The organism is uncultured Paraglaciecola sp., assembly GCF_963977085.1.
Lineage (GTDB): Bacteria > Pseudomonadota > Gammaproteobacteria > Enterobacterales > Alteromonadaceae > Paraglaciecola.
Window position 1 is genome coordinate 1 of sequence record NZ_CAXBNC010000021.1, and the last position, 57,671, is coordinate 57,671.

Annotated in this window: 46 protein-coding genes (1 of these 46 running past the window's edge); 30 read left to right on the top strand and 16 right to left on the bottom strand. The window is 39.8% G+C overall.

Features of this window, described 5'->3' with window-relative positions:
* Positions 1-741: 741 nt before the first annotated feature.
* Positions 742-1,251, bottom strand: a complete 510-nt coding sequence (locus AAC000_RS18920) for a CHRD domain-containing protein (RefSeq protein ID WP_339724952.1) — start codon at positions 1,249-1,251, stop codon at positions 742-744.
* Positions 1,252-1,697: 446 nt separating this feature from the next.
* Positions 1,698-5,072 (bottom strand): PAS domain-containing hybrid sensor histidine kinase/response regulator, encoded by a 3,375-nt coding sequence (locus AAC000_RS18925; protein ID WP_339724953.1) that lies wholly within the window; start codon positions 5,070-5,072, stop codon positions 1,698-1,700.
* 197 nt (positions 5,073-5,269) lie between these two features.
* Here AAC000_RS18925 and grpE point away from each other — a divergent pair, with 197 nt between their 5' ends.
* The 3 genes from grpE (at position 5,270) to dnaJ (ending at position 9,254) form a co-directional block, all read left to right on the top strand.
* On the top strand, positions 5,270-5,890 hold the full coding sequence (gene grpE, locus AAC000_RS18930) for a nucleotide exchange factor GrpE (RefSeq protein WP_339724954.1): 621 nt from the start codon (positions 5,270-5,272) through the stop codon (positions 5,888-5,890).
* A gap of 144 nt (positions 5,891-6,034) precedes the next feature.
* On the top strand, positions 6,035-7,969 hold the full coding sequence (gene dnaK, locus AAC000_RS18935) for a molecular chaperone DnaK (protein ID WP_339724956.1): 1,935 nt from the start codon (positions 6,035-6,037) through the stop codon (positions 7,967-7,969).
* 148 nt (positions 7,970-8,117) lie between these two features.
* Positions 8,118-9,254, top strand: coding sequence for a molecular chaperone DnaJ (gene dnaJ / locus AAC000_RS18940; RefSeq protein WP_339724958.1), 1,137 nt, complete (start codon positions 8,118-8,120; stop codon positions 9,252-9,254).
* 53 nt (positions 9,255-9,307) lie between these two features.
* Here dnaJ and AAC000_RS18945 read toward each other — a convergent pair whose 3' ends face one another.
* Together AAC000_RS18945 and AAC000_RS18950 are read right to left on the bottom strand one after the other, a co-directional pair.
* Positions 9,308-10,924 carry a PH domain-containing protein gene (locus tag AAC000_RS18945; RefSeq protein WP_339724961.1) on the bottom strand — a complete coding sequence of 539 codons (1,617 nt, stop codon included), beginning with the start codon at positions 10,922-10,924 and terminating at the stop codon, positions 9,308-9,310.
* Entirely contained in the window at positions 10,917-11,459 is a 543-nt protein-coding gene (locus AAC000_RS18950; protein WP_339724963.1) for a PH domain-containing protein, read from the bottom strand. The genes AAC000_RS18945 and AAC000_RS18950 overlap by 8 nt, the downstream gene beginning before the upstream one ends.
* A gap of 194 nt (positions 11,460-11,653) precedes the next feature.
* Between AAC000_RS18950 and dapB the strand changes: the two genes are divergently transcribed.
* The 6 genes from dapB (at position 11,654) to AAC000_RS18980 (ending at position 21,348) form a co-directional block, all read left to right on the top strand.
* Positions 11,654-12,457 carry a 4-hydroxy-tetrahydrodipicolinate reductase gene (dapB, locus tag AAC000_RS18955; RefSeq protein ID WP_339724964.1) on the top strand — a complete coding sequence of 268 codons (804 nt, stop codon included), beginning with the start codon at positions 11,654-11,656 and terminating at the stop codon, positions 12,455-12,457.
* Between the two features lie 296 nt (positions 12,458-12,753).
* Entirely contained in the window at positions 12,754-13,899 is a 1,146-nt protein-coding gene (gene carA, locus AAC000_RS18960) for a glutamine-hydrolyzing carbamoyl-phosphate synthase small subunit (RefSeq protein WP_339724966.1), read from the top strand.
* A gap of 46 nt (positions 13,900-13,945) precedes the next feature.
* The gene (gene carB / locus AAC000_RS18965; RefSeq protein ID WP_339724968.1) at positions 13,946-17,164 is read left to right on the top strand and encodes a carbamoyl-phosphate synthase large subunit; all 3,219 of its coding nucleotides are present in this window, start codon (positions 13,946-13,948) and stop codon (positions 17,162-17,164) included.
* A gap of 109 nt (positions 17,165-17,273) precedes the next feature.
* Positions 17,274-17,750: a transcription elongation factor GreA gene (gene greA / locus AAC000_RS18970; RefSeq protein ID WP_339724970.1), complete on the top strand. Its 477-nt coding sequence runs from the start codon at positions 17,274-17,276 to the stop codon at positions 17,748-17,750.
* A gap of 95 nt (positions 17,751-17,845) precedes the next feature.
* The gene (locus AAC000_RS18975; RefSeq protein WP_339724971.1) at positions 17,846-18,235 is read left to right on the top strand and encodes a RidA family protein; all 390 of its coding nucleotides are present in this window, start codon (positions 17,846-17,848) and stop codon (positions 18,233-18,235) included.
* Positions 18,236-18,477: 242 nt separating this feature from the next.
* Positions 18,478-21,348 carry an EAL domain-containing protein gene (locus AAC000_RS18980; protein ID WP_339724972.1) on the top strand — a complete coding sequence of 957 codons (2,871 nt, stop codon included), beginning with the start codon at positions 18,478-18,480 and terminating at the stop codon, positions 21,346-21,348.
* Here AAC000_RS18980 and AAC000_RS18985 read toward each other — a convergent pair.
* Positions 21,345-22,316, bottom strand: coding sequence for a phosphate ABC transporter substrate-binding protein (locus AAC000_RS18985; RefSeq protein ID WP_339724973.1), 972 nt, complete (start codon positions 22,314-22,316; stop codon positions 21,345-21,347). The two genes, AAC000_RS18980 and AAC000_RS18985, sit on opposite strands and share 4 nt — an antisense overlap.
* A 372-nt stretch (positions 22,317-22,688) precedes the next feature.
* On the opposite strand from AAC000_RS18985, the gene AAC000_RS18990 reads away from it, so the two are divergent.
* The 4 genes from AAC000_RS18990 to AAC000_RS19005 all read left to right on the top strand — a co-directional run bounded on the left by AAC000_RS18990 (position 22,689) and on the right by AAC000_RS19005 (position 26,436).
* A complete protein-coding gene (locus AAC000_RS18990) occupies positions 22,689-23,144 on the top strand; it encodes an N-acetyltransferase (RefSeq protein ID WP_339724974.1) in 456 nt (151 codons plus the stop codon).
* Between the two features lie 146 nt (positions 23,145-23,290).
* Positions 23,291-24,217 (top strand): PHB depolymerase family esterase, encoded by a 927-nt coding sequence (locus AAC000_RS18995; protein WP_339724975.1) that lies wholly within the window; start codon positions 23,291-23,293, stop codon positions 24,215-24,217.
* 317 nt (positions 24,218-24,534) lie between these two features.
* Positions 24,535-24,732, top strand: a complete 198-nt coding sequence (nrtS, locus tag AAC000_RS19000; RefSeq protein ID WP_339724977.1) for a nitrate/nitrite transporter NrtS — start codon at positions 24,535-24,537, stop codon at positions 24,730-24,732.
* Positions 24,733-24,786: 54 nt separating this feature from the next.
* Positions 24,787-26,436 carry a methyl-accepting chemotaxis protein gene (locus tag AAC000_RS19005; RefSeq protein ID WP_339724979.1) on the top strand — a complete coding sequence of 550 codons (1,650 nt, stop codon included), beginning with the start codon at positions 24,787-24,789 and terminating at the stop codon, positions 26,434-26,436.
* A 43-nt stretch (positions 26,437-26,479) separates the two neighbouring features.
* On the opposite strand, the gene AAC000_RS19010 is transcribed toward AAC000_RS19005, so the two are convergent.
* The gene (locus AAC000_RS19010; RefSeq protein ID WP_339724981.1) at positions 26,480-27,928 is read right to left on the bottom strand and encodes a PLP-dependent aminotransferase family protein; all 1,449 of its coding nucleotides are present in this window, start codon (positions 27,926-27,928) and stop codon (positions 26,480-26,482) included.
* Between the two features lie 113 nt (positions 27,929-28,041).
* On the opposite strand from AAC000_RS19010, the gene AAC000_RS19015 reads away from it, so the two are divergent.
* The gene (locus tag AAC000_RS19015; protein ID WP_339724983.1) at positions 28,042-28,965 is read left to right on the top strand and encodes an EamA family transporter; all 924 of its coding nucleotides are present in this window, start codon (positions 28,042-28,044) and stop codon (positions 28,963-28,965) included.
* A gap of 27 nt (positions 28,966-28,992) precedes the next feature.
* Here AAC000_RS19015 and AAC000_RS19020 read toward each other — a convergent pair whose 3' ends face one another.
* The 6 genes from AAC000_RS19020 to miaB form a co-directional block, all read right to left on the bottom strand.
* Positions 28,993-29,499 carry a GNAT family N-acetyltransferase gene (locus AAC000_RS19020; protein ID WP_339724985.1) on the bottom strand — a complete coding sequence of 169 codons (507 nt, stop codon included), beginning with the start codon at positions 29,497-29,499 and terminating at the stop codon, positions 28,993-28,995.
* Positions 29,500-31,032 (bottom strand): apolipoprotein N-acyltransferase, encoded by a 1,533-nt coding sequence (lnt, locus tag AAC000_RS19025; protein WP_339725069.1) that lies wholly within the window; start codon positions 31,030-31,032, stop codon positions 29,500-29,502.
* Between the two features lie 47 nt (positions 31,033-31,079).
* Entirely contained in the window at positions 31,080-31,940 is an 861-nt protein-coding gene (gene corC / locus AAC000_RS19030; RefSeq protein WP_339724987.1) for a CNNM family magnesium/cobalt transport protein CorC, read from the bottom strand.
* Between the two features lie 76 nt (positions 31,941-32,016).
* Positions 32,017-32,505, bottom strand: a complete 489-nt coding sequence (gene ybeY, locus AAC000_RS19035; protein ID WP_339724988.1) for an rRNA maturation RNase YbeY — start codon at positions 32,503-32,505, stop codon at positions 32,017-32,019.
* 7 nt (positions 32,506-32,512) lie between these two features.
* Positions 32,513-33,562 carry a PhoH family protein gene (locus AAC000_RS19040; RefSeq protein WP_339724989.1) on the bottom strand — a complete coding sequence of 350 codons (1,050 nt, stop codon included), beginning with the start codon at positions 33,560-33,562 and terminating at the stop codon, positions 32,513-32,515.
* A 36-nt stretch (positions 33,563-33,598) separates the two neighbouring features.
* Positions 33,599-35,032 carry a tRNA (N6-isopentenyl adenosine(37)-C2)-methylthiotransferase MiaB gene (miaB, locus tag AAC000_RS19045; protein WP_339724990.1) on the bottom strand — a complete coding sequence of 478 codons (1,434 nt, stop codon included), beginning with the start codon at positions 35,030-35,032 and terminating at the stop codon, positions 33,599-33,601.
* Positions 35,033-35,317: 285 nt separating this feature from the next.
* Between miaB and kdsA the strand changes: the two genes are divergently transcribed.
* Positions 35,318-36,178, top strand: coding sequence for a 3-deoxy-8-phosphooctulonate synthase (kdsA, locus tag AAC000_RS19050; RefSeq protein WP_339724992.1), 861 nt, complete (start codon positions 35,318-35,320; stop codon positions 36,176-36,178).
* A 111-nt stretch (positions 36,179-36,289) separates the two neighbouring features.
* On the opposite strand, the gene AAC000_RS19055 is transcribed toward kdsA, so the two are convergent.
* Positions 36,290-36,592: a hypothetical protein gene (locus AAC000_RS19055; protein ID WP_339724994.1), complete on the bottom strand. Its 303-nt coding sequence runs from the start codon at positions 36,590-36,592 to the stop codon at positions 36,290-36,292.
* 221 nt (positions 36,593-36,813) lie between these two features.
* Here AAC000_RS19055 and AAC000_RS19060 point away from each other — a divergent pair, with 221 nt between their 5' ends.
* From AAC000_RS19060 to rlmM, 12 genes are all read left to right on the top strand, one after another.
* The gene (locus tag AAC000_RS19060) at positions 36,814-37,722 is read left to right on the top strand and encodes a transcriptional regulator GcvA (RefSeq protein ID WP_339724996.1); all 909 of its coding nucleotides are present in this window, start codon (positions 36,814-36,816) and stop codon (positions 37,720-37,722) included.
* Complete coding sequence (locus AAC000_RS19065; protein ID WP_339724998.1) at positions 37,703-38,323, top strand: alpha/beta family hydrolase; 621 nt, start codon at positions 37,703-37,705, stop codon at positions 38,321-38,323. Before AAC000_RS19060 ends, AAC000_RS19065 begins: the two co-directional genes overlap by 20 nt.
* Positions 38,324-38,529: 206 nt before the next feature.
* Positions 38,530-39,726, top strand: a complete 1,197-nt coding sequence (locus AAC000_RS19070) for a capsular biosynthesis protein (protein ID WP_339724999.1) — start codon at positions 38,530-38,532, stop codon at positions 39,724-39,726.
* A 131-nt stretch (positions 39,727-39,857) separates the two neighbouring features.
* Positions 39,858-40,898: a KpsF/GutQ family sugar-phosphate isomerase gene (locus tag AAC000_RS19075; RefSeq protein WP_339725000.1), complete on the top strand. Its 1,041-nt coding sequence runs from the start codon at positions 39,858-39,860 to the stop codon at positions 40,896-40,898.
* Positions 40,898-41,704, top strand: a complete 807-nt coding sequence (locus tag AAC000_RS19080; protein ID WP_339725001.1) for an ABC transporter permease — start codon at positions 40,898-40,900, stop codon at positions 41,702-41,704. The genes AAC000_RS19075 and AAC000_RS19080 overlap by 1 nt, the downstream gene beginning before the upstream one ends.
* The gene (locus tag AAC000_RS19085) at positions 41,704-42,372 is read left to right on the top strand and encodes an ABC transporter ATP-binding protein (RefSeq protein WP_339725003.1); all 669 of its coding nucleotides are present in this window, start codon (positions 41,704-41,706) and stop codon (positions 42,370-42,372) included. Before AAC000_RS19080 ends, AAC000_RS19085 begins: the two co-directional genes overlap by 1 nt.
* A complete protein-coding gene (locus AAC000_RS19090) occupies positions 42,359-43,558 on the top strand; it encodes a lipopolysaccharide biosynthesis protein (protein ID WP_339725005.1) in 1,200 nt (399 codons plus the stop codon). Before AAC000_RS19085 ends, AAC000_RS19090 begins: the two co-directional genes overlap by 14 nt.
* Positions 43,555-45,177: a polysaccharide biosynthesis/export family protein gene (locus AAC000_RS19095; RefSeq protein WP_339725006.1), complete on the top strand. Its 1,623-nt coding sequence runs from the start codon at positions 43,555-43,557 to the stop codon at positions 45,175-45,177. Before AAC000_RS19090 ends, AAC000_RS19095 begins: the two co-directional genes overlap by 4 nt.
* A gap of 15 nt (positions 45,178-45,192) precedes the next feature.
* On the top strand, positions 45,193-47,415 hold the full coding sequence (locus AAC000_RS19100) for a glycosyltransferase (protein ID WP_339725007.1): 2,223 nt from the start codon (positions 45,193-45,195) through the stop codon (positions 47,413-47,415).
* A gap of 203 nt (positions 47,416-47,618) precedes the next feature.
* Complete coding sequence (locus AAC000_RS19105; RefSeq protein WP_339725008.1) at positions 47,619-49,628, top strand: capsular polysaccharide biosynthesis protein; 2,010 nt, start codon at positions 47,619-47,621, stop codon at positions 49,626-49,628.
* Positions 49,629-49,984: 356 nt separating this feature from the next.
* Positions 49,985-50,356, top strand: coding sequence for a DUF423 domain-containing protein (locus tag AAC000_RS19110; protein ID WP_339725011.1), 372 nt, complete (start codon positions 49,985-49,987; stop codon positions 50,354-50,356).
* Positions 50,357-50,359: 3 nt separating this feature from the next.
* The gene (rlmM, locus tag AAC000_RS19115) at positions 50,360-51,436 is read left to right on the top strand and encodes a 23S rRNA (cytidine(2498)-2'-O)-methyltransferase RlmM (protein ID WP_339725014.1); all 1,077 of its coding nucleotides are present in this window, start codon (positions 50,360-50,362) and stop codon (positions 51,434-51,436) included.
* A 67-nt stretch (positions 51,437-51,503) separates the two neighbouring features.
* On the opposite strand, the gene bamE is transcribed toward rlmM, so the two are convergent.
* From bamE to nadK, 3 genes are all read right to left on the bottom strand, one after another.
* The gene (gene bamE, locus AAC000_RS19120) at positions 51,504-51,860 is read right to left on the bottom strand and encodes an outer membrane protein assembly factor BamE (protein WP_339725017.1); all 357 of its coding nucleotides are present in this window, start codon (positions 51,858-51,860) and stop codon (positions 51,504-51,506) included.
* 116 nt (positions 51,861-51,976) lie between these two features.
* Complete coding sequence (gene recN, locus AAC000_RS19125) at positions 51,977-53,650, bottom strand: DNA repair protein RecN (RefSeq protein WP_339725019.1); 1,674 nt, start codon at positions 53,648-53,650, stop codon at positions 51,977-51,979.
* A gap of 115 nt (positions 53,651-53,765) precedes the next feature.
* On the bottom strand, positions 53,766-54,641 hold the full coding sequence (nadK, locus tag AAC000_RS19130) for an NAD(+) kinase (protein ID WP_339725021.1): 876 nt from the start codon (positions 54,639-54,641) through the stop codon (positions 53,766-53,768).
* 152 nt (positions 54,642-54,793) lie between these two features.
* Here nadK and nagZ point away from each other — a divergent pair, with 152 nt between their 5' ends.
* The 3 genes from nagZ to AAC000_RS19145 all read left to right on the top strand — a co-directional run.
* Entirely contained in the window at positions 54,794-55,807 is a 1,014-nt protein-coding gene (gene nagZ / locus AAC000_RS19135) for a beta-N-acetylhexosaminidase (RefSeq protein WP_339725022.1), read from the top strand.
* The gene (locus AAC000_RS19140) at positions 55,797-57,224 is read left to right on the top strand and encodes an SLC13 family permease (RefSeq protein WP_339725023.1); all 1,428 of its coding nucleotides are present in this window, start codon (positions 55,797-55,799) and stop codon (positions 57,222-57,224) included. Before nagZ ends, AAC000_RS19140 begins: the two co-directional genes overlap by 11 nt.
* A 423-nt stretch (positions 57,225-57,647) precedes the next feature.
* Positions 57,648-57,671, top strand: partial view of a sulfotransferase family 2 domain-containing protein gene (locus AAC000_RS19145; protein WP_339725024.1) — the beginning only. 633 nt of this gene lie beyond the right edge of the window; the window shows 24 of its 657 coding nt (coding positions 1-24); the start codon lies at positions 57,648-57,650; the stop codon falls past the right edge of the window.

Below are 57,671 nucleotides of genomic sequence, written 5' to 3' on the forward strand. Positions count from 1 at the left end.
GTTTTTACTACTTATAACTTGGCGGCTTGCCTTTAATTAGATTAACTAAGAACAAAGGTAACCTATCTAATAGTTGGCCAGAAATATATCCTTTGATACACACTGGAACAATCGTAAGTAAAATAATTATAGTAAAGACAATCTGTGGAATAACATCTCCAGAGTAATCGATAAACACTAAGGATGACATTAGAAATACGCTTATAATTAACCCTAAAACTCTATACAGCGGGTTCATTTTTATATTTGGTTCCATGATATTTTAACTCCATAATATGACGAAAAAACCTAACGCTTAATATCGAGCACGTCGTATATATAACTTCTCGATTTGATTTTTGTTGTCGTCGTTTTCTGGCCTTACCCTTTGATTTTATTATATATTTTTTATTGTTTCAGTAACAAAATAACAACGAGTTGCCAAGCAAAAGGATACATAGGTTTAACGAGATTTTCTGCTTCCTATTAAAAACCATGTGAAAAATATTTTCCATTGTTAAATTAATACCTTAGCCTATTTGTGAAAAACAAAGCGAGAATGAAAGGGGTAATATAGCAGGAAACGAATTAGGCATTATTTATTAAATTTCATTATGCCTGAGTCTATACAGTTGATTTGTAGTCCGTATCATTAAAGTGTTTTAGGATTAAAAATGTGTTGCAGCGGTCTGTTGAAGCGAGAAACTGAAATGTGAGGTTGAATTTCCTGTATTGGTAATTCAACCTCGTACTCTATTTCGATTAGAATCTATGGCGTCTTCTTTGCGAATAAAATAATCCCATTACTAATGGTAATACCAACAACAACAGGTTAGGTTCAGATACCCTCATTACTTGACCTCGAATTTCACCGCTGGGCGAAAAGTCTGTATGAATATTGATATACCACAGGCCAGCAAGTAAATCCGTAGCCTGAGCCGCGCTAATAGTGGCGCTGCCTGAGGTTGGATTAGAAACAATTGGTATGGTTACTTGCACACCGGCATTTTGGTTAAACAGTGCCGCTCCATGAAAGTGTGCCGCTGTAACATTTCCTAATAAGCCCGACCAGCTTATATCCCAGGAAAACTCGTTGCTTACATCATCATAGAGCATGGATGCTATGCCGGTACCCAAACTACCCGATCCAGCCCCTGCATTTGCTTGCGCTCCGTCAAGGTTGGATGTGAGGTTGATAATAGTAGCTTGAGTGGACAGTGAAATAGTGAAGGCCACTAGGGCAAAAAAGGGTGTGAATAATTTACATTTCATTTGCGGTTTTCCTCATTAGTTATTTTAAACTGCCCCGAAATGCGTTCTGTCATTCCTGAGGTAAGGACTTCCTCTTAGAAAAAACCTACACCACACGTTCTTAGGATTTATAAAGTGGAAGAGACATCTGACTACAGATTTATACCAAGCAATAATTGCACCTATAAATAATATCTAAGGATTACAGCCATTTACTTTTTTTGGATAATTAAAAAATTTGAATGTGTAAAAGAAACCGACGGTCTGCATTCGCATTGAGTGGCATTTTATTATTACAAAATAATGCTACATGTATCGCTCAATGGGACAAAAGAGGAAGCAGAATTGTCTGGTTGTTTTTAGTCTCGAGGCTGCCATCCTCTTAATTTTTTGCAACATCAACAACTGGCACCGCGCCGACTGTTAAATTCGATTGTGTTTCGATAATTTATCGTCTCGGATAACGTTTAAGACATTATTTGTTTCAAAAAACGTTTCAAGGCTGCAGGTTTTATAGGTTTAGGTAAATAATGTAAATCTGCATCTATGGCTTGGTTGCGAACTTCTTCTGTTCTGTCAGCGCTGCTTAAGACGCCAGGTACATTTACCTGCCAATTTTTTCGCAATACTTGTGCGGCTTGGATGCCAGTCGCCCCATTATCTAAATGATAATCGAGAAACAGCATATCTGGGCATGTTGTGCAGCTGGTTAATGCATCTTCTACATTATTAAAGGCGCAGACAGTGGCTCCCCAGCTTTGGAACAAGTGAGTAACCGCTTGTATTGTATTAACGTCGTTTTCAATGATAACTATGACTTTATTCTGAAGTAAAACAGATGAATCAGCAGTGGGTTTAGTTTGTAGTAATTCAGTGCTAGAAATTCGCAACCCTTTAGGCACGGTAACTTCAAAACAACTCCCATGGTTTAGTGAAGACGTTAGATTAATAGTATGCTGAAGTAGGGCACTGATACGTTCTACTATGGTTAGACCCAAACCTAAGCCCTGATTATTATTTTGTTTGTCTAATTGGTTAAATTCTTTAAAAATTTCTTTTTGTTGATCTTGGGCAATGCCTTTACCAGTGTCATACACTCTAATTTTTATATATTGTTTTTGCCTTTTGGCGACAACTAATATTTTGCCAGACTCGGTATAACGAACGGCGTTAGATATTAAGTTTTGTAACACCCTTCTCAATAACTTTTTGTCAGAGGAGACACAAGCTGAACAGGGCACATATCTTAGTTGTATGCCCTTTCGCTGTGCCAAAATAGTGAACTCCTGAACTAAGGGGGTTAACAACTCGCTCAGTTTAAAGTTCTGAATGTTAGTGGTTAAAATACCTGAGTCTAACCTTGTCATATCCAATAGTGTCGATAATAGTTCTTCGGCATTATTAAGAGACTGGATTAAATTATGACTCATGTCTGCGATGTCTTGATTGGGCGCTTTTTCTTTAATCAGTGACGCAAATAAGCTCGCTGCATTAAAAGGTTGCATTAAATCATGACCGGCGGCTGCCAAAAATTTGCTTTTACTGTCATTGGCTTTTTCGGCTTCTTGTCTGGCTCCGTCAAGGGCAATGTTAGCCGTTTCCAATTGTGCCGTGCGTTCCGCGACGCGGCTTTCTAAGTGTTGTTTAGATTGCTGTAATTGCTGTTGAATATTGATGTAGTCGGTAATATCGCTATAAGTAGTCACAAAGCCACCACCAGGAAGAGGGCTGCCGTTCACTTCAATAGTTTGCCCATTTTCTTGTTCGCGCACAAATTTGTAATGACTTCCGATACGCATGTATTGCATACGTTTTTCAATTTCAGAGTCTATTTTTGCCTTCTGACCAAATAGCCCTCTGTGGGCGTTAAACAGTAATAAGTCCTTAATTGGTATGCCGACTTGAATTAAGCTGGCGGGGTAATCGAATAACTCAATATATCGTTGATTCCAAGCCAAAAGAGACAAATTTACATCGACTACACATATGCCTTGGTGAATATGTTGCACCGAGGATTGCAAGACTTCATGATTAAAGTGGAAGGTGTGGCTCGCTTCTTCAACGAGCTCGACTAACTCTTCTATGGCGACATCTTTTTTCTCGGCAATGGCAGACAGTAAAATTCTGGCACTCACATTACCCACTTGATTGGCTATCTCGTTTTCTATACTGGCTAATAATTTAGGACTTGCGTAGGCAGATGACTGCTCGATTGGCAGATTATTCAGTAAAAATTGATGCCGTTCTTTGTCTAATACTTTTTCTGTAACCGCAAGCAGTTTAGATATTTTAGTGGCCTGGTTTAACGTTGAAAAGGCATGTTCTTCTTGCCCGCCTATTTGCAGCTCTTTACTGGCGGGTAAAATCAAACTAAACAATACAAAACAAAAGGTATTAACCAATAAACTCAACACAAAGCCTGAGGCGAGTTGTAAATCATTGGGAGGGGGATCAAAGTAATAACTGGCGGTTATACTTGGCCAAAGTAACCAATATGCCCAACAGACAGCCCCCGAAACTAAAGCAATCATGGCGGCTGTTTTATTGCGTTTTTTCCAATATAAACCACCAATAATAATGGGGAGTGTTTGTGACAGTAACGCAATTGCGATTATGCCACTTTTTACTAAAGGCGCGGTTTGACTGATATCCAAGTGATACAAATAAGCGATACCCATCACCACCACAACAGTTGCTCGGCGGGTAAATAACACGGCTTTGGGGGTGAGATTATGTTTTTGTAATCGTTGTAGCTGAATTTTTAGGCGCAATGGCGTTACTAAGTTGTTGGAAATCATGATCCCCATGGCGAGTGTTGCCACTATCACCATACTGGTGGCCGCTGATAAACCGCCAATAAAAGAGATTAGCGCCACAGCAGTGCTACCTCCTTCCATTGGTAATGCCAGTGCATAGATATCAGTATTAACTAGGGTTGTTTCGTCAAACACTATGTGTCCGGCAATACCTATTGGTAGAATAAACACTGTCATTAGGCATAAATATAATGGGAACAGCCAGCGGGCAGTTCTTAGCTCTTCGCTACCATTATTTTCAACAAAGTTAATATGAAACTGGCGGGGTAAACAGAACATTGAACATACCCCTAATAACATGTGGCTTAGGTATACCCAAATAGCGGAGTCAGACTGGATGATTTGTTGGCTTTTAGGATGTAATTGCGCTTGACCGAATAAGTCTAAAACGCCGTTAAACATCACATAACAAACGTATATACCCACAATGAGTAAAGCGATGAGCTTAACCAAAGAAGCAAATGCAATTGTCAGCATTAATCCAGGATGTTTGTCGCTGGCACTGAGAGACTGGGTACCAAACAAAATCGCAAAAAGAGCCATTAAAATCGCAACATAGGCACCAACATTGCCACTCCAGCTTACGTCTATACCCACTAATATCGCAACACTTTGACTCACTGAATCAAGTTGTAATGCGATATAAGGGATCACCCCAATTAGACACAAAACAGTGACTAAGGCTGCAAGTAGATAAGATTTCTCAAAGCGTAAACTGATAAAATCGGCTAAAGAGCTGACTTGGTGCTGGTGGCACAACAAACTGATTTTACGTAATACTGGATGCGCAAATAAAAAGACTAAGATCACACCTAAATAGGTTGGAACAAATGCCCATCCGTACTGAGTGGCTTGGGTTGTGGTGCCAAAAAATGCCCACGAGGTACAATGCACACCTAAGGCTAAACTGTAGATAAAGGGGTGTTGTTGTTGGCCTTTATAACGTTTGTCGGCCCAAAACGCTAAGGCAAATAACACTAATAAGTAACAGAGTACTAATGCGGAAACTGTCCAGACATTGATCATGTGTTTGTTAAAATTAATCGATAATTCAGTACTTTACCCTTAGTTAAAGAAATATGAAAGGTCACTTCTTAGACATTTCTGAATGGTTATTGTTGTTAAATCAAAAAAACATCAATTAAAAACCCTTGAAGCTAATAAATATAGCCCCATTAACAGTGGCAGTTGAAAAATTGCGTAAAGAGTATACGGAGCTAAGCATGTCAAAAGAACAAACGACCCAGCACGATGAAGAATTAGAAGCTGGTATTGAAGGTCAGCAACAAGAAACCGAGCAACAAGACCCTGAACAAGAAGTGGTCGAGTTGTCTGAAGATCAGCAACGTATTGTTGAATTAGAAGCGGCGGTTATTGCAGCTGAAACTAAACTTGCTGACCAAAAAGATTCAGTCATGCGCGCTATAGCGGATGCTGATAACGCTCGTAAACGTGCGCAAGGTGAAATCGACAAAGCTCGCAAATTTGCGTTAGAAAAATTTGCCGGTGAATTATTGCCAGTAGCCGACAACTTAGAGCGTGCTTTACAGGTAGCTAATCCAGAAGATGAAGCTATAAAACCAATTGTTGATGGCGTCGAATTAACACTTAAGTCGTTTATCAGCACAATTGAAAAATTTGGAATGACAGTGATTGACCCACAAGGTCAACCTTTTAATCCAGAACAACATCAAGCTATGTCGATGCAAGAAAACGCAGAGTTGCCAGCTAATACAGTGATGGCAGTGATGCAAAAAGGGTATGAGATCAATGGTCGTTTGTTACGTCCCGCCATGGTTATGGTGACTAGAGCGCCAGAAGGCGGTGTAGATACTCAAGCTTAATGACTGTTGCTTATTTAGAAGTGCAGAATTAGCAAAAATAATTACAGTTTTGTGATGGTTTATTTTCAATAAGATGTTGAAAATCTAAATAATAACCCCACAAAGTGTACAAGCTTTTAAGAACAATTTTTTGGAGACAAACTAATGGGTAGAATCATTGGAATCGATTTAGGTACTACTAACTCTTGTATAGCAGTATTAGATGGCGACAAAGCCAAAGTATTAGAAAATGCAGAAGGGGATCGTACTACTCCTTCGATCATCGCTTACACAAATGATGGTGAAATTTTAGTTGGACAACCAGCTAAGCGCCAAGCGGTGACTAACCCACAAAATACCTTATTCGCAATAAAGCGTTTAATTGGTCGTCGTTGGGAAGATAAAGAAGTGCAACGCGATATCGACATCATGCCTTTCAAAATTGTTAAAGCTGACAATGGTGATGCATGGGTTGAAGCCAAGGGCGAAAAAATGGCACCGCCGCAGATTTCTGCTGAAGTGTTGAAAAAGATGAAGAAAACTGCCGAAGATTACTTAGGTGAAGAAGTCACAGCTGCGGTTATCACTGTACCTGCTTACTTTAACGATTCGCAACGTCAAGCAACGAAAGATGCTGGTCGAATTGCTGGACTTGAAGTAAAACGTATTATCAACGAGCCTACAGCTGCTGCACTTGCTTACGGCATGGACAAGAAAAAAGGCGACAGTGTTGTAGCCGTATACGACTTAGGTGGTGGTACATTTGATATCTCTATCATCGAAATTGATGAAGCTGATGGCGAGCACACCTTTGAAGTATTAGCGACTAACGGTGACACGCACTTAGGTGGTGAAGATTTTGATAACCAAGTCATTAACTACTTAGTAGATGAGTTTAAGAAAGACTCAGGTATGGACTTGCGTAAAGATCCTCTTGCGATGCAGCGTTTAAAAGAAGCCGGTGAAAAAGCCAAGATTGAATTGTCTTCTGCACAGCAAACTGAAGTGAACTTACCATACATCACTGCTGATGCGTCTGGTCCTAAGCACCTTACTATTAAATTGACCCGTGCAAAACTTGAATCATTGGTTGAGTCAATGGTTAAGGCAACACTAGAGCCACTTAAAAAAGCGTTAGCTGATGCCGATTTATCTGTTGGTGATATCAACGATATTATTTTGGTAGGTGGTCAAACACGTATGCCTTTAGTTCAGAAATATGTCACTGAATTTTTTGGTAAAGAGCCACGTAAAGATGTTAACCCTGATGAAGCAGTAGCTGTAGGCGCAGCGATTCAAGGTGGCGTATTGTCTGGTGATGTGAAAGACGTATTGTTACTTGACGTAACACCGCTTTCTTTAGGAATCGAAACTATGGGTGGTGTTATGACTACTCTAATCGAGAAAAACACTACTGTACCTACTAAGAAGTCTCAAACTTTCTCTACAGCAGAAGACAACCAGTCTGCGGTAACGATTCACTGTCTGCAAGGTGAGCGTAAACAAGCTTCGGGTAACAAATCTTTAGGTCAATTTAACCTAGAAGGTATTCGTGCTGCACAACGTGGTGCACCGCAAATCGAAGTGACCTTTGATATTGATGCTGATGGTATTTTACATGTATCAGCGAAAGATAAAGATACAGGTAAAGAACAAAAAATCACCATCAAAGCCTCTTCAGGTTTGACTGATGAAGAAGTAGAACAAATGGTTCAAGATGCTGAAGCAAATAAAGATGCTGATGTGAAATTTGAAGAACTTGTTCAAGCTCGTAACCAGGCTGATGGCTTGATTCACGGTACACGTAAGCAAGTTGAAGAAGCAGGCGATGCGTTAAGTGAAGAAGACAAAACTGAAATTGAAACCGCTGTAGTTGCTCTTGAAGGGGCAGTGAAAGAAGGTGACAAAGAAGCGATTGAAGCTAAAACTCAGGAGCTTATTCAAGCGTCTGCCAAGTTAATGGAAGTGGCTCAAGCTAAAGCTGCCTCTGAAGGCGCAGCTCAAGGTGGCCCAGAAGCAACTGATGCAGGTGCTAAATCACAAGATGATGATGTAGTAGATGCTGAGTTTGAAGAAGTAAAAGAAGACGAAAAGAAATAATTTTTTCGACTTAAAAGGCTGACTCCATAGTGAGTTGGCCTAGCTCGGCGCAACAGTGAATTCTGGGTGCGCCTTGTTTGTATTAAAAGCTAGTCATTTTATGGCTATGGCAAAATAAGAACTAGATACCGCAGGATAACGAATCGAGATGTCGAAGCGAGATTATTATGAAGTGTTGGGAGTGGACAAAAGTGCCACCGAACGCGAGATAAAAAAGGCTTATAAGCGCCTAGCGATGAAATACCACCCAGATAGAACTCAGGGTGATAAAGCTATGGAAGAAAAATTTAAAGAAGTGCAAGAAGCACACGAAATGCTTACCGATTCGCAGAAACGTGCTGCTTATGATCAATACGGTCATGCTGGAGTTGACCCAAATCGCGGCGGCGGTGGACATGGCGGAGATTTCGGCGATATATTTGGTGACGTATTTGGCGATATTTTTGGTGGTGGACGAGGAGGCGGTGGTCGTCAATCTCGAGCGCGTCAAGGTTCGGATCTACGTTACAACTTAGAGCTTTCTCTTGAAGAAGCAGTAAAAGGCAAAAGTGTCGAAATTCGTGTGCCTACACTAGTAGGTTGTGAGCCTTGTGACGGTTCTGGCGCGAAAAAGGGCTCAAGCCCAACTACTTGCCCAACCTGTCATGGTCAAGGCCAAGTGCAAATGCGCCAAGGTTTCTTTGCTGTACAGCAAACCTGTCCAACTTGTTCTGGCAGAGGCAAGATCATCTCTGATCCTTGTAAAGCTTGTCATGGTCAAGGCCGCGTAGAAAAAACCAAAACATTGTCGGTTAAAGTACCAGCCGGTGTGGATACGGGGGACAGAATTCGTCTATCTGGAGAAGGCGAAGCCGGTGAAATGGGCGCGCCAGCAGGCGACTTATATGTACAAGTTCATGTTCGTGACCACAAAATCTTTACCCGCGAAGGTAACAACCTATACTGTGAAGTACCTTTAAGCTTCACGAGAGCGGCGTTAGGCGGTGAGATTGAAGTGCCTACCTTAGAAGGCAAGGTTAAGTTAAAAGTCACAGCAGAAACCCAAACCGGTAAAATGTTCCGTTTGCGTAATAAAGGTGTTAAGTCTGTGCGCAGTGGCAGTGTTGGCGACCTAATTTGTAAAGTGGTCATTGAAACACCTGTTAACTTAAGTGCCCGTCAAAAAGAGTTGTTAGATGAATTGGAAAATTCTATGGGAACAGGTAAAGACGTTGCCAAAAATCGCCCCAAAGAAAGTGGTTTCTTTGACGGTGTGAAGAAGTTTTTTGATGATTTAACAAATTAATTTAGTAATATTAATTGATTCTAAAGCCGCTATTTTTAGCGGCTTTTTTATTACTACATCCAAGACTTTTGACTGGACTCTACCTGATAAAGTCCTTGGTCAATTAAGCCATAGGCTAATTCTTCACTGATCATAGGCACCTTTAATGAGCCAGAGGCGAGTATAAATTTTACTGAAGCTAATTGCCGTCTTTTCATGAGTAAGTTTTGTTGGAACTGAATTTGCTGGAGTTTATAGGTAGGAAAACAATAATAATCGACACCAATTAACCCTTTTCTTAGATAGACAAAACCTTTGTCTCTAGCAATACCCCAACGTTTCCAGCGTAACACCACTAACCCGCAAAGCCCTAGAAATACTGTACTTGCCAGCACTGCCAACATTAGTTTGTCATTTATAACAGTGACGCTTGTAACGATTAACCACAGCGGCATTAAGATATAAACAATATTGCGAAAAATAAAACGTTTACTAATGGCGGTAAACGCATTTTTGGAAACTAAAGTGTTCAGGGCGTTACCGGGGTATGCATCATCAATCAAGGTTTGGCATTCATGAGGTTTAATAGAAGGCACAATAATTTTGCTGCTGGATGCCGAAGAATTAAGATTTTTGGAAAAAGAGTTACTTTGTTCAAAATTAAGATTAATTCGTTTAAGCAATACGTCTAACCAGTCTTGTTTTTGCACCACCATTTGTAAACGACTTAAACTCATGCTGACTTCGTGCTTGGTGAATAAACCACTGCGTCTTATGTATTTGTCGTCCTGTTTACTCAGGGTATAGCCATAAAAACTAATGATTGCACCTATTACCGAAAAGCTCACTAATAGCAACATGATCAACATTGTCAGTGACAGGGCATATAAAGCCACTTCAAGTAGCGAATGGGTTTGTAAACTAAAGAGTTCTGTTAAATTAATTCCTAAGTCTGTTAACCATTCACCAACCGAGTCGACTATTTTGTTATAGAAAGGGGCTAAACCTCCAAGAAAGATCCAAATTCTATTACTGGTAATGCCATGGATGACTAAATCAGATAGATGCCGGCGGTTCAGCACTATTTCTTGCTGAGACTGACTATTGGCTGATTCGCTTTGTAACTCACTTGGCTCAGCTGAAGTGTTTTCTTGATTGATGTCTACCTTATTGTGCTGTGATTGGCTTTGAATTCGTGTTTTTAATTGTTGCGCAAAATCGAGTTTTATCGCTACCAATTTTGCCTCATTTTTAGCCGAGCCAGCGGTATCTAACTGCAGGCAAGCATGTCCGCTAAAACGATAATAAATTGGTTGTTCTATTTTGACATTTTGTACCCGGGAGAAGGGTAGGTTTAAGTGTTTTTTACTGAAGATACCTGAGCGGATCTCGATATTATCGTCAGTTAATCGATAGCGATACACTTTAAAACTTACAAAGGCAAAGAGTATGAGTAGTACAAAAGCCAATAAAATGGCAGGTAACCAAATAAAAGGGCGTTCTAGCACACTATTATAACTCACCACTATTGCAGGAATGAGATAGATAATATTGCTAAAGAGGTGTTTGAATACACTTACCCCAAAATATAAAATCGCTACTGGTGATAAAACTTGCCATTGGTCTAGATTGTGGGATTGATCCATGGCTTTAATGTTTTTGATGGACGATGTATCAGCCTGATTATCCATGTTTGACCACATCTCTATGCTGCAATATAAATTGACGGAGTTGTTGTGCTTTCTCAACGGGTAAACCGGGGATTTCGAAAGTATGCATCTCGCCGCCAGCACTAAATACTTGTAACCTTGCTAAACCCACTTTACGTTCGAAGGGGCCGCGCTTCAGTTCGATATGTTGAATTCGGGTAATAGGTTGACTCACTACTTTTCGAAAAAATAGGCCACTTGTATAATGTAAGTCTAGCTCTCTAAGGGTATAGGATTTAACGTGATCCCGAGCGTGCGTAAACCAAGTGAGTAATAAGCCTAAAAATGCAACAGCCCAAATAAAGTAAGGTAAAAAACTATGTAACCCTTGGGGTAACGCAACAAAAGGTTGGAAATATACAACCAAAACAATCACACAAATGACCAAGGTAACGCTTAAGTTTATTAAACGATTTAACGGCGCATATTTTTCGGATAGTGAATTGTGCTCTAAATTTAATATGGTAGGTAATTGATCAGTAGCGACTATGGGGTTGCTGAAATTACTTTCTGGCATGAGTAATCCATAAAATAGTGATAAAAATGATGGTATTAATGTTAATACTATCCGACTTTAATCATTAGTGCTGCTTTCCTTATGCAAAGCTGAGGTTAGTTATATAAAAAAGTTAGCTTTTCCTTTACTGCATCAAACACATAATTCAGGCACAATCCCTTCATAAATCACCAATTAAAAATGACTAAAACACAATGAGTAATATTGCTATTTTCGGTGCCAACGGCCGTATGGGTAGAGTCTTGATAGAAGCTATCGAATTAAGTGCGGACGATAAATTGACTGCAGCCGGTGTGCGAGCAACCTCTTCTCTGGTGGGAATAGATGTAGGGGAACTTGCAGGCATAGGCAAAAAAGGCTTATTAGTGTGTGACGACTTATCGACAAAAATCGAACAAATAGAAGTGTTGATTGATTTTACCTTGCCTAGTGCGCTTGCAGATAATCTGGCTTTTTGTGTCGCCCACAAGAAACCAATCATAATTGGTACTACTGGCTTAAATACGGAACAAAAGTTGCTGTTAGACTCTGCTGCTAAACTGATCCCTATTGTTTTTGCAGCTAACTATAGTGTGGGCGTTAATTTAATGCTGAATTTAGTTAGAAAGGCTGCCGCTGTAATGGCTGAAACGGCGGATATTGAGATATTAGAAGCACACCATAGGTTCAAGAAAGATGCACCTTCAGGTACCGCAATGGCAATTGGTGAAGCGATTGCCGATGAAATCGGTAGAGATTTATCTGAATGTGCCGTTTATGGTAGAGAAGGCGAAACGGGTGAACGAAATCAGCAAACTATAGGGTTTGCCACCGTAAGGGCAGGGGATGTTGTTGGTGAACATACCGCATTGTTTGCGGATATAGGTGAAAGGTTAGAAATTACCCACAAGGCTTCAAGCCGATTAACCTTTGCTAAAGGGGCAGTCAAAGCCGCCAGCTGGATTATTAATCAACCTGCAGGTTTGTATGACATGGAAGATGTACTAGGCTTTAAATAACGCTAGTTTATGATTTGGGAATTGCTGCTTTTAGCCCTTATGTATAAAAAGTATGGTTAAACGGTTATTTATGCATTTTATGTAATTGTGAATAGACCTGAAACGCCCTTGTATGTATAATATTGCGAATTTGCCAAAATTCAGTGAGGTCACTTAGATTTCACTTTTTTATAAATTGCAAATTGACTAAATGTTCATGTAAATCATATGTTTATATGAATGTCTTGGGACTCTGTTTATTGTTTTTAAACGGTCAGAGTCCTAGATTAAAACCGTTTAATATCCTGGAGGTTGATTTGGCTAATTCTGCCCTTTTAGTACTTGAAGATGGCTCTGTCTTTAAAGGTACTGCAATTGGAGCTTCTGGTGTGTCGGTTGGCGAGGTAGTGTTTAATACCTCAATGACAGGATATCAGGAAATTCTAACTGACCCTTCTTATGCAGAACAAATTGTCACTCTTACTTACCCGCATATTGGTAATACGGGGATAAATTCTGAAGATTGTGAATCCAATAAAATTTGGGCCAAAGGCCTAATTATTCGTGACTTACCCTTGATCGTAAGTAATTTCCGCAGTGAACAAAGTCTGTCTGATTATTTAGAAGAAAATAACATTCTAGGTATTGCAGATATAGATACCCGCAGATTAACTCGCATTTTGCGTGATAAAGGTGCACAAAATGGTTGCATCATAGCCAGTAACACTCTTGATGATATTCCATTAGATGAAGCTAGCGCATTAGCTAAGGCCCAAGCATTTTCAGGACTTAAAGGTTTGGATTTAGCTAAAGAAGTGACCTGTGATGAGTCTTATCAGTGGACCGACGGTAGTTGGGAATTGGGTAATGGCTTCCAAGGCGCATTAGAAAACCCTAAGTTTCACGTGGTTGCCTATGATTTTGGTGTGAAACGCAATATTTTACGTATGTTAGCTGACCGTGGTTGTAAGTTGACTGTGGTACCAGCCAAAACGACAGCAGATGAGGTGTTAGCCTTAAAACCTGATGGGGTGTTTTTATCAAATGGTCCGGGTGATCCTGAACCTTGTGATTATGCAGTTACAGCGATTAAACAATTATTAGAGACGTCCATTCCTATCTTTGGTATTTGTTTAGGACATCAGTTATTAGCACTCGCTAGTGGCGCAAAAACCGTCAAAATGAAATTTGGTCATCACGGTGCTAACCATCCTGTTAAGGATATCAAAGGTAAGCGCGTTATGATTACCAGTCAGAACCATGGGTTTGCAGTAGATGAAAGTAATTTACCGAATACTTTAGAAGTGACTCATGTGTCATTATTCGATAAATCTTTACAAGGTATTCATCGTACAGACAAACCAGCATTCAGTTTCCAAGGGCACCCTGAAGCTAGCCCAGGTCCACATGATGCTGCGCCATTGTTTGATCATTTTATAGCGTTGATGCAGCAGAGCCAATAAAGCACGCACCATTTAAAGTACAAGAATTAGTAGAGTAATTAAAGACATGCCAAAACGTACCGACATAAAAAGCATCTTGATTTTAGGCGCAGGCCCCATAGTAATAGGCCAAGCTTGTGAATTCGACTATTCAGGTGCACAAGCTTGTAAAGCTTTGCGCGAAGAGGGTTACCGGGTAATTTTGGTTAACTCAAATCCTGCTACCATCATGACTGATCCAGAAATGGCCGATGCCACTTATATCGAGCCAATCCACTGGGAAGTAGTGAAAAAGATCATTGAGAAAGAACGTCCCGATGCGGTATTACCCACTATGGGTGGACAAACTGCCTTGAACTGCGCCCTTGATTTGAATAAGTACGGCGTGCTTGAAGAGTTTGGCGTTGAAATGATCGGAGCAACGGCCGATGCCATTGATAAAGCAGAAGACCGTGAACGTTTTGACAAAGCCATGAAATCCATTGGGTTATCTTGTCCTCATGCAGAAATTGCCCACACTATTGAACAAGCATTTGATGTCAGTTCTCGAATTGGCTTTCCTTGTATTATTCGTCCGTCGTTCACTATGGGCGGTTCTGGCGGTGGTATTGCGTACAATAAACAAGAATTTGAAGAAATATGCCGTCGCGGCTTAGATTTGTCGCCAACCAGTGAGTTATTGATTGATGAATCGCTTATAGGCTGGAAAGAATACGAAATGGAAGTGGTCAGAGACAAAGCTGACAACTGTATTATTGTTTGTACCATAGAAAATATTGATCCTATGGGGGTGCATACCGGTGACTCGATTACTGTTGCGCCCGCCCAAACCTTAACAGACAAAGAATTCCAAATCATGCGTAACGCGGCTATTGCGGTATTGCGTGAAATTGGTGTTGAAACTGGCGGTTCAAACGTGCAGTTCGGCGTGGATCCAAAAACTGGCCGTTTAGTGATTATTGAGATGAACCCTAGGGTATCGCGCTCTTCTGCATTGGCTTCAAAAGCAACGGGTTTCCCAATTGCTAAAGTGGCAGCTAAATTAGCTGTGGGTTATACCCTAGATGAATTAGCCAATGACATTACTGGTGGATTAACGCCTGCGTCGTTTGAGCCTACTATCGATTATGTGGTCACAAAAATACCACGCTTCAATTTTGAAAAATTTGAAGGCGCCAACGACCGTTTAACTACTCAAATGAAATCTGTTGGTGAAGTGATGGCCATTGGTCGTAACCAACAAGAGTCACTACAAAAAGCGTTGCGCGGACTAGAAGTGGGCGTGAATGGTCTCGATTCCATTATTGATATAAATGGGCCAGATGCAAAAGTCACTATTATTCGTGAACTACGTGAACCGGGTGCTGAACGTATTTGGTACATTGGTGATGCGATGCGTATGGGTATGTCAGTAGACGAAATATTTGATTTAACCAATATCGACAGATGGTATTTAGTTCAGATTGAAGAATTGATCATTCTTGAACAACAGATACATGAGTCTGGCCTGTCTGCAATTGATCATGATTTGATGAAAACCCTTAAACGTAAAGGTTTTGCAGATTCTAGAATTGCTGAATTAACTGGCGTAGATGAATCCGATGTGCGTGAAGTACGCCGCGACTTTGATATTCACCCCGTTTACAAACGTGTAGATACTTGTGCCGCTGAGTTTTCTTCAGACACTGCCTATATGTATTCTACTTACGATGAAGAGTGTGAAGCTAACCCCACTGATAATGACAAAATCATGGTGTTAGGCGGTGGTCCCAACCGCATAGGCCAAGGTATTGAGTTTGATTATTGCTGTGTCCATGCCGCCCTTGCGTTGCGAGAAGATGGTTACGAAACCATTATGGTTAACTGTAACCCTGAAACTGTCTCTACGGATTACGATACCTCAGACCGTTTGTATTTTGAGTCTGTGACCTTAGAAGATGTGTTAGAAATTGTACGCATCGAAAAACCTAAAGGTGTGATTGTGCAATATGGTGGGCAAACTCCACTTAAATTAGCACGGGAATTAGAAGCGGCCGGTGTACCTATTATAGGTACGTCACCTGATGCTATTGATAAAGCAGAAGATCGCGAACGTTTCCAAAAGATGGTGAATAAGCTTAATCTTAAGCAACCTGCTAACGCGACTGTTAGAAATCTAGAAGAAGCCTTAGTAGCAGCCGATAAAATTGGTTTCCCATTGGTTGTGCGCCCCTCTTATGTATTAGGTGGCCGTGCTATGGAAATTGTATATGACATCAACGACCTGAAACGTTACTTAAACAATGCTGTTAAAGTATCCAATGACTCACCTGTACTGTTAGACCGATTCTTAGACGATGCCATAGAAGTGGATGTTGATGCGATTTGTGATGGCACAGATGTTGTGATTGGTGGCATTATGGAACATATCGAACAAGCAGGGGTACACTCTGGTGATTCGGCTTGTTCTTTACCGCCTTATTCTCTTAGCCAAGATGTACAAGATGTGATGCGCAAGCAAGTCAAAGCTATGGCATTAGAATTAGGTGTTGTTGGTTTAATGAATACCCAGTTTGCAGTTAAAGATGGTCAGGTGTATTTGATTGAAGTGAATCCTCGTGCTGCTAGAACAGTACCTTTTGTCTCAAAAGCCACGGGTATGCCTCTTGCCAAAATTGGCGCGAGAGCGATGGCCGGTCAATCTTTAGCCTCACAAGGTATTACCAAGGAAATCATCCCGCCGTTTTATTCGGTTAAAGAAGTGGTGTTGCCTTTTGCTAAATTCCAAGGTGTGGATCCATTACTAGGACCAGAAATGCGCTCTACCGGTGAAGTGATGGGCGTGGGTGAAAACTTTGAAGAAGCTTACGCAAAAGCAAATTTAGGTGCTAGTCAACCTATTCCTGTAGGTGGTAAAGCGTTATTATCAGTTCGTTTAAACGATAAAAATCGTGTAATAGAACTAGGTCAAACCATGGTATCTAAGGGATTTACTTTAGAAGCCACTAAAGGTACTGCGACTGTATTGAATAATGCCGGTGTTGAATGTAGCGTTGTTAATAAACTCAGCGAAGGTCGTCCAAATATTGTGGATGCCATTAAAAACGGTGAATATTGCTACATTGTAAATACCACTGAAGGTCGTCAAGCGATTGATGATTCTGTGTATATTCGTAAAGAAGCGCTTTTAAATAAAGTGGCTTATACCACTACCATGAATGCAGCGTTTGCTACTGTTAATGCCAATAAAGCCGATGACAGAGCACGAGTAACTTCAGTTCAGGAGTTACATACTCGCATTCACTAAGGTCAACAATTAAAGGGGTAAACAACGCAGTTGTTTGTCCCTTAGTTGAAATGTTGTATTTAGTACCCATTAAATTGAATTAAATAACAAAAATAAGAGAGTTGTTGATATGACGTTATATCCAATGACAGCCCAAGGTGCAGAAATGCTCCGAGAAGAGTTGAAGCATTTAAAATCGGTCAAAAGACCACAAATTGTAAAGTCGATTGCCGAAGCAAGAGAGCATGGCGATTTGAAAGAAAACGCCGAATATCATGCTGCCCGTGAGCAGCAAAGTTTTTGTGAAGGGCGTATTCAGGATATTGAAGGCAAGCTGTCTAATATTCAGATTATTGACGTCACCAAAATGACAAATAATGGCAAAGTCATTTTTGGCACCACAGTGACTATTATTAATTTGGAAACTGATGAAGAAACTACTTACAAAATAGTCGGCCAAGACGAAGCAGATATTAAGAATAACTTGATTTCTGTTGGGTCACCTATTGCCAGAGGCTTGATTGGTAAATCTTTAGATGACGTAGTTAATATCCAAACACCTAAAGGTACCATTGAGTTTGAGATCATTGCAGTAGAATATATCTAGTTGTGTAGACTCATTCAAAGGTTACATTTGATTAAAACGAGGCTATAAGCCTCGTTTTTGTTTTCTAAAGACTGCTATTTTATTTGAAGGTAAATATGCGTAGAAAGTTGATTTCAAGTGGCTCTGAATTTGAGAGCAAAATAGGTTATTCACGTGCGGTGGTGGATGGCGACTACGTGTTTGTTTCTGGTACCACAGGCTACAACTATTCGGATATGTCAATTTCAGAAGACGTGGCAAAACAAACCCAGCAATGTTTACAAAATATAGAGCAAGCACTTAAAGAAGCCAATAGTGGGCTAAAACATGTCGTGAGAGTGACTTACATTTTACCTAATAAACACGACTTTGAAGCTTGTTGGCCAGTGCTCAATCACTATTTCGGTAACATCAGACCCGCAGCTACTATGTTTGAAGCAGGGTTGTTGGATGACAATATGAAGATTGAAATTCAGGTAACGGCAAGGGTGGCAGCTGTTGCATAGGTTGTACTACTTTATTCAACTTATTACAGATAAGGTTTAGCTGACATTTGTACTGCAAAATTGGTGAGCCAATTAACAGCTAGAGGTAAAATGTTGGTTGCCTATCACTAATAATATTTGTGAACTTTTACAAATACTTACTTGAATATTGTCTTTGTCAATTTACTGTCATGTTTCTGTCATATCATTTCGGTTAATCATTCGAATTCTGTTGTATTGGGTGTTAACTGGTGTTTATTTTTTTGAACAAGAATAACAGGCTGTATCTTCTGCCTAGTATTCTGTTTGTGTTGTTATTAGTGTTGTTTTTCTTTTTTCGTTTTTATTTAGTTGAACGAGAGGAGGGGCGTCGTGTCGCGTTGGCAAAAGTTGTAGCACATCAAATAGGGACTACTCTGGAGATGTTTTCAGCGGACCGCAGTCGCGCTCTAAACAATCTGATTATTTCTTGGCCTGATAGGTATCCCAACCCCGTTGACTGGTTTCATACTCATGCGGCCAGTATGAAAAATGTGCTGCCAGGCATTGATGATATTTGGTGGCTCAACCCCGACTTTACAGTTCGCTGGAATATCTCCTCTGAAAATCGCTCTGGTTTATTAGGTAAGCCTGTTACCGATTTTGGTATTAATGGTGAAGTACTTTTTCAAAAGGGCAAGGCAACGAGTTTAACGGACTTGAATAAGTTACTTAACCTATATGTCTTACGAGTGGACCCGAACAATCTAAGTTTGGGTTACGTGGTTGCGAGTTTTGATATTAAAACCACCTTAGAAGCCATGCTTGGGGACTTAATTGGACCCCAGTTCAATTTTTCACTCTACGACGGCACAACTAAACTCCTTGATTACGGTGTTTTGGTGGATGATGGTTCTATTGTGTCTATGCCGGTCATTTTTGCTGAGCGGAAGTGGTCGTTGCGTTTGCAGAGTTCCCAGCAAATGGCGTTAATGGGGAATTTGATATTAGTTGGCGGTGCTTTGATGTCGGCATTGATCTGCCTATTTCTATTTTGGCAGCTAAGGAGTGCAATACGCTTAAGTCAAAGCCAATTACATTATCAAGCGGCAAGTGAAGCGGCATTAGATAGCATCATGGTATATGAAGCCGTGTGCGATGGTTATGATGAAATCGTTGATTTTAAATTGGTTGATGCTAACAAAGTAACCACCACGCTATTTGGTAAAGATATGCTAAAGCAGGGATCTTTGTCACTTAATAAACATTTAGAGAAGATGAACGGCAAAGATATCTTTTCTAAAATCAAAAAAGTAAATGAAAATGGTCACCCTTTTGAGTGTGTCTTAAGTCGGCATAAACTTAATGAAAAACAGTGGCTTAAATTGCAAATAGTAAAAGCGGGTATTGGTATCGCGATGACAGTACGGGATATTACTCAGCGCCATCTTTCACAACAAAAGCTTGAACAGAGTGAAGCAAAATTTCGTCGTTTAATTGATGGCCTGCATGGGCATTTTATTTATTCGATAAAAGCCAATGGTGAGGTGACTTACATAAGCCATGGCGTAAAAGATATTTTGGGTTATGAAGCCAGCGACTTTAAACATAATAATCAAAATTATATAAAAAACATGCCTAACAATATGGCTGAAATTCGTCGCCGACAATTGCAGGGCGACGGAACAGAAGCATATTTAGTGTCCTATATAGCGGCGTCAAAAGAAGAAGTGATTATTGAATACACTGACTCTCCAATATTTGATAAAGATCACAACTTAGTGGCAATTGAGGGGATTGGTCGTGACGTCACGGCTGATATCCAATTGCGAGAAAAAATTTATTATCAGGCTAATCATGATCAACTCACTGGTTTACTCAATCGATATGCTTTTGATCGTAAATTGCAAAAAGTACTAAATAAAATCCTTACTCAACAGGACACAGCGACTTTGTGTTATATCGATATGGATCAATTTAAACTGGTTAATGATACCTGTGGGCATCAAGCAGGAGACAAATTATTACGCAACATTGCTAATATTCTTGGGAAAACCCTGAAGGATAAAGACATACTCGCCCGTGTGGGAGGGGATGAATTTTGCTTGGTGTTACATAATACTAATAGCCACCAAGCCGAAACTAGGGTGCAAGAATTACTCGATAACGTCGCTAATTTTCGTTTTTTATGGGACGACAAGGTTTTCCATGTCGGGGCGAGTGTGGGCATAGTGCAAATTGACCATCACTATACTGAAGCCGTTGGGTTAGTTAAAGCAGCTGATACGGCTTGTTATACTGCAAAGAATAATGGACGTAATCAGTATCACTTGCATCAACAGGGTGACAATGAGTTAGCCTTTCGTAATGCTGAATTAGACACCCTTGCTCATATACAACATGCCCTTGAATACGGTCGTTTTGAATTGTATTTTCAAACCATAAAACCTCTTAGCGACACACATAAGCGTTTTAATTATGAAATCTTGCTGCGCATGAAAGATAAAAATGGGCAGGTGATAAGCCCAGCAATGTTTATTCCAGTTGCTGAGCGGCATGGCTTAATGACGCGAGTAGATCAGTGGGTGTTTGAACGTACCCTTGATCTACTTGAAAGTCATAGTGAGCATGTTCAACACCTTGAAAAGTGCGCAATTAATCTTTCTGGTGTCAGTTTAAACTCCCCTTCTTTGTTAACGAAAATTTTAAATCGACTGAAGGTCAGTACTATACCCGTTGAAAAACTGTGCTTTGAAATCACTGAAACTTCAGCCGTCATGAATTTGGTGAATGCCGATAACATGGTAAATGAAATTAGGGCTCTGGGTTGTAAGTTTGCATTAGATGATTTTGGAGCGGGTATGTCCTCATTTACCTATCTAAAAAATATGAGTGTTGATTTCGTAAAAATAGACGGCTCTTTCGTAAAAAACATGTGTAATGATGTGTGCGACCTTGCAACTGTAAAGGCCATACATGATATTGCCACTAGTATGGGTAAACAGACAATAGCTGAGTTTGTTGGAGACGCTAAAACTGAGCAGCGTTTGAAAGATATGGGAATTAATTATGCCCAAGGTTATGCCATTGGAAAACCTCAACCTTTTATGGATATGCTCAATTTACGCTCACTATCCTTAGTAAGAGTTAACTAGATTGCTTCGCCGAGTTTTTTAAGTTCGTGTTGGATCAATGTCTGTGGCAAAGCCGTGTAACCGTCTTGCTCCACTGTGGTTTGCCCAGCTTTAGACAGCACAAACAAGATGAACTCATTAACGGGTTTTTCGAGTGTTTTATTTGGCTGTTTATTGACGTACAAATACAGGTAGCGCGCCAACGGATACTCCCAAGTAATTCCACCTACATTATCAGGGAGAGTGGCTTTGCCTTTGTGCATGATGGCTAACGTACGCACCCCCGAGGTTTTGTAACCTAGACCTGAAAAACCAATTCCATTAGGGTTGTTAGAAATCGCCTGCACAATAGAAGCATTACCCGGCAGTCGTTGCATTGAGTCGATATAACGGCCATTACACAGTGCCACGTTTTTGAAAAAACCATTGGTCCCTGAGTCTGAATTACGACCATAAACATCAATCACTGTTCTAGTGTGATTCGTTTCCGTTAGATTATGCCAATAATGAATACGACTTGTTTCCCGGCATCGTGGAGCCGCTGAAAATATGGCTTCGAGCTGCGAAAGACTGATGTGACTAAGGGGATTACTTTTATGTACAAATATGGCAAGTGAATCTATCGCCACTTTTATTGGTGTGGGTTGATAGCCAAATTCAACTTCAAAAGCATTCAATTCATTTGTAGTCATTTCTCGGCTCATGGGGGCAATATTGGCAGCCCCATTTAATAATGCCGGAGGGGCTGTTGCGGAGCCTTCTGAATGTAAGGTGACAGTAATCTCTGGGTAGATGGTTTTAAATTCATCAGTCCAAAATGCCATTAAATTCGCTAAGGTATCCGAACCTATAGAATGAAGTTCTCCTTTGAATGTTGATTTACTTTGATATTTAGTAATCTTAGAGTCGATGGCTAAAGCGGAATGTGCGCTGAGACCAAATACTGTGGTGATGATCACGGCTTTTAGACCTGTAGTGTAAATCTTCAAATGTTTTACCTTATGTATCAGAGGGAATGACCTGGATGATTTTTGACTTTATAATTTCGCTAAACAATAGAGAGCAATGCTAATGGCATCCAGTATTACATCAAATTATTGTGAAATTTTTATGTCAGTTTAAATCAAATACTTGAATAGGGTCCTGTCATGCAAATCAATAAGCATTTAAAAGCATGGTTTTGACAGATAACTAAACAAAATCGCGCCAACCTTATTGATATAGAGTCAATCTTATTTTCTGAATTGAGAATGAGTGATAAGAAGTATAGACAGACGTTATCTGGTTTGTAACGGCGTGCGTAATACCCACTTAGTGTGCGGCGCTGGCGGGCATCAAACAAGAAAATTAGAGGTAACTAGATGATACAGCAACTTGAAAATTCGAATCTGGACGTTGCCAAGCAAATTTTCAACGTTTTTCAAAATGCTTATAAGATTGAAGCGCAACTAATAGGGGTTGTTAATTTTCCGCCATTGTCCCGCAGCATAAAAGATATAGAAAACTCAAAAACCTTCTTTTATGGTTTTAGTGAAAATGGAAGCCTAGGGGCAATCATCGAGATCGCGATAAAAGATAGGCGACTAGAAATCGATAGCTTAACTGTTGATCCCCAGTATTTTAGGAGAGGCATGGCAGGCCAATTGATAGGTTATGTGTTAGCTATATTTGAATTTACAGAGGCAAGAGTAGAAACTGCTATTGTTAATGAGCCTGCAATTCATTTATACAGAAAATATGGCTTTACTGAATTTAAACGTTGGACGCCCTCTCATGGTATTCCCAAAATCGCTATGTCACTAAAAAGAAAAATGTAAAAGGCCTTAGTCGCTGTAAATGACGGATTTACACCAAGTACTAAACACACACCTTAAATGAATATTTTCGTGCGTCCGGAGCCTTTAAATGTAACTATCCATACTATTTGTTTTGGCCACTGCGAACCGTTACGGAACTATTTTCAATGTCTCAATTATTAAGTAAAAATGTCATGATAAATGTTGTAGGGTTAATTTTACTAACAATAAGTGGTGGTTTATTTGCTCAAGGAGCAAGCTCCTTAAAGACCATTAAAATAGCGGATGATCAACGAAAATACCGGTTATTCCTTCCTGCTGCGTACTCTGCGAATAATGCTTATCCATTGGTAATTAATTTTCATGGCACTAATGGTCACCCTGATAAACAAGCTGAGTTATCCGAATTTGAAAAATTGGCTGAAATTGAAAATTTTATTGTGGTTTCACCACTCGCTCTTTTCAAACGTGAAACTGATGGTCCAATTACATGGAACGTCAATTTAAAAAAGGGTCCTGATGATGTCTTGTTTATTCGCCAACTGATTACGTCATTAAAACAACAGTTTTCCATTGAAGAGACCCGAATTTTTGCTACTGGGTTTTCTGGAGGAGCTCGAATGAGCAGTCGATTAGCCTGTGACTTGTCGTCAATTATTGCTGCTATTGGGCCTGTTGCGGGTATTAGGTATCCAAAGGATTGCAAACCCTCTCGTGGTGTAGCCACTATTACTTTTCACGGTAAAAAGGATAGGGTAAATCACTATTACCTACGAAGTGACTCGCCTATCTATTGGAATATGGGGGTTGAAGATGCGGTGTCAGCTTGGGTAGAGAATAATCAGTGTCAATCGACAATACAGGCCCACTATTCTCCATCAGTCGAGATTATTCAATATAAAAACTGCGCAAGAAATGCAGATATTGATTTCTACCGCTCAACTGAGGCAGGACATACTTGGCCAGGCTCTCCGAAAGCTGAAAAGTTAAGTGAATATGGTTTAGGTAAAACGGACGTTGACTTACCTGGCTCTTATTTAATTTGGCAATTCTTCAAACAGCATCCTTTACCGAAAATACAAATAGAGCCATAGGCGAAAACATCGGCAAGATGTTACCTAAGGTTTGGCAAGTGGCAGACTTCAAAACAAGTGCAAACATCAAAAGACAACACCCTGTTTATAACGCTTTAGTACAACTTTCAAATATAGACCCCTGCTTTAGTCTAATAGATTAAATTTTGATTTTAATTAGAATTACAAGAAAATTTTTACCTCAAGTTCCCAAGTTATTTTTGCCATGAGCAAGGAAAATGCGAATAATTTGAAAGTTTAAGTTGGAATTTTCGTTCTTGGCTATGTCATTTGCCGTTTTAATACGGATTACAATTAAACAAAATGGAAAAATTTATATGAGGGTTACCAAAAAGCAAGTTAAAACAGCCACTTTTATCAGTATCCTAGTAGGTACAATATTGACCTTGATAAACCAAGGTGAGGCGGTTTTAGGTGATGCACAGATTAACTGGTTTAAGGTAGTGCTTACCTATATTGTTCCCTTTTGTGTTTCATTGTATTCGAGTAGCGTGGCACGTTTGGATACAAAATAAATCCCCCCTTGGATGGCTTATTTCGTCCATTTTTGAATTCAAGAGAAAATAAATATGTTAAATAATTTGAGTATCAATAAGCGACTTCTAATTGGTTTTAGTGTGGTTTCATTGCTTATGGTGGTGCTCACTATGGTGGGTATATATAGAGTCAACATCATAGGTAGCACCTTAACTACTATGACTGAAATTAACTTGGTTAAGCAGCGTAATGCGATTAACTTTCGCGGCAGTGTGCACGACAGAGCAATTGCTATTCGCGATCTCGCCACAGCAAGTAGCCCTGCTAGTGTTAAAACACACATTGATAATATCAACAGGCTGCGTGAGTTTTATGAGGCGTCCTATAAAAAAATGCAAGCTATGAAGTCCTCAGGTATATTTTTTAGCAGTCAAGAAACATCGCAGTTGGCACAACTTGATGACCTACAACTAAAAACTGAAGCAGTAATACAAAAAATCATTAATACCAAAACGAACGAGTTAAATGTAAATGACGATGCTTTGGCAATGTTAAAAGGTGGCGGCAATCAACTTTTTGTACAGTGGTTAAATACCATTAATTCGTTTATTGATCTGCAAGAAATTAAAAATGTGACGGCCACAAATGAGATTTTAGAAAACGCCACTTCCTTTAAAGTCACTATGTTGGTGTTAACGCTTAGTGCCTTGTTGTTGTCTATTTTTGTCGCTTATATTATCGCGAATAGTTTTAAGACCTCATTGGGTGCTGAGCCTACTATTGCTGCCGAGTCTCTTACTCAAATTGCCCAAGGTAATTTAGTGCAAAAACTCCATACACCTTATGACAAAAGTATGTTGGCTACTATGGCCAAAATGCAGGAGCGTTTGCGCAATACAGTGCTTGAAATTGCAGGTGCGTCACACGACTTAAAATTACAGTCAACAATTGTGACTAAAGGATCAACAGATATCGTTTTACTCGCTCAAGAACAAGACAAATTAACGGTCAGTACAAGGTCTAAACTTGATGATATTAAGACGAATATGGTTGATGTATCAGAAACCGCATCTAACAATAAAGACAATGCAAAACGCATGGTAGAAAGGGCAGAAAACGGCATTGATTCCATGTCATTGAGTGTGGAATCAATGCAGAATGTTGCAAACACCGTGACTCAAGCGGTAGCACAAATCAGTAAACTAGAAGAGTTGACCAAACAAATTGGTGGGATCACCAATGTGATTAATGGTATATCAGATCAAACCAACTTATTGGCGTTGAATGCTGCAATTGAGGCTGCTCGGGCCGGTGAAACGGGTCGTGGTTTTGCTGTAGTGGCTGACGAGGTAAGGCAACTTGCTTTACGAACAGGTGAAGCAACCAGAGAAATTCAAACAACAATTGAAGAAGTGCAGTTAGAAACATCAACAGCCGTGTCTGTTATGCAAAACACTTTACCTAAAGTGCAGGATGGTCAAACCAAGACCCATGATGCAATGAACTTACTGCAAGATATCCAAGAAAATGCCAATAACTCATTTAAAAATGCGAGATTAGTCTCTGATATTGCAACTCAACAAGTGCTTGGAATTGGTTCGATAACTGACGTTATGGCGCAAATTGATGAGATAAATAAGAAAACGGTTTATTCCCTAGAGCAAAATAATGCCGCAACTATCGCCTTGGATGAGCTAGCAGAAAAACTAAATAAAGAAGTGGGTTACTTCAAAACGAATTAACCTAAACGCCTGTTTTGTGACAGTAAACGTCTATGAAATGTTGCTATTTATGAGCAGGTAGTTTTTTTAAACATATATCAGTAAATACCTTTAGTCCTGCTTCGATTTGTTCATTCCACGGCAAACCGTAGCTAAGTCGAATGCAATGTTGATAACGATTGCTGGGAGAAAACAAGGTGCCTGGGCTAACACTTATATTATGCTGTAGCGCAAGTTGAAATACGTCGGCGCTATTAATAGATTTATCAAACTCTAACCATAACACAGCGCCACCTTTTGGATCGCTGATACGTACACTGTCACCTAACAGTTGTTGTAATATGTTGCGCATGCGAGCTTTGTTGGTGAGCAGTACACTGCGTAATTGGGTGAGATAGCGCTCGTAATCACCCGTTCTGATAAATTCAAATAGTGTAATTTGATTCATATGTGAAGACGAACAGGACAGTGCGCGTTTTATTTGTGCGCACTTTTGACTAAATTTTTGGCTAGCGATCCAGCCAATTCGGTACGCTGGCGCAGCGGTTTTAGAAAACGAACTACAGGTGATAACTAGTCCTTTTTTACTGTATTTTTGTGCCGGAGAACCGCGTTTCTCAGTGAAATATAGATCCCCGTAGACATCATCTTCGATCAGAGGAATATCTTTGTTTTCTAACAATTCAACTATCTGTTGTTTCGCCTCATCGGTTAACTCACATCCCATTGGATTGGCAATAGTGCTCGAAAAAATGCAGGCTTTGACTGGATGTTTAGCAATGGCTTTTTCTACATCTTTGAGGGTTAAACCGTCTTCGGGACAAATAGGTACTTCTAATGCCAACATACCTAGATTTTCAATCAACTCTAAAATCCCAAAATAGCAGGGTGACTCAACCGCTATTACATCGCCCGGTTTTGCAACACATTGCAATGCAATATTCAGGGCTTCTTGAGCACCATTGGTGATAATGATGTCATCGGGTGCTAAGGGTAGGGCATACTCTAAATAACTAAAGGCGAGTTGTCTTCTAAGCGGTTCATAACCAGCAACGGGTCCATAGTGCATGGCTTTGTCACCCATGACAGACATAATCCGGCGCATAGTACGGTTAAGTGTTTTGGTAATAGGTAAGGCAGCAACAGGGTTTGCCACACCAAGTGCTAAGTTATGGGGTTGATGAATTGACTTAAAAACGTCTTCAATCAGCTGTTGGCGACTTACCGCAATAGGTTTAGTAGGTAAACGTGCCTTTTTAGGTTGTTCTGATTTATTGTGTTGCCTGAGGAAATAACCTGATTTAGGTTTGGCAAGTATGACTCCTTGTCGCTCCAATTCTATATAGGCTTGTTTAACTGTGGGGATGCTGACGGAAAGAGATGTAGACAAATTACGTAGTGAGGGCAATTTTTGTCCTGTTTGTAAGGTACCATTGATACGCATCTCGGTGATCAAATTAATGACTTGCTGATACAAGTATGTATTGGGCTCTTTCAGGTTGGAGATAGTCATCTTAATTATTAACTCTATCTGTATAGGTTATATTTTCAATTAACTGTATCTGTTTAGTATTCAGTTTACGAGTTAAATTAACCTAAAGCTTTGAGAGTGGAATAGTAAAAAAAATGAGAAGCACAGTTTTATATATTATAACGGTCCTGATTTGGGGCTCTACTTGGCTGGCTATCGAATACCAGTTAGGTGTAGTTGCCCCCGAAGTCTCCTTAGTTTACCGTTTTACCATAGCGGCATTACTGATGTGGGGGTATTGCCTATTTAAAAATCTAGCGATGCAATTTAGCCTTAGAAATCACCTTTTCTTTATGATTTTGGCCTGTTGTAACTTTGGCTTTAATTACGTGATTTTGTATTGGGCCCAAAATTATCTAACCTCAGCCATGACCTCTATTGCGTTTTCGACTTTATTGGTAATGAACATCATCAATACCCGAATATTTTTTGGTAATCCCATAGCACCGCGTATTTTTATTGGGGCTATTCTGGGCCTTGCAGGTATTGTAGGTTTATTTTGGCAGGACGTTAAAACCTTGGACTTTGCCAGTGAGGCGATCATTGGTTTAGGCTTGTCCTTAGGCGGTACTTTTGTGGCGTCTTTGGGGAATATGACCAGTGTACGTAACTCAAGAAACAATATTGGCATTATGCAGGGTAATGCTTGGGGCATGTTTTATGGCAGTGTGTTTTTGCTAGTATTCACCTTAATTAATGGTAGCGAATTTAACCTAGACCTTAGGCTCCCTTATATAGCGTCTTTGCTTTATCTAAGCCTATTTGGCACAGTGATCGCCTTCGCTTGTTACTTTGTATTGTTGAAAGACATTGGTCCTGAAAAAGCGAGTTATACAGTGGTGCTATTTCCAGTGGTCGCTGTGACATTGAGTATGATGTTTGAAGGTTTTGTATGGCAAACAAGTACAATTATTGGCTTTGTTTTGGTGTTAATGGGTAATATTGTTGTGTTAACTCCAATTGATAGAATTAAAGCAATACTAGGTGTGCGTAAAGTCATTACACCTAGCACTGTGTAATAAAATAGGTGCAGTTAACTGAGTAACTTATTTTAGTTGTTGCGCCAATTTTTCTAAGGCTGAACCTGTTACACGGTTTACGGTCCATTCGTCCATAGGCTGAGCACCTAAAGACTGATAGAAATCAATTGCGGGTTTATTCCAGTCCAATACCCACCATTCTAAACGCCCGCAGTTTAGTTCTATGGCAAGAGACGCCAAATAACCTAACAGTATTTTACCTAAACCTTTGCCGCGCATCTGGGGTTGCACGTACAAGTCTTCTAGGTAAATACCTGGGCGACCAAGAAAAGTAGAAAAATTATGAAAGTACAATGCAAAGGATACCGGTTTACCTTGGTATTCTCCAATGATGACTTTAGCGTGAGGGGTTTCACCAAACAGGCTTTCTTTTAATGTGGCCTCGTTTGCGACCACTTCATGTAGTAACTTTTCGTAATCGGCCAGTTCTTTAATAAAGCGTAAAATAAGTGCGGTATCTGCAACATTAGCTGGACGGATGATAAAATTAGGATCACGAGTGACTGAACTCAATTAACTCTCCTTAGATCTTTTTTGGTAAAAACACGCCAACCCAAAAATGACGAATGACAAACACCAAATGGGCCAATCACCAAACAAACGGTATGGGGTATAACCTGTTACTTGTTTAATAGTATCTCCTAATACTCCAGCTTCAAACTGAGGTAATCTACTTTGAATTTGACCATGGTGATCGATAAAAGCCGTAATGCCATTATTTGTGGCCCGCAATACGGGCAAACCAAACTCCTTGGCACGGGCTTGGGCGATTTCTAGATGTTGAGCAGGGCCGTGAGATCCACCAAACCAGGCATCATTACTTACAGTGATGATAAAATCAGTATTGTAATATAGGTTAGCGGATATCTGCCGTGGAAAAGCAATTTCGAAGCAAATTGCTGGGGCAAGATGATAACCTTTAGCTTCAATATTTCCTTGCTGAAAATCACCGCGACTAAAAGATGACATAGGTAAATCAAAAATGGGGGCCAAACCTCGTAACCAGTCTTCAAAAGGAATAAATTCGCCTATAGGTAATAGATGATGTTTTGCAAAGCGATTACCATGAAAGTAACGGTAATGCCCCTGTGATGGGCCGTTATTGTTTGCGTCATTCCCATGCCTTTGTCCTAGCCCTATTAAGTTGTTATAGGCTTCTCGTGTTTCAAAATTGTAATTCACAATGCCAGTGATTAAACCTGTACGGGTTTGCGCTGCGAGTTTATCCATTTCATTTAGGTATTCAGCCGCAACAGGTTCGAGTTGTGGTATGGCGGCTTCTGGCCAAATCACTATGTCATTGTGCCAATGCGCGGCCGTCATGTTTTTGTATTTATCCATAGTTGGCTGGTCTTGTTCCGGTGTCCAGCGCAGAGCTTGTGCGATATTGCCTTGTACCATAGCGATATTGGCACTCTTACCGGTTGGAGTACTCCATTGGTATTGATTTAATGCCAAACCTGATACATACAATACGGTTACTAGTATGGTACTAGGGAGCCACTTTTTAGCGCTTAACCAAATAGCCATTGCGGTGCTGATTAATAGGGTTAATCCTGCCACACCAAATTCACCAATGACCGGAAACCAACCAGAAAGTGGGCCATGTAATTGGCTATACCCCAAAGAGAGCCAAGGTAAACCAGTGAATAACCAACTTCTTAACCACTCAATGAGTAACCAAATAAAGGGCAGCGCAATTGGCCAAAGTGTGTGGTTAAAGTATTTACTGATGAGTTTAAAGCCTAATGCTGGGAATAATGCCAAATAGGCACTTAACAGTAACATGAGGGCGAGGGAGCCTATCAGCGGGACGCCACCAAAATCTGCGATACTAACATGTACCCAACTCATTCCGGCACCAAACCATCCTAAACCAAAAGCAAAACCTAACTTAAAACCTTGATTGGGATGTGATTGGCTGAGCAAATAAATAAAACTTGTGAGACTGAGGAAGGTAACAAACCAAAATGAAAAAGGCGCGTAAGCTAAGGTAAGCAACGCACCCAATAAAGAGGATAAAGCCAGTTTGAAAGTGAACGACATGGCGTTCACTTTTTGTGAAATACTCAAGTTTGGTCTTAGGCTCAGGGCTATTCTTCTGTTTCAGGAATGGTGACTTTTAACTGCAATAAACGTCTTTTATCAGAGTTAGTTACCTTAAACTTAAGATCATTAATAGTCACTTTTTCGTCCCGTTCTGGCATATGACCGAAGGCTTTTAACACAATACCACCAATAGTATCGGCTTCTTCCTCATCAAATTGAGTTTCGAAAAATTTATTAAAATCTTCTAAAGACGTCAGTGCTTTTACTGAATAGGTGTATTTATTTAAAGGGCGAATTCCATCCTTATCACCTTCTTCAATATCATGCTCATCTTCAATTTCACCCACTATGAGTTCGAGAATATCTTCAATGGTGACTAGACCCGATACGCCGCCATATTCATCAACCACTATAGCCATGTGATAACGTTTTTGTTGAAACTCTTTAAGTAGTACATCAACTCTTTTACTTTCGGGGACAATAACCGCTGGGCGTAGAATATTTTTTAGTTCAAACTCTTTGCCGGGTACAAAAGCATACTCTAACAAGTCTTTCGCTAACAATATGCCTTCAATATGATCTTTGTCTTCATTGATAACAGGAAAACGAGAATGGGCAGAATCGAGTAATATAGGTAGAAATTCTTCTACTGTCTGGTCAACTTCAATAGTGCGCATTTGTGCTCTTGGGATCATTATTTCCCGTACACGCATTTCACTGACCTCCATCACCCCTTCAATCATGGCTTTGGTTTCGGGGTTAATGACCTCGCGTTGTTCGGCGTCAGTGATGACTTCAAACAATTCTTCTTTGTTTTTCGGCTCTCCCGTGAAGGACTGAACTATTTTATCAAGCCAGCCTTTATTGGCAGAACCGTTAGTAGATGGGGGGTTATCTTCGCTCATGATCTCGTTATTTAAGTTAGTTTAATTAAAGTCTATACAAGTAAACATAATACAGTTGATACCTTAAACTGCATCATTAATGATTTTGGTATGGGTCGTCAATGGCTAATTTTTGTAATATTGCGATTTCTATGCTTTCCATCTCTTGTGCTTCTTGCTCTTCAATATGGTCGTAACCAAGCAAATGCAAGGTTCCGTGTATTAGCATATGCGCCCAGTGATGATTTAGAATTTTGTTTTGCTGTTGTGATTCTCGTTTTACGACTGGTGCACAAATAACAATATCACCTAAAAATTGCGACAGTGATTCGTCCATTTGAACATCAATAGGCAAAGAAAGTTCAGGCATCTCAAAAGGGAAAGACAATACGTTGGTGGGTTTATTTTTGCCACGGTACTGTTGATTAAGCTGTTGGATTTCAGCATCGTCAACAATACGCACAGTCATTTCTTTATCTGCAATTTGTTGATGCAAAAATAAGGTGTCTATCCACAACTGGATATCTTCTAATTTAGGGATATCACTACAGTCACTGGCAAGTTGTAAATCTAAGGTGGCGCTCACAAATTATTCACTTAGAGGAATTTTCATCCTTGTTGGCAAGCGCTTCTTGTTCTGCCTTTTTTTGTAATCGTTGTTTTTCTTGTTTATTTTCAAATTCTTCATATGCCAGTACGATTCGCCCCACAACTGGATGACGCACTACATCGTTGGCGCTAAAGAAGTTAAAGGAAATGTCTTTGACATCTTTTAACACTTCTATGCTGTGGCGCAGACCTGAACGAACACCGCGAGGCAAGTCGACTTGGGTAATGTCCCCAGTTATAACCGCTTGAGAATTAAAGCCTATGCGAGTTAAGAACATTTTCATTTGTTCAACTGTGGTATTTTGACCCTCATCTAAAATAATAAAAGCATCATTTAAGGTGCGTCCACGCATATAAGCCAAAGGCGCGACTTCAATTACACTGCGTTCAATGAGTTTTTCAACTTTTTCGAAACCGAGCATTTCAAACAAGGCATCGTAGAGAGGGCGTAGATAAGGATCGACTTTTTGAGAGAGATCTCCAGGTAAAAACCCAAGTTTTTCCCCGGCTTCTACTGCAGGGCGGGTCAACAATATTCGACGCACTTCTTGACGTTCTAGGGCTTCTACCGCACATGCAACTGCCAGATAAGTTTTCCCTGTTCCAGCAGGACCGACACCAAAGCTAATATCGTGATTTATGATATTACTGACGTATTGGGACTGATTAGAATTACGAGGTTTAATGACCCCGCGTTTGGTTTTGATATGCACTTCTTTATTGTATTGACCGGCCTCCGCTTGCTCCAAACATTTGGCTTCTTGGATTGCAAGATGCACTTTGTCTGGCTCAATATCTGGGATTTGGCCACGAATAGGTTGGGTTTCCATATACAGCAATTTGAGAAGCTGTGCGGCTCCACTAGATTGTTGTGATTGTCCCAACACTTTAAATTCGTTATTACGGTAGGTAATTTCTACACCCAAACGACGCTCAATCTGTTTGATATTGTCATCTAAAGGCCCACACAAGCTGGATAAACGTTTGTGATCTGCAGGCTCTAATACAATTTCATTACTAACAAGGTTACTCAAATGGCAAGTCTCTTTACTGTTTGGTTTTTGAAAATTTTATGGCGCGACGGCAACATGACCTACACCCAATTCATCCACTTTATTCGGATTTTTAGCTAAAATAGCTTGCGGCGCCAATTCGTTACGTAAGTCCATCTGGTCTTCGGTTCTAATCACATCGCCTCTAAGCGAGTTAGCAAACACATCGGTAATTTTCACATCAACAAATTGCCCAATCATACTTGGAAAACCTTCAAAGTTTACAACGCGGTTATTTTCAGTACGCCCTGATAACTCCATAGGGTTTTTCTTACTTGGACCTTCAACTAACACACGTTGTTCAGTGTCTACCATGTTTCGAGCAATGCGTAGTGCTTGTTGTGTGATTCGTTGTTGCAACAAACTTAATCGTTGCTTTTTGGTTTCTTCGGTGACGTCGTCAGGTAAATCAGCTGCGGGGGTACCGGGGCGAGCACTATAGATAAAACTAAAACTTAAATCGAAGTCCATGGCTTGGATTAAATCCATAGTCGCTTCAAAATCAGCATTGGTCTCACCAGGAAAACCGATAATAAAATCTGAAGACATACTTAAGTTGGGGCGAATTTTTCGCAGTTTTCTAATCTTAGACTTATATTCTATCGCAGTATGACCGCGTTTCATTAGGTTTAAAATACGATCAGCGCCAGATTGTACCGGTAGGTGTAAATGGTCAACAAGCTCTGGAATTTGTGCATAGGCATCAATGATATCGTCAGTAAACTCTACTGGATGAGAAGTTGTATAACGAATTCGGTCAATACCATTGATTGATGCGACCAGTTCTAACAATTCAGCAAAAGTACATATACTGCCGTCGTAGTTTGGACCACGAAACGCATTAACGTTTTGCCCCAACAGGTTGACTTCGCGAACACCTTGTTCGGCTAGCTGCGCTATTTCTAATAACACATCATCAACTGGTCGACTGACTTCTTCACCACGGGTGTAAGGCACTACACAAAAGGTGCAATATTTAGAACAGCCTTCCATGATGGATACGAAGGCAGTAGGGCCGTCTGCTTTTGGCTCTGGTAAGCGATCAAACTTTTCAATTTCTGGAAAACTGATATCGATAACGGATTTGCTGCCACCTTTAATTTGATTGATCATTTCTGGCAAGCGATGCAAAGTTTGCGGGCCAAATACGAGATCAACAAATGGTGCTCGTTGCCGAATGGTTTTACCTTCTTGTGATGCCACGCACCCACCAACTCCAATAATGAGTTCTGGTTTATCTTTTTTCAGGTTTTTCCAGCGGCCTAATTGGTGAAATACTTTTTCTTGGGCTTTTTCACGAATGGAGCAGGTATTGAGCAAAATGATATCCGCATCTTCAGCTGTATCTGTGGCTTGATAACCATGAGTGGAGTCTAAGAGATCTGCCATTTTCTCCGAGTCATACTCGTTCATTTGGCAACCCCAGGTTTTAATAAATAGCTTTTTTGTCATAGCGGATTGTACTTACCTTTGGCAATCATTTTGTTCGGCAGCTTGATAGACACTTAGTCTTAAACCAGCCACTAAAATCGAACCCGTGATTTTACGGGTTATTTGAGCTGAGTGCTACTTTTACCCAAAAAATATAGCGGATAAATGTTCTATACAGGGTGAATAACCGAAACACTTGAGCATATAACAAAATTAATGGCCCCTTAAGCTTTTCAGATACCCAGAAATCCCTTAGCTTGGTATGCTATCGATTAAAATAAATATTAAGAGTAGTAAGCCCTCTCTATGGAAATTAAGCAAAATTTACAAAACCTCACTATTGGTAATATTGAAGTCGCTAATGATAAACCTTTCGTGCTTTTTGGCGGTATGAATGTTTTGGAATCCCGTGATATGGCAATGCGTATTGCAGAGCACTACAAAGAGGTGACCCAAAAGCTAGGTATTCCTTATGTATTTAAAGCATCATTTGACAAAGCTAACCGTTCTTCTGTGCATTCCTATCGTGGTCCTGGAATGGAAGAGGGATTAAAGATCTTTGCAGAAATTAAACAAACTTTTGACGTGCCTTTGATTACAGATGTCCATGAAACTCACCAAGCAGCGCCTGTTGCAGAAGTGGTAGATGTGATCCAATTACCGGCATTTTTAGCTCGTCAAACAGATTTAGTGGTCGCTATGGCAAAAACTAACGCCATTATCAACGTAAAAAAGCCACAATTTTTAGCTGCGCACGAAATGCGTCACATCATTACTAAATTTGGTGAAGCGGGTAATGACAAAATTATCTTGTGTGAGCGAGGCTCTTGTTACGGTTATAACAACTTAGTGGTTGATATGTTGGCGATGGATGAGATGAAAGCTTATGCGCCAGTTATATTTGACGCGACACATGCGTTGCAAAAACCGGGTGGCCGTACTGATTCAGCTGATGGTCGACGTGCTCAAGCGGCACAGCTTGCCAGAAGCGGTATGGCCTTGGGTTTAGCTGGGTTATTTATTGAAGCTCATCCTAATCCTAATGAGGCAAAATGTGATGGTCCATGTGCTTTGGCATTGGATAAATTAGAGCCGTATTTACAACAAATGAAAGCATTAGATGAGTTAGTGAAAGGGTTTGCACCGCTAGATACGAGTGCTGACTAATAAGTGAAGTCTATTCTAGATGTTGTAAGTTTTGCTGTGCAAGGCACTCAGGGCCTTGTACAGCGATAACTTACTAATAGGAATTAACGAGCAGATATACCTTTTATAAATTTAGTCTGCAATCACTACCTTGAATTTGAATTCTGGTAGGTTTTCATTGACGCTCTGCATGAGTTCATTGGTTTGTGATTGAACTGTGCCGATAGTCAGTTGCTTAGTGACATCATCTTTAATAGTTGATGCATTAACGTTTGCTAGCATCTCATTGATATTATCAATGATTTCCGCTTCTACGTTTATTTCCATGTTACTTGCAAGTTGCAAAATAGCAGGACTAGCGCCAAGTTTTGCCGTGGCAGATTGAGTAAAAAGAGTAGAGGCTACGATAGCCAATATAGCATAAGATGTTTTCATTTTGTTAACCTTTAGTATTAGTAATGTAAAGTAATAATTTTGTCATATTTTGTTAATCTGCTTTGTGATGTTTATTTATTGTTTTAAAACAATAAATATTTACCACTGAGTGAATTCTATACGTTTCTATTTATCTAATAAAATGACATTTTGTATGGTTGTGGATTAGAAAAACTAATGCTTTAATGGGCGCTACTAGATAATTAATCGACTCTTTGCCCATGAATCGCAGATTACCACCTCTGAACTCCCTAAAAGCCTTTGAAGTGGCGGCCCGGCACCTCAGTTTTACCCGTGCAGCAGATGAACTCTTTGTGACTCAAGCTGCAGTCAGTCATCAAATAAAAGCATTAGAAGAGTTTTTATCCATGAAACTTTTTGTGCGAAAAAACCGAGCATTATTTCTGACAGAAGAAGGCCAGAGTTATTACCTTGACTTAAAAGAGGTGTTTCAGTCTCTTAATGACGCAACTGAGCGTCTCGTCGCAAAGGGTGGGAAGGGTGCGCTTACTGTGGCTTTGCAAACCAGTTTTGCGATCCAATGGTTAGTACCTAGGATCAGCAAATTTAGTCAGTTGAATCCAGATATTGATTTGCGTATCAAGGCTGTCGATGGAGATGAGGGCTTTCTTACTGATGATGTGGATGTCGCAATCTATTTTGGGAAGGGAAAATGGTCTGGGTTAGCAGCTGATAAGTTACATACTGAATATTTGACTCCAATGTGCTCGCCAATGTTGTTTCAAGGTGATAAACCTTTAGTGAAGTTAGATGATCTAAGTCGGCATACGTTATTGCATGATTCCTCAAGAGACGCTTGGCAAGAGTGGATTCGGCATTTTAATGTTTTAGGTGTCAACGTTAATCATGGCCCTATTTTTAGCCATTCTTTGTTAGTCCAGCAAGTGGCAGCATTAGGTCAAGGGATCGCTTTAGGTTATAGCTTCTTAGCAAGACCAGAAATTGAAGCAGGGCGGTTAATCTGCCCATTTGAAGAAAAACTTATTACTAAAAATGCCTATTATTTAGTCTGTCATCAGTCTCAGGCAGATTTAGGTAAAATTACAGCTTTTAGAGAATGGCTATTGGCACAAGTGAAAGAAGAACAAGATGATCAAGACTTTGAATAATGAAAGTAAAAACCCAATGGCTACTTTTGTTTTTGCCCATGGTGCCGGTGCCGGGCAAAACAGTGAATTTATGCAACTAATGGCAGAAGGGATCAGTCAACATAATATCAAGGTACTGCGCTTTAATTTTGCCTACATGCAATTGGCAGAAGAATTGGGTAAGAGGCGGCCACCCGACAGAGCTGATAAATTACTTGCTCACTTTAAAACAGTACTCAGTGAAGTTGACCATAGTTTACCCCTCTTTATTGGTGGTAAGTCTATGGGGGGCAGAATGGCGAGTATGTTGCTCCAAGAGTCTATTGCACTAGGTTGTATTTGTATGGGGTATCCGTTTCACCCACCGGGTAAGCCGGAAAAATTGCGTACTGAACATTTAGAGGTCATTAATAAGCCCGTTTTAATATTGCAGGGAGAAAGAGACACTTTTGGTACGCGAGAAGAAGTCGCTACTTATAAATTGTCTGAAAAGGTTCAGCTAAGTTATTTAGCCGATGGCGATCACAGTTTTAAACCCCGTAAATCTTCTGGGTTTACTATTGATGGTCATCTAAATCAAGCCATTACTCAGACTGCTGAATTTATTAAGTCGCATATCTGAAATGGGCTGGCACTACTAGTTTAACCTTTAATAAGCCCAACAAAATTTTCACCATGCCTTTGCCATTCACTTTTCGTAATGAGTCTTTGAATTGTACGTTTTTTAATAGGTTCAGTTACATTTTGTAGTAGGTTTAATTACATTTTGTAATAGTTTTAATTATAGGGAGGTTTAAGATCCTTTTTTCCAGTGACCATGGGTTTAAGATGCACAAAAATATACTATTTTTACAAGGACCAGTAGGCTCGTTTTTCAGACAACTCGCAGACTTCATGGCAAAACAGAATAATGTAACTACCTATCAAATTACGTTTAATGGTGGTGACGAAATTTTTTCTAGAAATAAACGCACCACAGCCTACTTAGAAAAACCAAAAGATTGGTCTGAGTTTTTGAAAGCCTATGTATTCAAACATAATATTACGGATATTGTCGTGTTTGGCGATTGCAGGTTTTATCATCGGGTTGCTAAGAGCATTGCGTCAGAGCAAGGTTTGGATCTGTGGGCATTCGAAGAAGGGTATTTGCGTCCTTCGTTTATTACCCTTGAACAAGAAGGTGTCAATAGTAATTCATTGTTTTCTATGGAACTATTTGAAAAATTTAATAGCTCCGGACTATCTATTTCAGATAGCGAAAACATGACACGAAAAAATTCATTTTGCTTTATGTCAGTGAATGCATTCATTTATTATTTATTTAAACTTATCTATTCGTATAAATATAAACATTATATTCATCATAGACCATGGTTATTTACTGAAGAGGTGTTTAGTTGGGTTAGATCTGGGATAAGAAGAATCATGTACACACCCAACGATTATAAGTTATCAAAATCAATTAAAAATAGTCTGTCTAAACAATATTTTCTTGTGCCGTTACAAGTGAGTGTGGATAGCCAAATTTTATTTCATTCGCCTTTTGGTTCTGTTGAGGAGTTTATAAGTACCGTAATTGAATCCTTTGCAAAAAATGCTGCAAAAGACGATTTTCTAATCTTTAAACATCATCCAATGGATAGAGGTTTTAATAATTACCAAAGGTTCATAAAGAAACTTTGTTATGCATATGATCTTAATCAACGCGTATTTTATTGTCATGATGCTCATTTACCTTCTTTGTTAAAACATGCAAAGGGGACTATTACAGTTAACAGTACAGTGGGTATCTCATCACTTCATCACGGCACCCCAACTAAAGTTTTAGGTAACGCAATATATAATATTGAAGGTATGACAAGTCAAAAAGAGCTACACGAGTTTTGGAAAGTATCTTGTCAACCTTGCGAGCATATATTTTCAAAATTCACGCGGTTTCTGAAAGAAAATAATCAAATACCAGGGAGTTTCTACATGAAGCCAACAAATACCTTCGTGGCCATTTCAAAAATTATTTTAAGTTAATCAGAATGAAATTTATGTTTTTCCTTAACAAGTCCGAAACCTCTTTAGTGCATGCATTAAACCTGTGGTTTATTTGAATATTTACTTGCAGACAATTCTTATATTGACAAAAATTATTAGGGAAAATGGCTATGGGTGAAAATTCAGTAAAGGTACAGACTGCAATAAAGGTTGTTAAACCATTTATGCATCCGACTAAATTGCATGGAGGTGTTGATAAAAATAAGTTAAAGGCAGCGATTGAGAAAAGTAAAGAGTCAATCGTAACCCAAAGCCTACAAATCAAGAATATGGCGCAGCACTGCGAACAGAGCTTGGAGCAGGCATTGTGTTTGATTGCTGCTAGCACAGGGCGGATAATTATTTCTGGTATGGGCAAGTCAGGACACATAGGTCGTAAGATTGCAGCGACTATGGCATCAACAGGTACACCCTCTTTTTTCGTACATCCTGCAGAAGCCTTTCATGGCGATTTGGGTATGATTCAGCCAAGTGACGTAGTGGTGTTGATATCCAACACTGGTGAGACTGACGAAATTTTAAAGCTCATCCCATCTTTACAGAATTTTGGCAATAAAATAATTGCCATAACGGGTAATACACGAAGTAGCTTATCAAAAAATTCAGACGTTATATTAAATGTAAAAGTAGATCGTGAAATTTGTCCAAATAATTTGGCTCCTACGTCCTCTACCACTGCAACTTTAGTAATGGGTGATGCCTTAGCCATAGGCTTAATCCATCTTAGGGATTTTAAACCCCATCATTTTGCCCTTTACCACCCTGGCGGAAGTTTAGGTAAACGCTTGTTAACCCAAGTTAAAGATGTAATGCATATTACTGATTTACCTATAGTTACAATGAACCAGTCAATGCATGACGTGATATTAGCTATGACAAGCTCTACGTTAGGTTTAGCTATAGTAGAAAACAATGGTGCTCTACAAGGGATTATTACTGATGGCGATTTGCGTCGCTCTTTAGTTCAATACCTTGATTTTAAAACCCTTACTGCCCAAGACATAATGACCATAATCCCTATTACCATCTCTCAGGAGCAGCGATTAATAGAGGCGGAACAGATGATGCGCGACAACCACATTAAAAGTGTGATAGTGGTTGATGAAGTCAATAGGCACAAAGTAGTCGGTGTATTGGAGTATTTTCAGTAATGCAAAACTCCTCTGAAATGATACATGGAATACCCCGCAGAAACGCCTTTAAAATAATGTGTGATACGGTACATGCACTACTCATGCGCGAGGTGAAAGCTCGCTTTGGTTCTTCAAAGTTAGGGTATTTTTGGGTCATAGCGGAGCCTTTAGCACAAGCAGCTGTATTAGGATTACTTTTTACTCTAATCGGACGTAATAGTTTTGCCAATGTACCAGTTGCTTTGTTTTTGTTTACGGGCATATTACCGTTTAAACTGTTTTCAAAATTGTTATCTCAACTTTCAGTGGGAATTGCCTCTAATAAAGCGCTATTTGCATACAGGCAAGTCGCGCCCATCGATCCCGTTATTACTCGATTTGTCATTGAAATCGCCACTTATGCGATAGTATATCTAGTGATCATGGCTGCTTTGGCATGGTTAGGTTTTGATGTTGTACCAGATCAGTTATTACCGTTTTTTATGGCTAATGGATTGCTTATTATTATCAGCTTTGGTTTAGGTTTAGCCTTGTGTGCAGCTGTGCAAGAATGGGAAGACACACCTAAACTTTTGGCCATGGTGCTGACTCCGATGTTTTACCTGTCGGGCGTGTTTTTTGCAGCAACAATGATCCCAGCTCAATATTGGTACCTGCTCACCTGGAACCCAATATTTCATATTATTGAACTCAGTCGTGACGCCTATTTTGTTTCTTACACCACTCCTGTCGGTGATTGGCGGTATGTAATGCTTTGTGCCTTAGTTTTACTATTTTTAGGACTAGGTTTGTATCGTATCAACAGGGTGAGGTTTTCGGCCTGATGATCACTTTTAAACAACTCAGTAAATATTACCCCACTAAACAAGGGCGCCGACATGTCTTCAAAGATATAAATTTAAGTCTACCAATGGATAAAAGTATAGGGGTGTTAGGCCCCAATGGCGCAGGTAAATCAACCTTGATTAAAATATTGGGCGGTGCCGATTACCCATCAAGAGGTAAAGTAGTCAGTCCTCTTAAAATAAGTTGGCCTTTAGGTTTGCGCGGTGGATTACAGGGCTCAATGAGTGGCCGTGAAAATGTACGTTTTGTCGCCCGTATTCATGGTTTCACCAATACCAAAGTGGTTGAAGAAAAGGTAAGCCAATTTGCAGAAATTGGTATTTATTTTGACGAGCCAGTTAAAACCTACTCTAGTGGTATGCGCGCCAGAGTGGCTTTCGGTTTAACCATGGCCTTCGATTTTGATTTTGACGTGTTATTAGTAGATGAGCTAACTGCTGTCGGAGATACAAATTTTAAGAAGAAAAGTGAAAAGGTGCTTAAAGACAAATATGAAAATACTAAAGTGATCATGGTTAACCATTCAGCCAATGAACTTAAAAAATACTGCCAAGCGGGTTTGTTAATAAAAGACCAAAATTTACATTATTTTGATGAAATAGACCACGCGATACAAGAGTACCAGTCCTGCTATGTCACACATTAATAAACCGCTTTCGAATACCCAGCGTAAATTACGAAAGTTGAAAACGCAGCCTTTGTTATTTGTCAAAGATTCGCAAACCTACCTAAAAACGATAAAAACTGCGTATGCCACTTGGGCTCGTTTTGGTTCATTTTTATTGGTTTTGCTAACTTCACTATTAGTGGTTGTTTATTACAGTTTAATTGCGTCGCCTCGTTATGTGAGTCAAGCAATATTTGTGGTCGAACAGGCCAATGAACAAAAAGTGACCTTAGGTGGGTTAGCGTCTTTAGGGTCGACGTCACTAAGCAGTAAAGATGCCTATATCCTTATCGCTTTTATTGAATCCCGTGAATTAGCAGAAAGACTCGATTCAAAATTACAATTACAAAAGCATTATGCATTAACAGAATGGGATTGGTTTAGTCGGCTAACTCAAAACGCTACAACCGAAGAATATTTGGCATATTATCAAGCACACACAACAGTAAGTTATGACGAGCTAGCAGGCATTTTAACCTTAGAAGTACAAACATTTTCCCCCGAATATTCACAACGAATAGCGCAACAAATTTTAGTGGAAAGTGAAGCGTTCATAAATGAACTTGGGGTCAAAATGGTAAACAACCAAATGGATTACGCCAAGCTTGAAGTGTCTCGGGCCCACGCAATATTTTTAAAACAGCAAACTGCTTTAGTGTTGTTTCAAGATACCAATAAATTATTTAATCCAGAGCAACAGAGTGGCGCTTTGGTACAAGTGATTAACCAACTTGAATCATCGTTAGTAATTTTAGAGTCTGAACTTAAAGTCTTGTTGAGTTTTATGCATAAGAACGCGCCCGAGGTAGTGACAAAACAAAATAATATTCACGCTTTAAAAGCCCAGTTATTAGAAGAGCAAGCTCGTTTAACGACTGGTGATGCGAGTTCACTAAACAAAATCAACTCTGCCTATCAAGAAGTAAAACTTAATACTGAATTAGCTTTACAACTCTACAAAAATGCCTTGGCAGGGTTAGAGTCAACTAGAGTGGAAGCTTATCAAAAACTCAAACATTTATTGATAATTCAGTCGGCCAAAATTGCCGATGAAGCCAGCTACCCTAAACGGCTGTACAGCATATTTACTTGGTTTATTAGTTTACTGATCATGTATTTGTTAGCAAAACTTGTTATGGCGATCATTAAGGAGCATGCCGAATGAAACTGGTTTATACGGGGATCTTACTGGCACTTGTGTTGTCCAGTTTTGCCCAGGTGGCCAAATCAGCCGTAGCCTTAGCTCAAGAAGCAGAGGTGCAGCCTAATGCACTGTCCCAAATAAAGCCTAACAATTCCTATGGGGATTGGTTATTTAAAGGTAATTTTAATAAAGTGGGTTTTAGTGGTTTTAATCCCGACTACCATCTGTCTATAGGAGACAAAGTGCTAGTGCAGTTATGGGGGGCGTTAGACTACCAAGGCGAACTAGTAGTGGATGTGCATGGCAATATTTTTATTCCCAAGGTGGGGCCAGTATTAGTTAAAGGCGTTAAGAATAGCCAATTAAACGATGTGGTTAAAAAGTCAATAAAACGGGTATATAAATCTAATGTCGAGGTGTACGCCAACTTAGCCACTAGCGAACAAGTAAAAGTATTTGTGTCTGGCACAGTATCAAAGCCAGGACTATACCAGGGTCATAGCGCCGACAGTATATTAACCTTCATTGATCAAGCAGGTGGTATTCGATCAGATATTGGAAGTTACCGCAATATCCAAATAAAACGCAATAACAAAGTATTAAACACATTCGATTTATATGGGTTTTTAACTCAGGGGAAATTGCTCAATACCCAGTTTCAAGACGGTGACTTAATCTTTGTCGCGCCCAAATTGGCCGAAGTTAATATAGAAGGCCAAGTAGGCTTTACTGGTAAATATGAACTTAAACAGGGAGTTAACTTTTTAGAAGATATTTTGAAGTCGGTGGCGATAGAAGAAAAAGCGACCCATGTGACTTTGGTGACACCTATAGGGAGAGAAGTCGTTGCAAGTCAATATAGCGTTAGCGATCTGGCTAACGTGGAAGTACAGCCGGGCACTTTAATTAAAGTGAGCTCACAACTTCGAGCTAAAAGTATTAGCGTAACGGTAATGGGCGAACACAACTCCCAGCAAGAGTTGGTGTTGCCTTGGGGGGCAACGTTAACACAATTAACCGAACAGATAATTTTTACACCACTTTCGAATAGACAAGCCATGCAGTTATTTCGCCCAGCAGTAGCGGAGCGTCAAAAAGCGATGTTATTGGAGTCACTTACCGCATTAGAGCAAAGTGTACTTACAGCGCGCTCACAAACTAATGAAGCTGCGCAGCTGCGCAGTAAAGAAGCAGAAACCATATTAACCTGGATAGACAAGGCTAAAAAAGTACAGCCCAATGGGCAAGTGTTGTTATCCCATCTCAACTCTAGTCACCCCATCTATTTGCAGCAAGGCGATAAAGTGGTGATCCCCGCAAAACGAAATATTGTAATGGTGCATGGCGAAGTCTTATTTCCTACTGCTATCGCCTACCAAACAGGTTTGTCAGCAAAAGACTTTATCGAACAAGCAGGCGGCGCAATGCTAGATATGGATGATGTCAATGTATTAGTCATGAAACCTAATGGCAGTGTAATAACAGTGAATAAAAAACTCAGTAAACACAAAGTAATAACAGCAGGAGATGAAATTTTTGTATTGGCTAAACCGGATGAAAAGTCCTTTCAGCTGACCAAAGATATCACCCAAGTGATGTATCAAATTGCGGCCAGTGCGGCTGTGATTTTGGCAATTTAGAGGTGGGTTAGATAGATGGAAAATGTAAACGGTTATGAATTGCTCTCAGTAATAATTCCGGTAAGGGTAAGTTCAGACCGTGAATACGTCTTATCGAATTTAAAAAGGCAATTAGCTGAAGCTAATGGCGTTAAGTTAGTTAATTTTCTGGTTGTTGACTCAGGAAGCAATGAACATTATTCAAAGATAATAAAAAGCATTTGCAAAAGCCACAACGTAACATATTTGTTCCACGATACCAGGGGAGAGACCCTTGCTATAGGTGCAGCCCGAGATTTTGGTGCTCAATATGCAATGTCAGATATAGTCATGTTTATGGATGTCGATTTAGTCTGGGATAGCACTTTTTATGAAAAAGTAGTTGATGAAATTAGACTAAGAAAAATGACTGAGTATATTAATTCATTTTTCCTTGTTCCTTGCTTTTATCTTAGTGAAAACGGCAGCACTGAGTTTCTAGAAATAGATAGAAAACTCGCTTTTTTTCAGGTTAGGCGTTGGCATGAATATCAGACGTTTGGAAAAATCGATTCTTATGCGCCATCAACGTCAGTAGCCGTTGTTAATAGAGCTCATTATTTGACTTTGGGTGGGCACAGAAAAGAGTTTTATGGTCATGGGTGCGAAGACTTTGAACTGATACATCGATTAGCCGCCAATTTTCCTAAGTTCTCAAGGCCTAAAAATTATTATTTGAACAAGGGGAATTATGAATCAATAGAATATGAGGGTTTCAGAACGTTATTTGGATTATACGGCGAGATAGCGATGCGATCTTCACTGTTCTTAATTCATATATGGCACCCTAGACCAAATAAAGGTGCCTACCATGGAAGTATGCACAGAAATAAAAAGCTACTTACTGATTTAATGATGAAGTATGACCAAGATAAAATTGGACCTTCACCTTTAGCTGACCTTAATTTAAAAAAGAAAACCTTAATACTTGGAGTAAAAGGTGATCAATCATGGCTCTCTATTAGACAGATTCTTCCTTACCTAGGAGAGGTGGAATATAGAAGTGAGTTCACGTTTAATTCAACCGAAGAGTTCAAAAACTTTCTTGTGGGAAACAATATTGTAAGGTTGTTCTTCTGGAACCCATATGGAAATGAAACAAGGCTACAGCTATACAAATGGGCCAAAAATTCAAATTTTCCATTTATCGTGTTTGAAAGAGGCGCATTGCCAGATTCTTGGTTTATCGATGAAACAGGATTTAATGCGGACAGTTCCAAATACCACCATCAAAATTGGCAACACATCCAAGGTGATGTTTTGGATGAAACCAGTTTCTATATAGATAACTTGATTGAGTGCGGCAATACATTGGAAGCGAATGGCGCTAGATTAGGCAAGGAATTGTTAAGAGAAAATTTAGATAAACAATATCGAATAGGTAACAAAAAAGTATTGTTTATTCCTTTTCAACGCCCCAGTGATACGGTCATTAAATACTTCTCTGGCGATATAGGTGGTTATGCACAATTTTGTGAGCTGGTTACAAATGTACAGCGCAAGCTTGATCCTAACGAATGGGTTGTTTTAGCAAAAAAACACCCACTTGAGACTCAGCGACCTATTGTTGGTTCTGAGGTAATATTTGTTGAGGATGACACGCATATATACGATTTATTATCGTTAGCAGACAAAACCCTATTGATGAACTCAGGTGTCGGTGTTTTAGCTATGTTGTTCAAAACTCCAGTTTGCTATGTTTCGGATAGTTTTTACGGTATCGAAGGTGTCAATAAAAAAGCATCAAATTTAGATGAAGTCATGACTTTTATAAATGAACCTCAAAGCGTCGATTGGCAAAAAGTTCTGCAATTCGTTGCATACTTGAAAAACGATTTTTATTCGTTTGCTAGTGCTTCTACTTATCTAAGAAAAGAAGATGATGGATCTTTGCGTTCTATTACAGAAAAATTGAATTTCACAGAGATTAAGCAATTAACTAGTAGCCCATTGTTTTTTCAATATGACTTCACAGAAGTACCTTGGAACTCAAAAGCCTATGGTGAATTTCTGCCAAGTGTCATACACACTTTAAAAAATAAGAATACCTCAAGTGTTAATCAAACTGACGGCAATCATGGGGCATCTCAATCAGTTATTACTAACAAAAAAATAAAAGATAACTCTCTTAAATCACGCTCATTTAAACAAAGATTAGAGAGAAAGAGTCTGAAGTTGATCAGAGAGCCTCTCAATTTTTTTAGAGATGCTATCCGTTAGGGGGAATGATAAGAGTAAAAATCTGGCATTAATCGATACAAAGGGTTGTACCCGTTTATTAGGTATTGCGTTTTTTAAAATTCTCTTTTGATAAAGGAAGTGGTTGTTTGAACGCCTTTTTTTGATGTATGCCAAATAATATTAATCATTGCCATTAAAGCGCGTTTACTGACCAAACTTAATTTAAAAGAATATCTATATTTATGACCATTTTAACTGCATCTAAAGGAATCATTAAACGTAAGGCTTTAGTGGAACATTGTTTAAATCAAAAGTTGTCTTTGCTTTCTTCTCGCGTTATCTATTCTTCAGATGATGTGGTTGTTGGTTGGGGCTTGAAGGCTAATACCCAAAAGACAAAAAAAATAGCAAACACTCATAACCTGAAGTATTTGCATCTTGAAGATGGATTTATTGGTTATATTGGTCATCCAGCTCGTAAAGGGCAAGCTGTTGCATTAATCGCAGATGGGGTAGGGGTTTATTACGATGCCCGAAAACCTTGCTTATTAGAGTCTTATATTGGGGAAACATTAAGCAATAATGAACTTGTTCGCACACAAAAGCTTATTCAGCAGATTGTTGATATTGGGGCCACTAAATACAACTGTTATAAATCTGTTGAATTACCTTCTGCTTTAGCTAAAAAGTTATCCTCTGATAAACGTCCGTGTATTTTAATTGTTGATCAAGTTGCTGGGGATTTATCTATTGCAGGTGCAATGGCTAATCAGAACAGCTTTATCAACATGCTTACCCACGCCGAAAAAAATCATCCGAATGCACGCTTATTATTACGTACTCACCCTGATACCCGTTTAGGCAAAAAGATCGGCGTGTTAGCGCAGCTAAGAACGAAATTAGTTTTACCGCAATTGGAAATAATAGATGAAGATTGTCATCCTCATGCGTTAATTAAAGCTGTAGATGCGGTTTATACTGTATCTTCGCAAATGGGCTTTGAAGCGTTGTTTTATAATAAGCCTGTTTATTGCTTTGGTTTGCCTTTTTATGCGGGGTGGGGTTTAACACATGATGTTTTATCTTGTGAACGCCGAGGTAAAACGACATTTGAACAATTAGTACATGCAGCCTTAATCAAATACACAAAATATTATGATCCGATTATGCAGCAAGCTTGTGACCTTGAAAGTATACTCGCACTCATTCAACTCCAGTATAAAGAAGGCGAACTTTATAGCAGGTTATTTTTAGTCGGATTTTCTTTATGGAAACGCGCGTTTATGCGACATTTTTGTCGGCATTTGTCTCCCAAACTTGTTTTTGTTAATAAACTTCCAGCTAGCCTCGCCAGCGACGAAAAAATATTGGTATGGGGGGCTAAGTATCCTGAGTTAACTGATTGTATTCGCGTTGAAGATGGCTTTATTCGTTCTAGTGGTTTGGGAGCCAATTTATCTCAGCCTTCTTCTTTGTCCTTTGATAAGCAGGGGATCTATTTTGACAGCCGTTCTCCTTCTGACCTAGAAACCATGTTACATAACGCTTCTTTGACCGAGGCAAATATCAGTAGGGCTGAGTCCTTAATTCAGCTTATTCGCCGCTCGGGTGTGAGTAAATACAATGTGGGTGAAGCCGGAAATTTTGAAATAGATGTAGAAAATAAAGTAGTTATTTTAGTGATAGGGCAAGTAGATGGTGATGCATCAATAACTACAGGTAGCCCCTATATTAAAAGTAATGAAGCACTATTAAATGCAGTGCGCAAGGCCAACCCCAAATCACATATTATTTATAAACCTCACCCTGACGTAGTATCTGGAAATCGCGAGGGTATTGTTTCAACAGAGTGTTTGCAAAGCTGTGTTGACATGATAGTGACTGACTTGCCGTTGACAAGTTTGTATTCAAAAATAGATGAGTTGCACACAATGACATCATTGAGTGGCTTTGAGGCCTTAATTCATGATGTACAAGTTCACACATGGGGTCAGCCTTTTTATGCCGGTTGGGGTTTAACAACTGATCGTTATCCACCCAGTAGAAGGGAAACTCAACGGTCCTTAATAGAACTTGTCCATGTGGTATTAATTGATTACCCGCTTTACATTGATTGGCAAACGGGGTTTTGGATTAGCCCTGAAATGTTAATTTCAAAATTAAGTAATATCAAAAATGACAGAATTAAAAAACAATCATTTATTTCTCGGAGTGTTTTAAAGCTTAAGTGTTTTTTTGAGATTTTTCGTTAGCCACTGCAAATTCTTTTGTGTTCATCTGCCTATCTTTTTCAATAGAGTCATTTATGTTAAGCAATTAGTTGGACAAGAGTGCGATATTTTAATTGCACTTACAGGCTGAAACTGAATTCGAATTATCTTAAGGTTAAAGTATATCGATAGGATTAGGCAAGCCTTACTATAATCATGATTAGTTGTTAAACGCTTCAAAGAGAAAAAGTCGTAATTTGCAAACAGCTAACAAGTACAAATCAATAAACCCCTTAATTGATAACCAACAGTTGTTGGTTTTTGTTATGATCAAGACTTATGTATTTACCAACAAAGTGTTTGTTGGTTCCTAACCTAATTCATGAGCATATTTCTTTATGAAAATCCTATTAAGTATTGCAGCATTCAGTGCCATGCTGTCAGTTGTGTTGGGCGCGTTTGCTGCCCACGGCCTTAAAAGTAAGTTATCTGAAACACTACTCAATACCTTTCAAACCGGTGTGCAGTATCAAATGTACCACAGCCTTGCCTTGATTTTACTGGTTATTTTGTATCGTCAAATGCCGCAACCTTTATTGGTTTACAGCGCAGGTTTTATGATTGCGGGTATTGTTTTGTTTAGCGGTAGTTTGTATCTGTTGGCGCTTACCCAAGTTAAATGGTTTGGTCCGATAACCCCTCTAGGTGGCCTATGTTTTATTGTTGGTTGGGCGCTGTTGCTTGCAGCAGCCTTAAAAGGAGGGAGTTAGACTATGAGCGGATTATTGTTATATTGCCGTAGTGGTTTTGAAAACGATGTGGCCAATGAAGTCCAAGATAAGGCAGCTCAATTAGAGGTGTTTGGCTATTCGCAAACCAAAGCGAACAGTGGTTTTGTGTTGTTTAATTGTTATCAACAAGAACATGCTGAAGTGTTAGCTAACAAACTAAAATTCAACCATTTAATTTTTGCTCGGCAACAGTTTGCTTGTCAACACGTGCTTGAAGATATGGATGTGTCAGACCGAATTGGCCCACTTTTAACTGCTTGTGAAGACTTCCCATTATGTGGCGAGTTACGCGTTGAATATGCCGATACGACTGATGGCAGAGAGCTGTCAAAGTTGTGTCGGAAAATTAGCGTCCCTTTAAGACAAGCTTTGCGTAAAAAGAGTAAGTTAACTAACAAAGACAACAGCAAAAAACCTGTATTACATGTGTTTTTTACTAAAACAGATAAGGCCTATATTGGTTATTCATTTACACATAATAATTCATCCTTACCTTTAGGAATTTTACGATTGAAATTCCCTCATGATGCTCCCAGTCGTTCAACTTTGAAATTGGATGAAGCCTTTCAGACTTTTATTCCTAAGGAAGAACATGACGAACGTCTGCAAGGTGGTTTGTATGCTGTAGATTTGGGGGCTTGCCCCGGTGGATGGACTTATCAACTCGTACAACGAGGCATGTTTGTGCAGGCTGTTGATAACGGAGCTATGGATGAGGCGTTAATGGAAACGGGGCAGGTGACCTATTGCCCAGAAGATGGGTTTAAATTTCAGCCCAAGAAAAATAATATCTATTGGCTAGTTTGCGACATGATTGAACAGCCGCAGCGTGTAGCCAAACTCATGGCAAGCTGGGTAGCTGATGGCCGTTGTAAGGAAGCCATGTTTAATCTTAAATTACCTATGAAAAAGCGTTATGAGTCTGTGCAAGGTGCATTAGCCATTATTGAAGAAGTGATGCAAGCACAGCAAGTTGCAAAGTATCAATTACAGGCAAAACACCTTTACCACAATAGGGAAGAGGTCACTGTGCATCTAAGATTAGCTCAAAAAGCCTAAAATCTTCCGGTTAGGGTAATCGGAAGATTTTAGATGGTGTGACTTGACTTAACTTAAGGTCAGATAACTATTGATCTAGTGGGGTATTAAAGTCTTCAGATAACTCAAAATCACCTGTCACTTCAGCAATTTTATCATCCACAAATTTAATGGTGAGTTCTTTACGGAAGTCTTCTCCGCGCTGTTTCATGCCTCGCTTCATTTGGTACAAATAATACCAAGTATCGTGATCAAAGGCGTCTTCTAAAACAGGTTTACCTAGCACATATACAACCTGTTCTTTGGTCATTTCGATCCTAAGCTTTTTAACGTCTTTGTCGTCCAAAAAGTTGCCCTGAGGGATATCAATTCGGAAAATCCAATCAGCGCAGGCTGATAACATCATGGTGGCGGTTAATATAACCAGTAAATTCTTAAACTTCATTGTTACTCAATATCTCGGCATGTAAAAAAGCAAAAACGGATAAGTGAGAGAGTAACTCACACTTATTTGGCGAAGCATCCTAACCCAGCCGCATTAGCGCAATCAATGCCTAATTGTTATGAATTACTGAATTGTAACAATTCTTTGGCATTTGCTAAAGCAGACTCGGTAAGAGTGTCTCCTGCTAATAGACGTGCCAACTCTTCAATTCGTTCACTTTCTTGTAAACAAATCATATGAGTTTCTGTGGTTTTCTTGTCACTGAACTTAGTCACAAACATTTGATTGTGGGCTCTGGCTGCAACTTGGGGTAGGTGAGTGACACAAATTACTTGGGCACTTTCACCTAGCTTACGCAGCAATTGCCCAACTACAGAGGCCGTAGATCCACTGATACCACTGTCAACCTCATCAAAGATCATAGTGGCAATATCATTATTGCTAGAGCTGATCACTTGTATGGCTAAACCAATACGGGACAATTCACCCCCAGATACCACTTTTTCAAGATTATCTAGTGCTTGGCCTCTATTGGTCGACACAACAAATTGCACTGTATCTAAACCCAATTTGTTAGGACTACCTTGGGTTTGATGTGTCACATCAATTTTAAATACCGCATCCGCCATGTTCATATGGTGAATATGCCGTTCCACTTCTTTAGCAAAAGTCTTGGCGGCTTTTTTCCTAGAAACGCTGAGTTTATCTGCTGCTTGATGATATTGTTGTTCAAGTGCACATAACTGCACTTTTAATTCTTCTAAGAGTGAATCATCTTTGAGTAATTCACTAAATTCAGTGGCGAGTTGTTGATGGAATTCATATAAGGCCTCGGGCTGAACATTATGTTTTCTGGATAAATCTAAGGCTTGTGAGTACCTTGCTTCGACGTTTTGCATACGCATAGGATCAATTTCCAGCTGTTCGGTATAGGCCCTTAACTCGCTGGCCGCCTCGTCAATTTGAATGCTGGCCTCGGTCAACATAGTCACAATGGGTGCCAGACTTGGATCATGCTCTTGTAATTCAGTTAGGCGATCGACGCTACTTTGTACCGCTGATAAGGCATTAAATTCTTCCGCTTCGTAAAGTTGATGGAAGCTAATTTGGCTCTGTTCTAGCAAGGTTTGACTATGACTGAGTTTTTTATGTTCTATTTCTAGGGCAACAAACTCACCCTCTGCCAAGGCAAATTCATCTAACTCTTGGATCTGATAGGACAACAACTGGCTACGATCTGCCCGCAGTTGTTGGCCTTGTAACAAGTTTTGATAATGTTGTTGCTGGACTCTTAGGGTATGATAAGACTCGGCCACTTTACTGAGTAACGTGGGATGTTCGGCGTATTGATCCAGCAAATGGCGCTGATTATCACTCTTTAGTATCTGTTGATGGGCGTGTTGCCCATGAATGCTCAGTAAAAATTGCCCTAAGCTTTTTAATTGCTGTAAGGGGACAGGCGTGCCATTAATAAACGCTTTTGAGCGCCCCTCAGAAGATATAACTCGTCTAATCAGTACTTCATCATCATCTGACAATTCATGTTCTTCCAGCCACTTTAGAGCGCCTGGAAGCTGTTTGACATTAAAACCTGCACTTACTTCAGCTTTGTCGGCTCCTGTGCGCACCATGCCACTGTCTGCTCTTTCGCCTAAACATAAACCTAAGGCGTCCACTGATATCGACTTACCCGCTCCGGTTTCGCCGGTAATGGCTGTCATACCTAAGCCAAAATCAACGTCTAATGTTTTTACAACGGCGAAATTACGAATGGATAGATGGGTAAGCATTTTTAAATTCTCAACAAAGACATACAAAAGCATGTTTATATATACAGTAACTGTAAATATAAACATGCTTTTGCTTAGTGTCTAGTCATCTCTTTAAAAAAAAAGAAGAGAATGACTAGTAAAGTTTACTACCCCATCCAAGTTTTGTACGTAACACATTGAAATAGTTATAATCTTTGGGATGTATTAAAGACAATTTAGCAGGGTTTTTGCAGATAATTATTTCGTCACCAGGTAATACTGTGAGTACTATGTGGCTGTCGCAACTGACTTGTAAGTTATCAGTGTTTTCTGGGGATACCTTCAATTTAACAGTACTGTTGGCATCTACTACTATGGGACGGCTACTTAAAGTGTGTGGAAACATAGGCACTAAAGTTAATGCATCTAAATTAGGTGTCAGAATTGGCCCTCCTCCGGATAACGAATAGGCTGTAGATCCAGTGGGTGTGGCCACAATGAGCCCATCAGAACGTTGACTGAATACAAAATTATCATCCAGATACACTTCAAATTCCATCATATGGGCTACTTTGCCGTGGTGAATAACCACCTCATTGACGGCTGAATCTTTACTTTGAATTTTTCCCTCTCGATACACTTCGACTTCAAGCAAGAAGCGTTGCTCTCTGTTGTAGTCACCCTCAAAGATACTATCGAGTTGAGGTTCAAAATCGTCGGGGTTAATGTCCGTTAAAAAACCTAAGTTTCCTCGGTTTATCCCAACTACAGCAACGTTGAACTCCGCTAGTATTCTGGCTGCACCCAGCATATTCCCATCACCACCTACCACTATGGCTAAGTCCGCTTCCTTACCAATTTCTCTAATATCTGCGGATTCAAAACCATTTGAATCTAGTTCTTTTGCGGTTTTGGATTCAACTAAAACCCGACAACCACGTTTCGTCAAATAGACAATTAATGCCTTAAGACTTAAATTTGCACCTTGATGTGCCTGTTTGCCGATTAATCCTACGGTTTTAAACTTCATTGAAAACAACATAAATTACGATTTGCCAGAGTATAACCATGGGAGAGTTTGAAAGTCATATTTTTCGTTTGGAATATTGCTTGGTTCCTATAGTATGTCCATTAAATTTGTAAACCACTAAAAAGAAGAGCACTAATTTAATGGGGCCATTGATGTTAGATGTGTCAGGTTTTGAACTGACCCACGAAGAGATAGATATACTCGATCACCCTTTAGTTGGCGGGCTTATTTTATTCAGTCGCAACTATCACGATCAAAAACAGCTTTCTGACCTAGTCAGACACATTAGAAGTGTTACGCGTAACGAGTTGGTTATTGCGACAGACCACGAGGGGGGCAGGGTGCAGCGTTTTCGCGAGGGTTTCAGTAAAATTCCTGCAATGGGAAGTATCAGCCAAAATGCTAACGAAACCCCTTATCAATCAGGCTATTTAAGCGAACAATTCGGTTGGTTGATGGCTGCTGAGCTGCTTGCTTTTGATATTGATATTAGCTTTGCTCCGGTGTTAGATATTCATGGTGTATCCGAAGTCATTGGGGACAGGAGCTTTCACCAGAAACCAGAAATAATTGTGCAACTAGCCAGTGAATTTATCAAAGGTATGCACCGAGCTGGGATGGCTGCCACAGGCAAACATTTCCCTGGGCATGGCAATGTTCTCGAGGATTCTCATATCGCCATGCCAGTAGATAAACGCAGTAAAGAAGACATATTTGCAATAGATATGGCTATTTTTAACGCTATACATCAGCAAGGTTTATTGGATGCTGTGATGCCTGCCCATGTTATTTATCCTGATGTAGACGATTTACCTGCCGGTTTTTCTAAAAAGTGGATCAAACACATATTGAGACAAGAATTAGAATTTGACGGTGTGGTATTTTCTGATGATTTGTCTATGCAGGGTGCTGTGCAAATGGGCAACATTGTTGAACGGGCTGAATTGGCCATAGAGGCAGGTTGTGACATGGTATTAGTGTGCAACGATCCAAAAGGAACAGCCAAAGTGATAGATGGCTTACCAGCCAACATGACGTTGCAAAAGGGCAGTTTAGAAAGAATAAAACGCCTCAGAAAAGCCACATCTTTGAATCTTTCTCAGTTAAAAATGACCAAGGATTACCAAGTGGCTAGCAGAGTATTAGATCAATTCTATGCAATCTAATAACAAATTAATATTGCTCTCTGGCATCAGCGCAATAGTGATGTATTGTGGGCTGTTGGCTATAGGGCAACCACACTTAATTGCCGCTACGGCTTCCATCACTTTGTTTACTGCTATGTTGTGGGTCACTGAAGCGCTGCCTATTCCTGTTACCTCACTTATTCCTTTTTTTGGCTTTCCTATGGCTGGCGTGTTGAGTCATAAAGAATCGGCTTCTGCTTTGGGGAGTCACGTTATTTTGCTGTTAATGGGCGCATTTATGCTGTCAAAGGCATTAGAGAAGTCCAATGTGCACAGTCGCTTAGCGTTTTATTTAGTGAATATTACAGGTGGAAAAAGTGCCAAGAGACTGGTGTTGGGGTTTATGTTAACCGCTGCCATTTTAAGTATGTGGATCTCTAATTCTGCCACTACCTTAATGTTATTGCCGATTACTTTGGCGGTGTTGCAACATGTAAAAGACCCGAAATTAACCATAGCTATGTTACTGGGTATTGCTTATGCGGCCAGTTTGGGTGGAGTGGGTACTCCAGTAGGTACACCGCCGAATATTATTTTTATGAGTGTTTATCTCGAAACTCAAGGTAAAGAAATTAGTTTTCTCGAATGGATGAAAACCGGTGTTCCAATTGTTGTGATCGGCATTCCAGTCATGGCTTGGTGGTTAACTCGAAATCTAGAAAATACCCAAGAGTATAATTTACCGAAATCCGGCCCTTGGCAGCCAGCTGAAAAGCGTGTGTTAGTGACGTTTTTAATGGTCGCCTTAGCGTGGATGTTTAGACCTTATTGGACTCAATGGTTAAACATGCCCAGCATTGGCGATAGCAGCATTGCTTTGGCGGGAGTCGTGTTGATGTTTTTGATCCCAAACGGTAATAAAGTTGAAGGCAAAGTCCCTTCAGTCAAAAACAGCAAGTTTGGAGAAGTGGATATTAAAGCCAAATCTGACAAATTACTTGATTGGGAAACGGCCGTTTCTATACCTTGGGGGATGTTGTTGTTATTCGCTGGGGGCATTTGTATCGCCAAGGCCTTTTCTGCGTCTGGTTTAAGTGCCCTGATGGGAGATGGGTTAACAGGGCTGTCGAGCTTACCCGTTCCCTTATTAATATTGGCCATCTGTTTATTCGTAACTTTTCTAACGGAAATTACCTCAAATACCGCCACCGCCACCTTGTTAATGCCGATATTGGCCGCAGCAGGAGTCGCAGCAGGCGTTGACCCTGCACTAATGATGATGCCCGCTGCCATCAGTGCTAGCTGCGCCTTTATGTTGCCTGTTGCAACCGCCCCCAATGCCATAGTGTATGGCATGGATAAATTTAGTATTAAAATTATGGCCAGAGAAGGTGTTATGTTGAATATATTTTTGGCTTGTATCATCACTTTAGTGAGTTACTTTTCCTTATCTTAACCTTTCGCTGTCAGTAGACTCAATCTGTAAAACACTGCCCATTTTAGGTTTTGGCTATTCAAGTTGCATCATTATTGTGCAGGCGCCCACTAGTTTAGTGCTTACCTTAGTTACCACTTCGTTTTTTTCACATGTAATGGTGCGTAAGCAATGCTGGCATTAATTCTGCAGCGTCCAACGCAATTGTCATAAAAGAATAATGAGTACCGCGAAGGCATTAATTATTCACAGTTAATTTGCCATTGTTGAAAAACAGGTTTGATTTCATTTAGGGTGAGAATTTCTGTCATTTTTGATTTCTTAAGTTTATGGGAACTCATTTGATCAAGGGAAGTCCTAACTTGGGCTCAATTACTTCTATGGTCTTTAGATCGTTGTAAATAAGGCAAACCTTTTTTCGTATATTTAGTTTTGGATCATAAAATGCTGCTTAATCATCGTTACAAT

Excerpts from the sequence above, each read along its gene's own strand:
- AAC000_RS18920 (WP_339724952.1), bottom strand. The coding sequence starts at position 1,251 with ATGAAATGTAAATTATTCACACCCTTTTTTGCCCTAGTGGCCTTCACT.
- AAC000_RS18925 (WP_339724953.1), bottom strand. The coding sequence starts at position 5,072 with ATGATCAATGTCTGGACAGTTTCCGCATTAGTACTCTGTTACTTATTA.
- grpE (WP_339724954.1), top strand. The coding sequence starts at position 5,270 with ATGTCAAAAGAACAAACGACCCAGCACGATGAAGAATTAGAAGCTGGT.
- dnaK (WP_339724956.1), top strand. The coding sequence starts at position 6,035 with ATGGGTAGAATCATTGGAATCGATTTAGGTACTACTAACTCTTGTATA.
- dnaJ (WP_339724958.1), top strand. The coding sequence starts at position 8,118 with ATGTCGAAGCGAGATTATTATGAAGTGTTGGGAGTGGACAAAAGTGCC.
- AAC000_RS18945 (WP_339724961.1), bottom strand. The coding sequence starts at position 10,924 with ATGGATAATCAGGCTGATACATCGTCCATCAAAAACATTAAAGCCATG.
- AAC000_RS18950 (WP_339724963.1), bottom strand. The coding sequence starts at position 11,459 with ATGCCAGAAAGTAATTTCAGCAACCCCATAGTCGCTACTGATCAATTA.
- dapB (WP_339724964.1), top strand. The coding sequence starts at position 11,654 with ATGAGTAATATTGCTATTTTCGGTGCCAACGGCCGTATGGGTAGAGTC.
- carB (WP_339724968.1), top strand. The coding sequence starts at position 13,946 with ATGCCAAAACGTACCGACATAAAAAGCATCTTGATTTTAGGCGCAGGC.
- greA (WP_339724970.1), top strand. The coding sequence starts at position 17,274 with ATGACGTTATATCCAATGACAGCCCAAGGTGCAGAAATGCTCCGAGAA.
- AAC000_RS18975 (WP_339724971.1), top strand. The coding sequence starts at position 17,846 with ATGCGTAGAAAGTTGATTTCAAGTGGCTCTGAATTTGAGAGCAAAATA.
- AAC000_RS18990 (WP_339724974.1), top strand. The coding sequence starts at position 22,689 with ATGATACAGCAACTTGAAAATTCGAATCTGGACGTTGCCAAGCAAATT.
- AAC000_RS18995 (WP_339724975.1), top strand. The coding sequence starts at position 23,291 with ATGTCTCAATTATTAAGTAAAAATGTCATGATAAATGTTGTAGGGTTA.
- nrtS (WP_339724977.1), top strand. The coding sequence starts at position 24,535 with ATGAGGGTTACCAAAAAGCAAGTTAAAACAGCCACTTTTATCAGTATC.
- AAC000_RS19005 (WP_339724979.1), top strand. The coding sequence starts at position 24,787 with ATGTTAAATAATTTGAGTATCAATAAGCGACTTCTAATTGGTTTTAGT.
- AAC000_RS19010 (WP_339724981.1), bottom strand. The coding sequence starts at position 27,928 with ATGACTATCTCCAACCTGAAAGAGCCCAATACATACTTGTATCAGCAA.
- AAC000_RS19015 (WP_339724983.1), top strand. The coding sequence starts at position 28,042 with ATGAGAAGCACAGTTTTATATATTATAACGGTCCTGATTTGGGGCTCT.
- lnt (WP_339725069.1), bottom strand. The coding sequence starts at position 31,032 with ATGTCGTTCACTTTCAAACTGGCTTTATCCTCTTTATTGGGTGCGTTG.
- corC (WP_339724987.1), bottom strand. The coding sequence starts at position 31,940 with ATGAGCGAAGATAACCCCCCATCTACTAACGGTTCTGCCAATAAAGGC.
- miaB (WP_339724990.1), bottom strand. The coding sequence starts at position 35,032 with ATGACAAAAAAGCTATTTATTAAAACCTGGGGTTGCCAAATGAACGAG.
- kdsA (WP_339724992.1), top strand. The coding sequence starts at position 35,318 with ATGGAAATTAAGCAAAATTTACAAAACCTCACTATTGGTAATATTGAA.
- AAC000_RS19055 (WP_339724994.1), bottom strand. The coding sequence starts at position 36,592 with ATGAAAACATCTTATGCTATATTGGCTATCGTAGCCTCTACTCTTTTT.
- AAC000_RS19060 (WP_339724996.1), top strand. The coding sequence starts at position 36,814 with ATGAATCGCAGATTACCACCTCTGAACTCCCTAAAAGCCTTTGAAGTG.
- AAC000_RS19065 (WP_339724998.1), top strand. The coding sequence starts at position 37,703 with ATGATCAAGACTTTGAATAATGAAAGTAAAAACCCAATGGCTACTTTT.
- AAC000_RS19070 (WP_339724999.1), top strand. The coding sequence starts at position 38,530 with ATGCACAAAAATATACTATTTTTACAAGGACCAGTAGGCTCGTTTTTC.
- AAC000_RS19075 (WP_339725000.1), top strand. The coding sequence starts at position 39,858 with ATGGGTGAAAATTCAGTAAAGGTACAGACTGCAATAAAGGTTGTTAAA.
- AAC000_RS19080 (WP_339725001.1), top strand. The coding sequence starts at position 40,898 with ATGCAAAACTCCTCTGAAATGATACATGGAATACCCCGCAGAAACGCC.
- AAC000_RS19085 (WP_339725003.1), top strand. The coding sequence starts at position 41,704 with ATGATCACTTTTAAACAACTCAGTAAATATTACCCCACTAAACAAGGG.
- AAC000_RS19090 (WP_339725005.1), top strand. The coding sequence starts at position 42,359 with ATGTCACACATTAATAAACCGCTTTCGAATACCCAGCGTAAATTACGA.
- AAC000_RS19095 (WP_339725006.1), top strand. The coding sequence starts at position 43,555 with ATGAAACTGGTTTATACGGGGATCTTACTGGCACTTGTGTTGTCCAGT.
- AAC000_RS19100 (WP_339725007.1), top strand. The coding sequence starts at position 45,193 with ATGGAAAATGTAAACGGTTATGAATTGCTCTCAGTAATAATTCCGGTA.
- AAC000_RS19105 (WP_339725008.1), top strand. The coding sequence starts at position 47,619 with ATGACCATTTTAACTGCATCTAAAGGAATCATTAAACGTAAGGCTTTA.
- AAC000_RS19110 (WP_339725011.1), top strand. The coding sequence starts at position 49,985 with ATGAAAATCCTATTAAGTATTGCAGCATTCAGTGCCATGCTGTCAGTT.
- rlmM (WP_339725014.1), top strand. The coding sequence starts at position 50,360 with ATGAGCGGATTATTGTTATATTGCCGTAGTGGTTTTGAAAACGATGTG.
- bamE (WP_339725017.1), bottom strand. The coding sequence starts at position 51,860 with ATGAAGTTTAAGAATTTACTGGTTATATTAACCGCCACCATGATGTTA.
- recN (WP_339725019.1), bottom strand. The coding sequence starts at position 53,650 with ATGCTTACCCATCTATCCATTCGTAATTTCGCCGTTGTAAAAACATTA.
- nadK (WP_339725021.1), bottom strand. The coding sequence starts at position 54,641 with ATGAAGTTTAAAACCGTAGGATTAATCGGCAAACAGGCACATCAAGGT.
- nagZ (WP_339725022.1), top strand. The coding sequence starts at position 54,794 with ATGTTAGATGTGTCAGGTTTTGAACTGACCCACGAAGAGATAGATATA.
- AAC000_RS19140 (WP_339725023.1), top strand. The coding sequence starts at position 55,797 with ATGCAATCTAATAACAAATTAATATTGCTCTCTGGCATCAGCGCAATA.